This window comes from Salmonella sp. SJTUF15591, assembly GCF_043356435.1.
Lineage (GTDB): Bacteria > Pseudomonadota > Gammaproteobacteria > Enterobacterales > Enterobacteriaceae > Salmonella > Salmonella enterica.
This window is the reverse complement of record NZ_JBEUJO010000001.1, coordinates 628,222-684,414: the sequence shown is the minus strand read 5'-3', so window position 1 is coordinate 684,414 and position 56,193 is coordinate 628,222. Positions and strand designations below refer to the sequence as shown.

Annotated in this window: 61 protein-coding genes and 1 pseudogene (1 of these 62 only partly in view); 43 read left to right on the top strand and 19 right to left on the bottom strand. The window is 53.1% G+C overall.

Annotation, left to right across the window (positions count from 1 at the left end):
- Positions 1–61 precede the first annotated feature (61 nt).
- From csgB to ABVM99_RS03460, 6 genes are all read left to right on the top strand, one after another.
- On the top strand, positions 62–517 hold the full coding sequence (gene csgB / locus ABVM99_RS03485) for a curli minor subunit CsgB (RefSeq protein WP_000791655.1): 456 nt from the start codon (positions 62–64) through the stop codon (positions 515–517).
- 41 nt (positions 518–558) lie between these two features.
- Positions 559–1,014 (top strand): curli major subunit CsgA, encoded by a 456-nt coding sequence (csgA, locus tag ABVM99_RS03480; RefSeq protein WP_000771416.1) that lies wholly within the window; start codon positions 559–561, stop codon positions 1,012–1,014.
- Between the two features lie 61 nt (positions 1,015–1,075).
- Positions 1,076–1,402: a curli assembly chaperone CsgC gene (gene csgC, locus ABVM99_RS03475; RefSeq protein WP_000557256.1), complete on the top strand. Its 327-nt coding sequence runs from the start codon at positions 1,076–1,078 to the stop codon at positions 1,400–1,402.
- Between the two features lie 130 nt (positions 1,403–1,532).
- A complete protein-coding gene (locus ABVM99_RS03470; protein ID WP_000111254.1) occupies positions 1,533–1,853 on the top strand; it encodes a type 1 fimbrial protein in 321 nt (106 codons plus the stop codon).
- Between the two features lie 86 nt (positions 1,854–1,939).
- A complete protein-coding gene (gene ymdB / locus ABVM99_RS03465) occupies positions 1,940–2,479 on the top strand; it encodes an O-acetyl-ADP-ribose deacetylase (RefSeq protein ID WP_023195836.1) in 540 nt (179 codons plus the stop codon).
- Positions 2,415–3,902 carry a phospholipase D family protein gene (locus ABVM99_RS03460; RefSeq protein ID WP_000976323.1) on the top strand — a complete coding sequence of 496 codons (1,488 nt, stop codon included), beginning with the start codon at positions 2,415–2,417 and terminating at the stop codon, positions 3,900–3,902. Before ymdB ends, ABVM99_RS03460 begins: the two co-directional genes overlap by 65 nt.
- A 16-nt stretch (positions 3,903–3,918) precedes the next feature.
- Here ABVM99_RS03460 and mdoC read toward each other — a convergent pair whose 3' ends face one another.
- Positions 3,919–5,073, bottom strand: a complete 1,155-nt coding sequence (mdoC, locus tag ABVM99_RS03455) for a glucans biosynthesis protein MdoC (RefSeq protein WP_023195835.1) — start codon at positions 5,071–5,073, stop codon at positions 3,919–3,921.
- A 271-nt stretch (positions 5,074–5,344) separates the two neighbouring features.
- On the opposite strand from mdoC, the gene mdoG reads away from it, so the two are divergent.
- The 3 genes from mdoG (at position 5,345) to ABVM99_RS03440 (ending at position 9,717) form a co-directional block, all read left to right on the top strand.
- A complete protein-coding gene (mdoG, locus tag ABVM99_RS03450; RefSeq protein WP_023195834.1) occupies positions 5,345–6,880 on the top strand; it encodes a glucans biosynthesis protein MdoG in 1,536 nt (511 codons plus the stop codon).
- Positions 6,873–9,416, top strand: coding sequence for a glucans biosynthesis glucosyltransferase MdoH (mdoH, locus tag ABVM99_RS03445; protein WP_001044609.1), 2,544 nt, complete (start codon positions 6,873–6,875; stop codon positions 9,414–9,416). Before mdoG ends, mdoH begins: the two co-directional genes overlap by 8 nt.
- Before the next feature lie 73 nt (positions 9,417–9,489).
- Positions 9,490–9,717, top strand: coding sequence for a YceK/YidQ family lipoprotein (locus ABVM99_RS03440; RefSeq protein ID WP_001217832.1), 228 nt, complete (start codon positions 9,490–9,492; stop codon positions 9,715–9,717).
- Here ABVM99_RS03440 and ABVM99_RS03435 read toward each other — a convergent pair whose 3' ends face one another.
- A complete protein-coding gene (locus ABVM99_RS03435; protein WP_000180050.1) occupies positions 9,718–10,092 on the bottom strand; it encodes a MysB family protein in 375 nt (124 codons plus the stop codon).
- Between the two features lie 81 nt (positions 10,093–10,173).
- Positions 10,174–11,388 carry a multidrug efflux MFS transporter MdtG gene (mdtG, locus tag ABVM99_RS03430; protein WP_000075053.1) on the bottom strand — a complete coding sequence of 405 codons (1,215 nt, stop codon included), beginning with the start codon at positions 11,386–11,388 and terminating at the stop codon, positions 10,174–10,176.
- Here mdtG and ABVM99_RS03425 point away from each other — a divergent pair.
- On the top strand, positions 11,294–11,527 hold the full coding sequence (locus ABVM99_RS03425; RefSeq protein WP_170914806.1) for a hypothetical protein: 234 nt from the start codon (positions 11,294–11,296) through the stop codon (positions 11,525–11,527). The genes mdtG and ABVM99_RS03425 overlap by 95 nt on opposite strands.
- Positions 11,528–11,541: 14 nt before the next feature.
- On the opposite strand, the gene ABVM99_RS03420 is transcribed toward ABVM99_RS03425, so the two are convergent.
- Positions 11,542–12,462, bottom strand: a complete 921-nt coding sequence (locus ABVM99_RS03420; protein WP_023195833.1) for a Kdo(2)-lipid IV(A) acyltransferase — start codon at positions 12,460–12,462, stop codon at positions 11,542–11,544.
- 219 nt (positions 12,463–12,681) lie between these two features.
- Here ABVM99_RS03420 and ABVM99_RS03415 point away from each other — a divergent pair, with 219 nt between their 5' ends.
- Positions 12,682–13,734: a rhodanese-related sulfurtransferase gene (locus tag ABVM99_RS03415; protein ID WP_023195832.1), complete on the top strand. Its 1,053-nt coding sequence runs from the start codon at positions 12,682–12,684 to the stop codon at positions 13,732–13,734.
- Between the two features lie 51 nt (positions 13,735–13,785).
- On the opposite strand, the gene ABVM99_RS03410 is transcribed toward ABVM99_RS03415, so the two are convergent.
- From ABVM99_RS03410 to mdtH, 10 genes are all read right to left on the bottom strand, one after another.
- Positions 13,786–14,361 (bottom strand): YceI family protein, encoded by a 576-nt coding sequence (locus tag ABVM99_RS03410; RefSeq protein ID WP_000739886.1) that lies wholly within the window; start codon positions 14,359–14,361, stop codon positions 13,786–13,788.
- Complete coding sequence (locus ABVM99_RS03405) at positions 14,358–14,930, bottom strand: cytochrome b (RefSeq protein WP_001159784.1); 573 nt, start codon at positions 14,928–14,930, stop codon at positions 14,358–14,360. The genes ABVM99_RS03410 and ABVM99_RS03405 overlap by 4 nt, the downstream gene beginning before the upstream one ends.
- Before the next feature lie 261 nt (positions 14,931–15,191).
- On the bottom strand, positions 15,192–15,305 hold the full coding sequence (locus ABVM99_RS03400) for a YceO family protein (protein ID WP_001253282.1): 114 nt from the start codon (positions 15,303–15,305) through the stop codon (positions 15,192–15,194).
- A 40-nt stretch (positions 15,306–15,345) separates the two neighbouring features.
- Positions 15,346–16,464 (bottom strand): N-methyl-L-tryptophan oxidase, encoded by a 1,119-nt coding sequence (gene solA, locus ABVM99_RS03395; protein WP_023195831.1) that lies wholly within the window; start codon positions 16,462–16,464, stop codon positions 15,346–15,348.
- A 112-nt stretch (positions 16,465–16,576) separates the two neighbouring features.
- Positions 16,577–16,831 (bottom strand): biofilm formation regulator BssS, encoded by a 255-nt coding sequence (bssS, locus tag ABVM99_RS03390; protein WP_000414441.1) that lies wholly within the window; start codon positions 16,829–16,831, stop codon positions 16,577–16,579.
- A gap of 289 nt (positions 16,832–17,120) precedes the next feature.
- Positions 17,121–17,366 carry a DNA damage-inducible protein I gene (gene dinI / locus ABVM99_RS03385; RefSeq protein WP_001217763.1) on the bottom strand — a complete coding sequence of 82 codons (246 nt, stop codon included), beginning with the start codon at positions 17,364–17,366 and terminating at the stop codon, positions 17,121–17,123.
- A gap of 73 nt (positions 17,367–17,439) precedes the next feature.
- Positions 17,440–18,486, bottom strand: a complete 1,047-nt coding sequence (pyrC, locus tag ABVM99_RS03380) for a dihydroorotase (protein ID WP_023195830.1) — start codon at positions 18,484–18,486, stop codon at positions 17,440–17,442.
- Between the two features lie 103 nt (positions 18,487–18,589).
- The gene (locus ABVM99_RS03375) at positions 18,590–19,150 is read right to left on the bottom strand and encodes a lipoprotein (RefSeq protein WP_000713054.1); all 561 of its coding nucleotides are present in this window, start codon (positions 19,148–19,150) and stop codon (positions 18,590–18,592) included.
- Positions 19,151–19,274: 124 nt separating this feature from the next.
- Complete coding sequence (gene grxB / locus ABVM99_RS03370) at positions 19,275–19,922, bottom strand: glutaredoxin 2 (protein ID WP_000780893.1); 648 nt, start codon at positions 19,920–19,922, stop codon at positions 19,275–19,277.
- Positions 19,923–19,985: 63 nt separating this feature from the next.
- Positions 19,986–21,194: a multidrug efflux MFS transporter MdtH gene (gene mdtH, locus ABVM99_RS03365; protein ID WP_000092178.1), complete on the bottom strand. Its 1,209-nt coding sequence runs from the start codon at positions 21,192–21,194 to the stop codon at positions 19,986–19,988.
- Between the two features lie 236 nt (positions 21,195–21,430).
- Between mdtH and rimJ the strand changes: the two genes are divergently transcribed.
- The 4 genes and pseudogenes from rimJ to murJ all read left to right on the top strand — a co-directional run bounded on the left by rimJ (position 21,431) and on the right by murJ (position 25,461).
- Complete coding sequence (gene rimJ / locus ABVM99_RS03360) at positions 21,431–22,015, top strand: ribosomal protein S5-alanine N-acetyltransferase (RefSeq protein ID WP_000468204.1); 585 nt, start codon at positions 21,431–21,433, stop codon at positions 22,013–22,015.
- 35 nt (positions 22,016–22,050) lie between these two features.
- Positions 22,051–22,698, top strand: coding sequence for a YceH family protein (locus ABVM99_RS03355; protein WP_023203490.1), 648 nt, complete (start codon positions 22,051–22,053; stop codon positions 22,696–22,698).
- A gap of 1 nt (position 22,699) precedes the next feature.
- A pseudogene (locus ABVM99_RS03350) lies at positions 22,700–23,622 on the top strand (Gfo/Idh/MocA family protein).
- 303 nt (positions 23,623–23,925) lie between these two features.
- On the top strand, positions 23,926–25,461 hold the full coding sequence (gene murJ, locus ABVM99_RS03345; RefSeq protein WP_001537775.1) for a murein biosynthesis integral membrane protein MurJ: 1,536 nt from the start codon (positions 23,926–23,928) through the stop codon (positions 25,459–25,461).
- Positions 25,462–25,542: 81 nt separating this feature from the next.
- On the opposite strand, the gene flgN is transcribed toward murJ, so the two are convergent.
- The 3 genes from flgN to flgA form a co-directional block, all read right to left on the bottom strand.
- Positions 25,543–25,965 carry a flagella biosynthesis chaperone FlgN gene (gene flgN, locus ABVM99_RS03340; protein ID WP_000197547.1) on the bottom strand — a complete coding sequence of 141 codons (423 nt, stop codon included), beginning with the start codon at positions 25,963–25,965 and terminating at the stop codon, positions 25,543–25,545.
- A gap of 4 nt (positions 25,966–25,969) precedes the next feature.
- A complete protein-coding gene (gene flgM, locus ABVM99_RS03335) occupies positions 25,970–26,263 on the bottom strand; it encodes a flagellar biosynthesis anti-sigma factor FlgM (protein WP_000020893.1) in 294 nt (97 codons plus the stop codon).
- A 91-nt stretch (positions 26,264–26,354) separates the two neighbouring features.
- Positions 26,355–27,014 carry a flagellar basal body P-ring formation chaperone FlgA gene (gene flgA / locus ABVM99_RS03330; RefSeq protein WP_020898673.1) on the bottom strand — a complete coding sequence of 220 codons (660 nt, stop codon included), beginning with the start codon at positions 27,012–27,014 and terminating at the stop codon, positions 26,355–26,357.
- Between the two features lie 156 nt (positions 27,015–27,170).
- Here flgA and flgB point away from each other — a divergent pair, with 156 nt between their 5' ends.
- The 11 genes from flgB (at position 27,171) to flgL (ending at position 37,021) form a co-directional block, all read left to right on the top strand.
- Positions 27,171–27,587 carry a flagellar basal body rod protein FlgB gene (gene flgB / locus ABVM99_RS03325; RefSeq protein ID WP_000887043.1) on the top strand — a complete coding sequence of 139 codons (417 nt, stop codon included), beginning with the start codon at positions 27,171–27,173 and terminating at the stop codon, positions 27,585–27,587.
- Between the two features lie 3 nt (positions 27,588–27,590).
- Complete coding sequence (gene flgC, locus ABVM99_RS03320; RefSeq protein ID WP_001196448.1) at positions 27,591–27,995, top strand: flagellar basal body rod protein FlgC; 405 nt, start codon at positions 27,591–27,593, stop codon at positions 27,993–27,995.
- Positions 27,996–28,006: 11 nt separating this feature from the next.
- A complete protein-coding gene (flgD, locus tag ABVM99_RS03315; RefSeq protein ID WP_000020450.1) occupies positions 28,007–28,705 on the top strand; it encodes a flagellar hook assembly protein FlgD in 699 nt (232 codons plus the stop codon).
- A gap of 26 nt (positions 28,706–28,731) precedes the next feature.
- Positions 28,732–29,943, top strand: coding sequence for a flagellar hook protein FlgE (gene flgE / locus ABVM99_RS03310; RefSeq protein ID WP_000010563.1), 1,212 nt, complete (start codon positions 28,732–28,734; stop codon positions 29,941–29,943).
- Between the two features lie 20 nt (positions 29,944–29,963).
- Positions 29,964–30,719: a flagellar basal body rod protein FlgF gene (locus ABVM99_RS03305; RefSeq protein ID WP_000349278.1), complete on the top strand. Its 756-nt coding sequence runs from the start codon at positions 29,964–29,966 to the stop codon at positions 30,717–30,719.
- Between the two features lie 13 nt (positions 30,720–30,732).
- Positions 30,733–31,515 carry a flagellar basal-body rod protein FlgG gene (flgG, locus tag ABVM99_RS03300; RefSeq protein WP_000625851.1) on the top strand — a complete coding sequence of 261 codons (783 nt, stop codon included), beginning with the start codon at positions 30,733–30,735 and terminating at the stop codon, positions 31,513–31,515.
- A gap of 54 nt (positions 31,516–31,569) precedes the next feature.
- Entirely contained in the window at positions 31,570–32,268 is a 699-nt protein-coding gene (flgH, locus tag ABVM99_RS03295) for a flagellar basal body L-ring protein FlgH (protein ID WP_001174897.1), read from the top strand.
- Positions 32,269–32,279: 11 nt separating this feature from the next.
- Positions 32,280–33,377, top strand: a complete 1,098-nt coding sequence (locus tag ABVM99_RS03290; protein ID WP_058799591.1) for a flagellar basal body P-ring protein FlgI — start codon at positions 32,280–32,282, stop codon at positions 33,375–33,377.
- Positions 33,377–34,327: a flagellar assembly peptidoglycan hydrolase FlgJ gene (flgJ, locus tag ABVM99_RS03285; RefSeq protein ID WP_000578685.1), complete on the top strand. Its 951-nt coding sequence runs from the start codon at positions 33,377–33,379 to the stop codon at positions 34,325–34,327. The genes ABVM99_RS03290 and flgJ overlap by 1 nt, the downstream gene beginning before the upstream one ends.
- 64 nt (positions 34,328–34,391) lie before the next feature.
- Positions 34,392–36,053: a flagellar hook-associated protein FlgK gene (gene flgK / locus ABVM99_RS03280; RefSeq protein ID WP_000096425.1), complete on the top strand. Its 1,662-nt coding sequence runs from the start codon at positions 34,392–34,394 to the stop codon at positions 36,051–36,053.
- Between the two features lie 14 nt (positions 36,054–36,067).
- Positions 36,068–37,021: a flagellar hook-associated protein FlgL gene (gene flgL / locus ABVM99_RS03275; RefSeq protein WP_001223032.1), complete on the top strand. Its 954-nt coding sequence runs from the start codon at positions 36,068–36,070 to the stop codon at positions 37,019–37,021.
- A 256-nt stretch (positions 37,022–37,277) separates the two neighbouring features.
- Here flgL and rne read toward each other — a convergent pair whose 3' ends face one another.
- Positions 37,278–40,484: a ribonuclease E gene (rne, locus tag ABVM99_RS03270; RefSeq protein WP_052894948.1), complete on the bottom strand. Its 3,207-nt coding sequence runs from the start codon at positions 40,482–40,484 to the stop codon at positions 37,278–37,280.
- A gap of 573 nt (positions 40,485–41,057) precedes the next feature.
- Between rne and rluC the strand changes: the two genes are divergently transcribed.
- The 3 genes from rluC to ABVM99_RS03255 all read left to right on the top strand — a co-directional run bounded on the left by rluC (position 41,058) and on the right by ABVM99_RS03255 (position 43,346).
- Positions 41,058–42,017: a 23S rRNA pseudouridine(955/2504/2580) synthase RluC gene (gene rluC / locus ABVM99_RS03265; protein WP_052938206.1), complete on the top strand. Its 960-nt coding sequence runs from the start codon at positions 41,058–41,060 to the stop codon at positions 42,015–42,017.
- A gap of 155 nt (positions 42,018–42,172) precedes the next feature.
- Positions 42,173–42,916, top strand: coding sequence for a DUF3053 domain-containing protein (locus ABVM99_RS03260; protein ID WP_077684038.1), 744 nt, complete (start codon positions 42,173–42,175; stop codon positions 42,914–42,916).
- 205 nt (positions 42,917–43,121) lie between these two features.
- Positions 43,122–43,346: a hypothetical protein gene (locus tag ABVM99_RS03255; RefSeq protein ID WP_023194934.1), complete on the top strand. Its 225-nt coding sequence runs from the start codon at positions 43,122–43,124 to the stop codon at positions 43,344–43,346.
- A gap of 71 nt (positions 43,347–43,417) precedes the next feature.
- Here the strand turns inward: ABVM99_RS03255 and ABVM99_RS03250 are convergent, their stop codons facing one another.
- Positions 43,418–44,002 (bottom strand): nucleoside triphosphate pyrophosphatase, encoded by a 585-nt coding sequence (locus ABVM99_RS03250; protein WP_023182043.1) that lies wholly within the window; start codon positions 44,000–44,002, stop codon positions 43,418–43,420.
- A gap of 197 nt (positions 44,003–44,199) precedes the next feature.
- On the opposite strand from ABVM99_RS03250, the gene yceD reads away from it, so the two are divergent.
- From yceD to ptsG, 14 genes are all read left to right on the top strand, one after another.
- Positions 44,200–44,721, top strand: coding sequence for a 23S rRNA accumulation protein YceD (gene yceD, locus ABVM99_RS03245; protein WP_001174492.1), 522 nt, complete (start codon positions 44,200–44,202; stop codon positions 44,719–44,721).
- A gap of 51 nt (positions 44,722–44,772) precedes the next feature.
- On the top strand, positions 44,773–44,946 hold the full coding sequence (gene rpmF, locus ABVM99_RS03240; protein ID WP_000290727.1) for a 50S ribosomal protein L32: 174 nt from the start codon (positions 44,773–44,775) through the stop codon (positions 44,944–44,946).
- A 133-nt stretch (positions 44,947–45,079) separates the two neighbouring features.
- Positions 45,080–46,159, top strand: a complete 1,080-nt coding sequence (gene plsX / locus ABVM99_RS03235; RefSeq protein ID WP_001518286.1) for a phosphate acyltransferase PlsX — start codon at positions 45,080–45,082, stop codon at positions 46,157–46,159.
- 79 nt (positions 46,160–46,238) lie between these two features.
- Positions 46,239–47,192 (top strand): beta-ketoacyl-ACP synthase III, encoded by a 954-nt coding sequence (fabH, locus tag ABVM99_RS03230; RefSeq protein ID WP_000288148.1) that lies wholly within the window; start codon positions 46,239–46,241, stop codon positions 47,190–47,192.
- A gap of 15 nt (positions 47,193–47,207) precedes the next feature.
- The gene (gene fabD / locus ABVM99_RS03225; RefSeq protein WP_001529843.1) at positions 47,208–48,137 is read left to right on the top strand and encodes an ACP S-malonyltransferase; all 930 of its coding nucleotides are present in this window, start codon (positions 47,208–47,210) and stop codon (positions 48,135–48,137) included.
- A 12-nt stretch (positions 48,138–48,149) separates the two neighbouring features.
- Entirely contained in the window at positions 48,150–48,884 is a 735-nt protein-coding gene (gene fabG / locus ABVM99_RS03220) for a 3-oxoacyl-ACP reductase FabG (protein WP_000007236.1), read from the top strand.
- Positions 48,885–49,039: 155 nt separating this feature from the next.
- The gene (gene acpP, locus ABVM99_RS03215) at positions 49,040–49,276 is read left to right on the top strand and encodes an acyl carrier protein (RefSeq protein WP_000103754.1); all 237 of its coding nucleotides are present in this window, start codon (positions 49,040–49,042) and stop codon (positions 49,274–49,276) included.
- A gap of 85 nt (positions 49,277–49,361) precedes the next feature.
- The gene (gene fabF / locus ABVM99_RS03210; RefSeq protein ID WP_000044664.1) at positions 49,362–50,603 is read left to right on the top strand and encodes a beta-ketoacyl-ACP synthase II; all 1,242 of its coding nucleotides are present in this window, start codon (positions 49,362–49,364) and stop codon (positions 50,601–50,603) included.
- Between the two features lie 123 nt (positions 50,604–50,726).
- Positions 50,727–51,536: an aminodeoxychorismate lyase gene (pabC, locus tag ABVM99_RS03205; protein WP_000478660.1), complete on the top strand. Its 810-nt coding sequence runs from the start codon at positions 50,727–50,729 to the stop codon at positions 51,534–51,536.
- Positions 51,537–51,538: 2 nt separating this feature from the next.
- Positions 51,539–52,561, top strand: a complete 1,023-nt coding sequence (yceG, locus tag ABVM99_RS03200) for a cell division protein YceG (protein WP_023195188.1) — start codon at positions 51,539–51,541, stop codon at positions 52,559–52,561.
- A complete protein-coding gene (gene tmk / locus ABVM99_RS03195; RefSeq protein WP_000535396.1) occupies positions 52,551–53,192 on the top strand; it encodes a dTMP kinase in 642 nt (213 codons plus the stop codon). The genes yceG and tmk overlap by 11 nt, the downstream gene beginning before the upstream one ends.
- Positions 53,189–54,193, top strand: a complete 1,005-nt coding sequence (holB, locus tag ABVM99_RS03190) for a DNA polymerase III subunit delta' (protein ID WP_000872450.1) — start codon at positions 53,189–53,191, stop codon at positions 54,191–54,193. The genes tmk and holB overlap by 4 nt, the downstream gene beginning before the upstream one ends.
- Before the next feature lie 10 nt (positions 54,194–54,203).
- The gene (locus tag ABVM99_RS03185; protein WP_000480268.1) at positions 54,204–55,001 is read left to right on the top strand and encodes a metal-dependent hydrolase; all 798 of its coding nucleotides are present in this window, start codon (positions 54,204–54,206) and stop codon (positions 54,999–55,001) included.
- Positions 55,002–55,295: 294 nt separating this feature from the next.
- Positions 55,296–56,193 carry the 5' portion of a PTS glucose transporter subunit IIBC gene (gene ptsG / locus ABVM99_RS03180; RefSeq protein ID WP_000475705.1) on the top strand. It continues 536 nt past the right edge of the window, so only the first 898 of its 1,434 coding nucleotides appear in the window; the start codon lies at positions 55,296–55,298; the stop codon falls past the right edge of the window.

Genomic DNA, 56,193 nt, shown 5'->3' with positions numbered 1-56,193 from the left:
CATGTCGCTAACAAGGTAATAGATAAATTTCGCTATGTACGACCAGGTCCAGGGTGACAGCATGAAAAACAAATTGTTATTTATGATGTTGACAATACTGGGTGCGCCTGGGATTGCAACCGCGACAAATTATGATCTGGCTCGCTCAGAGTATAATTTTGCGGTAAATGAATTAAGCAAGTCTTCATTTAATCAGGCGGCCATTATTGGTCAAGTCGGCACGGATAATAGTGCCAGAGTACGCCAGGAAGGATCAAAACTATTGTCCGTTATTTCACAAGAAGGAGGAAATAATCGGGCGAAAGTCGACCAGGCAGGGAATTATAACTTTGCGTATATTGAGCAAACGGGCAATGCCAACGATGCCAGTATATCGCAAAGCGCTTACGGTAATAGTGCGGCTATTATCCAGAAAGGTTCTGGAAATAAGGCCAATATTACCCAGTACGGTACGCAGAAAACAGCAGTTGTAGTGCAGAAACAGTCGCATATGGCTATTCGCGTCACCCAACGCTAATACCGTTACGACTTTTAAATCAATCCGATGGGGGTTTTACCATGAAACTTTTAAAAGTGGCAGCATTCGCAGCAATCGTAGTTTCTGGCAGTGCTCTGGCTGGCGTCGTTCCACAATGGGGCGGCGGCGGTAATCATAACGGCGGCGGCAATAGTTCCGGCCCGGATTCCACGTTGAGCATTTATCAGTACGGTTCCGCTAACGCTGCGCTTGCTCTGCAAAGCGATGCCCGTAAATCTGAAACGACTATTACCCAGAGCGGTTATGGTAACGGCGCCGATGTAGGCCAGGGTGCGGATAACAGTACTATTGAACTGACTCAGAATGGTTTCAGAAACAATGCCACCATCGACCAGTGGAACGCTAAAAACTCCGATATTACTGTCGGCCAATACGGCGGTAATAACGCCGCGCTGGTTAATCAGACCGCATCTGATTCCAGCGTAATGGTGCGTCAGGTTGGTTTTGGCAACAACGCCACGGCTAACCAGTATTAATTTAGCGTCTGCGCTAATAAAAAAACAGGGCGTAAGCCCTGTTTTTTTTCGGGAGGAAATTATGCATACTTTATTGCTCCTTGCCGCACTTTCAAATCAGATTACGTTTACCACGACTCAGCAAGGCGATATTTACACGGTGATCCCTCAGGTCACATTAAACGAACCCTGCGTCTGTCAGGTGCAAATTCTCTCTGTGCGCGACGGCGTCGGGGGACAAAGCCATACACAGCAAAAACAAACGCTATCTTTACCTGCTAATCAACCGATTGAGTTGTCTCGTCTTAGTGTAAATATATCTTCAGAGGACTCGGTTAAAATTATTGTTACTGTTTCGGACGGACAATCACTGCATTTATCACAACAATGGCCGCCTTCTGCACAGTAGTTTTTGATGGTGGCGGAAATGGATTGGCTGACCTGGGTATAAAGAGGCGATAAAAGCGTCTCATCGTCTCGGCATGTCGCTATAAGGTAACGCCGAACCCTCGAGGATGACTAATCATTGAGGAGTTAACATGTCCGTAATCAAGAAAAATATCCCTGCCATAGGCCTGTGTATCTGCGCTTTTTTTATCCATTCTGCGGTAGGGCAACAAACGGTACAGGGCGGCGTTATCCATTTTCGCGGCGCGATTGTTGAGCCACTGTGCGATATTTCTACTCACGCCGAAAATATTGATTTAACCTGCCTACGCGAAGGTAAAAAGCAAATGCACCGGATTGACCTTCGGCAGGCATCTGGATTACCGCAGGATATTCAGTCCATTGCGACGGTACGGCTGCATTATCTCGATGCGCAAAAAAGCCTGGCGGTGATGAATATTGAGTACCGTTAACGGCGGTGTCATAGATATAAAAAGAGCGACTCTGTTGAAAGCCCTGCTGTACACTTTGCAGATAAGGTGAGACAAAGGGGGGGGTTATGACATCACGTCTTCAGGTCATACAGGGTGATATCACTCAACTTAGCGTCGATGCGATTGTGAATGCCGCTAACGCATCATTAATGGGCGGCGGTGGCGTAGACGGCGCGATTCATCGCGCGGCGGGGCCGGCATTGCTGGACGCTTGTAAACTCATCCGCCAGCAACAGGGCGAATGTCAGACGGGACATGCGGTTATCACGCCTGCTGGCAAGCTTTCGGCAAAGGCGGTTATTCACACAGTGGGGCCCGTCTGGCGAGGCGGCGAACACCAGGAAGCTGAGCTACTCGAAGAGGCATACCGAAATTGTTTGCTGCTTGCCGAGGCGAATCACTTTCGTTCCATCGCTTTTCCGGCAATCAGTTCCGGCGTTTATGGCTATCCACGCGCCCAGGCCGCTGAGATCGCCGTCAGGACGGTTTCAGATTTTATTACCCGTTACGCTCTGCCTGAACAGGTATACTTTGTCTGTTATGATGAAGAAACTGCCCGGCTTTACGCAAGATTACTTACTCAGCAAGGCGACGACCCTGCCTGATAAAACACGCCTGGAGCGTGCCGTTGAACCGCTATGCGCGCGCCATCCCGGAGAGTGCGGCATTCTCGCGCTGGATAACAGTCTGGACGCTTTTGCCGCCCGCTACCGCCTGACCGAAATGGCGGCGCGGACGCTGGATGTGCAGTATTATATTTGGGAAGACGATATGTCCGGGCGGCTGCTCTTTTCGGTTCTGCTGTCGGCGGCGAAGCGCGGCGTTCATGTTCGTCTGCTGCTGGATGATAACAATACGCCTGGTCTGGATGATACGTTGCGCTTGCTGGATAGTCATCCTAATATCGAAGTTCGTCTGTTTAATCCTTTCTCTTTTCGTACGCTACGCGCGCTGGGATATTTGACGGATTTTGCGCGGCTGAATCGGCGGATGCACAATAAAAGTTACACTGCCGACGGCGTAGTGACGCTGGTCGGTGGGCGCAACATCGGCGATGCCTATTTCGGCGCTGGCGAGGAGCCGCTATTTTCCGATCTGGACGTGATGGCCATTGGCCCGGTGGTCAATGATGTCGCCAATGATTTTGAACGTTACTGGCGCTGTAGTTCAGTGTCGACATTGCAGCAAGTATTATCCCTTTCTGAGCAGGAACTGACGCAGCGTATCGAACTTCCCGAATCTTGGTATAACGATGAGATCACCCGCCGTTATCTGCATAAGCTGGAAACCAGCCAGTTTATGGCGGATCTCGATCGCGGAACGTTGCCGCTGATTTGGGCAAAAACACGCTTGCTTAGCGATGACCCTTCTAAAGGCGAGGGGAAGGCGCAGCGCCATTCGCTTCTTCCGCAGCGATTATTTGACGTGATGGGGTCGCCGACGGAGCGTATCGACATTATTTCCGCTTACTTTGTCCCTACGCGCGCAGGCGTGGCGCAGTTGCTTAATCTGGTCAGGAAAGGCGTGAAGATCGCCATCTTAACTAACTCCCTGGCGGCCAACGATGTGGCGGTCGTTCACGCAGGGTACGCGCGCTGGCGAAAGAAGTTACTGCGCTATGGCGTGGAGCTCTACGAACTGAAACCGACCCGCGAACATGAAACCGCCGTACATGATCGCGGACTTACCGGGAACTCAGGTTCCAGCTTACATGCTAAAACGTTCAGTATTGATGGTAGTAAGGTGTTTATCGGGTCGCTTAATTTTGATCCCCGTTCAACGCTTTTAAATACCGAAATGGGCTTTGTCATTGAAAGTGAAACGCTGGCGACGCTTATCCATAAGCGTTTTACACAGAGCCAACGCGATGCGGCCTGGCAACTGCGGCTGGATCGCTGGGGACGAATTAACTGGATCGATCGTCAGCAAGAAGAGGAAAAGGTGTTAAAGAAAGAACCCGCTACGCGTTTCTGGCAGCGAGTTCTGGTACGGTTGGCGGCAATTTTACCTGTGGAATGGTTGCTGTGAACCCGCGCGCGGAAAACTACCCGATCGCGGCGCGGCTTTCTTGTTTTACCGGCGGTTTACCTGAAAAGAGAAATTTCAGGAGCGGGATGCGTAAATGAATTTCATACAGAATTAACGCAATACCCATAACAAATATCAGCCCGCACAAGAACCCGATCAGGTTGGAGGAGATATGCGGCGTAATATACGCGCCAAAGAAAAGCGTTAAGGGATGATGCACCAGATAGATAAACAGCGAAGCATTCACGAAATAGGTGACACGCGCGGACTGGAAGTTTAACAAGCGATGCCCCAGTGAGAATACCACGTTCACCATCCACAGCCCCATTACCATCGTAATCACGGATTCGGTTTCGTACATCCAGGCGTCGCCGCTCCCATAACGTTGATTCAGCAGATACGCGATAAAAGCAACGGCAGCGCCTAAAGTGCATCCGCGTGAGGGCGTGGTGAAACGCGCTTTCAGATCGGGGTGAATGAAGGCCAGCGCGCCGAGAATAAAAAACGGCACATAAAATAGCGTTTGCATCACAATAAAATTGAACATGCCGTCACTGAGGATTGCCGGATATACGATGAAAATAATGCGCCTGATAGCGGCGTAAGCCATCCCCAGCAGGAAAAAAATAAGCGAAAGCCTGGCCAGTGAAATAGCGGCGGGACGAGGCTTGCTTGTTTCCTGCCTTTTTTGGAACCAGGTAAAAATCCCGATGCTGACTGTGGTTAATATCACCAGCACCAGTAAAAACCACAGATGTGAAATGAGTTCCCACGCTAACGTATTATATTTTTCATAGGCAGAGAGCATAGGCCAGTTCTCTGTTTTCTCTTTGACATATTGCAACAGGATAAATTGCGGCAAGGTAAGCAAAGGGATTGCGGTAAGCATGGGAATACCCACACGTTCTACCCGTACTTTCCACCAGCGTTTTAACGGATAACGTAAAAACAGCATGTACGAAAAATAACCAGAAATAACAAAAAACACCTGCATACGAAAAGCGTGGATAAAATCGTTAAACAGGGTTAGCCACCACGATGGCGTGGCGCTATTGACATGCCAACTGTGAGTGGAATAGATCAACGAGATATGAAAGGGAATCCCTAACAACATCAGCCATGCGCGGATAGAGTCAAGAAAATATTCACGCGGCGCGGGTACAGAGCTCATATAAGGTCACGTATTCTCAGATTTTTCACCTTATCCATAAGGCGAATTATAGTTACATTCGGTAGCAACCCTACACCAACTCCGACAACCTGTCTCCAGGATAAGCACGCAAAGTGAAAACAGGCGCGGGAGGTGCTTAATCCATGAGCCAGCGCGCTGAACAAAGCCTGGATTCAGTTGTCGTAATGCCTGATTATCCATTAAAATGGATCGGATCGATATAAGCACACAAAGGGGGAAGTGCTTACTTATTATGAAACATAAACGACAAATGATGAAAATGCGTTGGTTGGGCGCAGCTATTATGTTAACGCTCTACGCATCATCGAGCTGGGCGTTCAGTATTGATGACGTGGCAAAACAAGCTCAATCTTTAGCCGGGAAAGGCTATGAGGCGCCTAAAAGCAACTTGCCCTCCGTTTTCCGCGACATGAAATATGCGGATTATCAGCAGATCCAGTTTAACAGCGATAAAGCCTACTGGAACAACTTAAAGACCCCTTTTAAGCTCGAATTTTACCATCAGGGGATGTACTTCGATACGCCGGTCAAGATTAACGAAGTGACGGCGACGACGGTCAAAAGAATCAAATACAGCCCGGATTACTTCAATTTTGGCAATATTCAGCATGATAAAGACACGGTAAAAGATTTAGGCTTCGCCGGGTTCAAAGTCCTGTACCCCATTAACAGTAAAGATAAGAACGACGAAATCGTCAGTATGCTTGGCGCCAGCTATTTCCGCGTGATCGGCGCAGGCCAGGTATATGGCTTATCTGCGCGCGGCCTGGCGATTGATACCGCCTTACCATCTGGTGAAGAGTTTCCCCGCTTTCGCGAGTTCTGGATTGAGCGTCCAAAACCCACCGATAAGCGTTTGACCGTCTATGCATTACTCGATTCTCCGCGCGCGACCGGCGCTTACCGTTTTGTGATCATTCCTGGCCGCGATACCGTGGTGGACGTGCAGTCAAAAGTCTATCTGCGCGATAAAGTAGGCAAGCTGGGCGTTGCGCCATTAACCAGTATGTTCCTGTTTGGGCCAAACCAGCCGTCGCCGACGACCAACTATCGTCCGGAACTGCATGACTCGAACGGCTTATCCATTCATGCGGGTAATGGCGAGTGGATTTGGCGTCCGCTGAACAATCCAAAACACCTCGCGGTGAGCAGCTATGCGATGGAAAACCCTCAGGGATTCGGCCTGTTGCAGCGTGGCCGCGAGTTCTCGCGCTTTGAAGATTTAGACGATCGCTACGACCTGCGTCCAAGCGCCTGGATTACCCCGAAAGGCGACTGGGGCAAAGGTAAGGTTGAACTGGTTGAAATTCCGACCAATGATGAAACCAACGATAACATCGTCGCTTACTGGACTCCGGATCAACTGCCGGAACCGGGTAAAGAGATGAACTTCAAGTACACTCTGACCTTCAGCCGCGATGAAGATAAACTTCATGCGCCGGATAATGCCTGGGTGCTGCAAACACGCCGCTCAACGGGCGACGTTAAACAGTCGAATCTGATTCGCCAGCCCGACGGCACTATTGCCTTTGTGGTGGATTTCGTTGGCGCCGACATGAAAAAACTGCCGCCGGATACGCCCGTCGCTGCGCAAACCAGCATTGGCGATAACGGTGAAATCGTTGACAGTAATGTACGCTATAACCCAGTCACTAAAGGCTGGCGTTTAATGCTGCGCGTGAAAGTCAAAGACGCGAAGAAAACCACGGAAATGCGTGCCGCATTGGTGAATGCCGATCAGACGCTAAGTGAAACCTGGAGCTACCAGTTACCTGCCAATGAATAAAACAACTGAGTATATTGACGCACTGCTGCTTTCTGAACGTGAGAAAGCGGCATTGCCGAAAACTGACATCCGCGCCGTACATCAGGCGCTGGATGCCGAGCATCGGACTTACTCGCGAGAAGACGATTCACCGCAGGGTTCCGTAAAAGCCCGCCTTGAACACGCCTGGCCGGATTCATTGGCGAAGGGGCAGTTAATTAAAGATGATGAAGGGCGCGATCAGTTGCAGGCTATGCCAAAAGCGACGCGTTCTTCGATGTTTCCCGATCCCTGGCGAACCAACCCGGTTGGCCGTTTCTGGGATCGTCTGCGTGGGCGGGATGTAACGCCGCGCTATGTTTCTCGTCTGACAAAAGAAGAGCAGGCGAGCGAGCAAAAATGGCGTACCGTCGGCACTATACGCCGCTATATTTTGTTAATTTTGACTCTGGCGCAAACCGTCGTCGCGACCTGGTATATGAAGACCATTCTGCCTTATCAGGGATGGGCGCTCATCAATCCTATGGATATGGTGGGGCAGGATATTTGGGTCTCCTTTATGCAGCTCCTGCCCTACATGCTGCAAACCGGTATCCTGATTTTGTTTGCCGTGCTGTTCTGCTGGGTGTCAGCCGGATTCTGGACGGCGCTGATGGGCTTCCTGCAACTGCTTATCGGGCGCGATAAGTACAGCATCTCCGCGTCTACGGTTGGCGATGAGCCCCTCAATCCGGAACACCGGACGGCGCTGATCATGCCTATCTGTAATGAAGACGTTAGCCGCGTTTTCGCCGGTCTGCGCGCGACCTGGGAGTCCGTTAAAGCCACAGGCAACGCCGCGCATTTCGACGTCTATATCCTTAGCGACAGTTATAACCCGGATATCTGCGTGGCGGAGCAAAAGGCGTGGATGGAGCTTATCGCGGAAGTGCAGGGCGAAGGCCAAATTTTTTACCGTCGCCGCCGCCGCCGTATGAAACGCAAAAGCGGCAATATTGACGATTTTTGCCGCCGCTGGGGCAATCAGTACAGCTATATGGTGGTGCTGGACGCGGACTCAGTGATGAGCGGCGAGTGTCTGAGCGGGCTGGTGCGCCTGATGGAAGCGAATCCAAACGCCGGGATTATCCAGTCTTCGCCGAAAGCGTCGGGAATGGATACTCTGTATGCCCGCTGCCAACAGTTCGCGACCCGTGTTTATGGGCCGCTGTTTACCGCCGGGCTGCATTTCTGGCAGCTGGGGGAGTCGCACTACTGGGGGCACAATGCCATTATCCGCGTGAAGCCGTTTATCGAGCACTGCGCTCTGGCGCCGCTGCCGGGAGAAGGTTCGTTCGCCGGATCGATTCTTTCCCACGACTTTGTGGAGGCGGCGCTAATGCGTCGGGCAGGGTGGGGCGTCTGGATTGCCTACGATCTCCCCGGTTCCTATGAAGAGCTGCCGCCAAACCTGCTGGATGAGCTTAAACGCGACCGCCGCTGGTGTCACGGCAACCTGATGAACTTTCGTCTGTTCCTGGTGAAAGGAATGCACCCGGTGCATCGCGCCGTGTTCCTGACGGGGGTAATGTCATACCTGTCCGCGCCGTTATGGTTTATGTTCCTCGCGCTTTCTACCGCGCTGCAGGTCGTTCATGCGTTAACAGAGCCGCAATATTTCCTTCAGCCGCGCCAGCTTTTTCCGGTCTGGCCGCAGTGGCGTCCGGAACTGGCAATCGCGCTGTTTGCGTCAACGATGGTGCTGCTGTTCCTGCCGAAGCTGCTCAGTATTATGCTGATCTGGTGTAAAGGCACCAAAGAGTATGGCGGTTTCTGGCGCGTTACGCTGTCGCTGTTGCTGGAAGTGCTGTTCTCCGTGTTGCTGGCGCCGGTGCGTATGCTGTTTCATACTGTGTTTGTGGTCAGCGCGTTCCTCGGCTGGGAAGTGGTCTGGAACTCACCGCAACGCGACGATGATTCTACGCCGTGGGGAGAAGCCTTTATGCGTCACGGCTCTCAACTGCTGCTGGGGCTGGTCTGGGCGGTGGGTATGGCGTGGCTGGATTTACGCTTTCTGTTCTGGCTGGCGCCGATTGTCTTTTCGCTGATTCTGTCGCCATTTGTTTCGGTGATCTCCAGTCGTTCAACGGTAGGATTACGCACCAAACGCTGGAAGCTGTTCCTGATCCCGGAAGAGTATTCGCCGCCTCAGGTGTTGGTCGATACCGATAAATATCTGGAGATGAATCGCCGCCGTATTCTGGACGATGGCTTTATGCATGCGGTATTTAACCCGTCGCTGAATGCGCTGGCGACCGCGATGGCCACCGCGCGTCACCGCGCCAGTAAGGTGCTGGAAATAGCCCGCGATCGTCATGTGGAGCAGGCGCTAAACGAAACGCCGGAGAAACTGAACCGCGATCGGCGTCTGGTTTTGCTCAGCGATCCGGTGACGATGGCGCGTTTACACTATCGGGTCTGGAATGCGCCAGAGAGATACTCTTCCTGGGTAAACCATTATCAGTCTCTCGTCCTGAATCCGCAGGCGTTGCAGGGACGAACATCGTCAGCGGGATAAGGTCTTCAGGTCTGGAGTGAGGTGAAAAATACCGGCGTGATGCCGGTATTTTTATAGTGAAATGAGGTATCAGGTGCGTATATTCGCGGTGAGCATAATGGTGATTACCCTGAGCGGCTGCGGTAGTATTATCAGCAGAACGATCCCAGGACAAGGACACGGCAACCAGTATTACCCTGGCGTGCAGTGGGATATGCGTGATTCCGCATGGCGCTATATCACTATCCTCGATCTGCCCTTCTCACTGATCTTCGATACACTGCTACTGCCGCTCGATATTCACCACGGGCCTTATGAGTAATTAACGCTCATCCCATTCGTCTGCCGCAGTACGGCCTTCCTCGGTATCAAGCGGGGGTTCAAGCTGGAATTCCCCTTCATCCCATTCATGCAAAGTATTCTCTTCCTGCCATTCCTGGCGGATCTCTATCTCATCATAATCGCCGTCAAACACGCTCTGCGCGGCTTCACCACTCAGCATCGGCAGACATTCGCCATCTTCACCTTCATCGGCGAAAAATTCGACCTGCCACATAATGTCCCCATCCTGCAGTACATATTTCTGAACGTTGAACTGCTGCACATTCGCTTCATCTTGTTCGAGGCCTGGATGGTCAGCCAGAAATTCTTCCCGGGCTGCATCGATAGCTTCTTCCAGCGTGGCATACATGGTCATCAGTGTCTCCCTTTGATTTGACGAGGTATTTAGGGAAAGAATAGCTGATTCTGTGATATTGCAAGTATGAAAGCGCAAAAATCATTCTATTGCCAGTCTGCGCCGTCGTAAGCTGTTCCATGAATAGATAGCATTGAACAACACCACGCCTGCCGTGACGCAGAATACGGCGCGGAAGCCATAGCTCGCGGAAATTGCGGCGCCCATGAGAGGGCCGGTGACGTTGCCGATATCGCGGAAAGATTGGTTGTAACTGAATATGCGCCCGGCTATCTGGTTGGTAGAGTTGTAAACCAGCAGAGTTTGAACGGCTGGCAGCAGCGCGCCATCCGCCGCGCCAAGCAGAAACCGCAATAGCGCGAGTTGCCACGGCGTTTGCACAAAAGACATTGGAATCAGCAGCAGTACGGAAATAATCAGCGCGACGATAAGGATCTTTTCCGGGCCAATTCTGTCGCCGAGCTTGCCGAGCCGGGGGGCGCTAAGTAATGCCGCCACGCCGGGAACGGACGCTATCATCCCGCTAATGAACGCAATATTACTGACATTTCCCGCGAGTTCGCGCACATAGAGCGTCAGGATGGGCGCAATAGACCCCGTCGCCACCTGAATAATCAGCGTGGTGACAAACAGGCTTAACACCAGGCGGGGATTTTTTAACGAGGCGACCACTTCCCGAACGTGAAGCATCTCTTTTTTGCTCACCGGCAGGAAATTCTCGCGAATAAAAAAGAAGGTGAGCAGAAAACAGATAAACAAAACGCTGGCGGTAATAAAAAAGACCGGGCGAAGGCCGTAATGGTCGGCGAGCAGACCACCCGCAAGTGGGCCAAGCAGAGCGCCGCTGACGCCGCCAGTAGAGAGCGTCCCTAGCGCCCAGCCGCTTTTGTGGCGCGGCACCTGAGTGGCGATGAGCGCATTGGCGTTGGGAATAAATCCGCCCAGCAGGCCTAATAACGCGCGGAGGATCAGAAATTGCCAGATATTTTGCGCCATGCCCATTAACAGCATCACAATGGCCATGCCGAGAGCGGAACGCAACAGCATGATCTTACGCCCTTTACGATCCGCCAGACCGCCCCAAAAAGGGGAAGCGATAGCTGAAAAGAGGAACGTAATACTAAAGACCAGCCCGGACCACATGTTGAGCGCGCTATGGCCTGTTACGCCGAGTTGCTCAACGTAGAGAGGGAGAAAAGGCATGACTAGGCTGAATGCCGCGCCGGTTAAAAAACAGCCCAGCCAGGTAACGGTTAGATTGCGTTTCCAGTTTATGGGGACATCAGAGGGTGACATAGCGTTCCACAGTATGATGCGCGTTTTGCGCTATCATCAATTTAATTATGAGCGTACTAATTATAATTATGCGCCGACCTTACCAGCCTCGCAATGTGTGGAGCTTTTAAAGCTAAAAGAGGGAAAAATTGCAGCCTGACGGCTGCAATCCTGTCAATAGCGCGACGGTACGCCTTCAGGGCGAGTTTTAAAGCGGCGATGCAGCCACATATACTGCTCTGGCGCCATCATAATGCACTGCTCAACAATCTTATTCATCCACGCGGCAGTCGCTTCTGCGCTCTCCAGCGGAGGCGAATATTCCGCAGGAAGAATGATCAGTTCGTAGCCTTTCCCATCGGGTTTACGGCGAGGCACGAAGGGGATAATACAGGCTTTAGACATGCGCGCGAGCATCCAGGTACCGGAGGTCGTGGCAGCCTGGTCGACAGCGAATAATGGTACAAAAACGCTGGCGCGCGGGCCGTAATCGTGATCCGGCGCATACCAGATCAATTCGCCGCTTTTCAATGCCTTAACCATGCCTTTCAGATCTTTGCGATCCAACATCGATTTATTGGAGCGTAAGCGTCCCCAGGTCTGTAACCAGTCGAGCAACGGATTATCATTCGGGCGATAAACTCCGATCCCTGGGTTATGCATACCAAACATGCGGGCGCCAAACTCAAGGGTAAGGAAATGTATTCCTACCAGAATGAACCCCAGCCCCTGCGCTTTAACTTCACGGATATGCTCCAGACCGCTCGCTTTCATCCAGCGGTTCACTCGCCGATCGGGCCAGAACCAGGCCATGCCGGTTTCCATCACGCCCATACCGACGGATTCAAAGTTTTTGACCACCATGGTGTGGCGTTCCTGCGCGCTCATTTCCGGAAAGCATAATTCAAGGTTGCGATAGGCGATTTTCGCGCGGCGTTTCATTACGCGTCGCGCCAGGTGGCCCAATGCGCAACCCAATTTATAGATGACCGGGTAGGGGAGTTGCACGACCAACCAAAGCGCGCCTATACCCAACCAGGTTAACCAATAGCGCGGGTGCAGTAAGGCCACGGAGAACTTAGGCAACTTCGTCATTTCTATCCTGTCTTTCAACGAACAATTCCCCGTATTCTCGCATCTTTTTGCGTTGAGCAAAAATATGTAGCAGGAGAGTGGCGATTAAATCGACAATTGTTGTTAATTATTTAGTGTAAAGCAGGAAATGTAGCGCAAAATGTGTGGATGTAAATTGGCGAGACTTGCCTTATCATGCCTGCCCACTTTATTTTTTGCTGATTGCAGGATACGTACACCATGCCAGTGTTACACAACCGCATCTCTAATGACGAGCTGAAAGCCAAAATGCTGGCGGAAAGCGAGCCGCGTACGACAATTTCTTTTTATAAATATTTCGCTATCGCCTCGCCGCAACAGACGCGGGACGCGTTGTATCAGGTGTTTACGGCGTTGGACGTTTTTGGTCGCGTTTACCTGGCGCATGAAGGCATCAATGCGCAAATCAGCGTGCCGCAAAGCAAGCTCGAGACCTTTCGTCAACAGCTTTATACGTTCGACCCCGCGCTGGACGGGCTGCGTTTAAATATCGCGCTGGAGGATGACGGAAAGTCATTTTGGGTGCTGCGTATGAAAGTTCGCGACCGTATCGTTGCTGACGGTATTGACGATCCGACTTTTGACGCCAGTAATGTCGGCGATTATCTGAAGGCGGCAGATGTGAATACGATGCTGGACGATCCTGACGCGGTCTTTATTGATATGCGCAACCACTATGAGTATGAAGTCGGCCATTTCGAAAATGCTCTGGAAATCCCGGCGGATACGTTTCGTGAACAGTTGCCAAAAGCGGTTGAAATGCTGCGGGAACATGCAGATAAAAAGATAGTGATGTACTGTACCGGCGGTATTCGTTGTGAGAAAGCCAGCGCCTGGATGAAACACAACGGTTTCAATAAAGTCTGGCATATTGAGGGTGGCATCATTGAGTACGCCCGTCGCGCGCGCGAGCAGGGGCTTCCCGTTCGCTTTATCGGCAAAAATTTTGTATTTGATGAGCGAATGGGCGAACGAATCTCGGATGAGGTTATCGCGCATTGCCATCAGTGCGGCGCGCCCTGCGATAGCCATACCAACTGCAAAAATGACGGTTGCCATCTGCTGTTTATCCAGTGTCCGCAGTGCGCCAGTAAATTTAACGGCTGCTGTAGTGAACAATGCTGTGAAGAGTTGGCCTTGCCGGAGGAAGAACAGCGCCGACGTCGTGCGGGTCGCGAGAACGGCAACAAAATTTTTAATAAATCGCGTGGTCGGCTTAATAGCAAACTGAGCATTCCCGATCCGGCTGAGTAATATTTTGCCGGATAGCAGCGTAAAGGCCGCTATCCGGCATTTCGCCAGGCGTTACTTCTGCTGAACGCCTTCTACTGAGATGATAAGCTCAACCTCTTGTGAGGCCGGGCCGAGATCGGTAGTTATATTGAAGTCCTTCAGCTTAATTTTTCCTTCGGCCTCAAAGCCCGCGCGCTTACCGCCCCACGGATCGTCGCCCTGGCCCATCAGCTTCGCTTCCAGCGTCACCGGTTTAGTCACGCCATTGAGCGTCAGATTGCCGGTAATATCCAGTTCATCGCCCTCTTTTTTCACGCTGGTAGAGGTGAAGGTTGCCTGCGGGAATTTCGCAACATTAAGAAATTCCGCGCTACGCAGGTGTTTGTCACGTTCGGCATGGTTAGTGTCGACGCTATTGGTGTTAATGGTCACGTTCACTTTGTCTGCCGATGGATTTTTTTCGTCAAAAGTGAACGTGCCGTCGAAATCTTTAAAGGTGCCGTATAGCCAGCTGTAGCCCAGATGCTGAATGCGGAAATTGACGAACGCATGTTGGCCTTCTTTATCAATTTTATACTCCGCCGCCACGGCGGAACCGGTCGTGAATAACAAGGATGCGAGGGTGAATCCCAGCAGGTTTTTTTTCATTTTTGAGCTCCATAGTCAGATGACGACATTCCTGTCATACGTTTCAGTGTGTCGTCTTTATCGATGAAATGGTGTTTTAGCGCCATAACCCCATGCGAGAGCGAGATAATGACCAGCGACCAGGCAAACCACAGATGCAGCGTTCCGGCGATGTCAGCCTGCGCGCCCGCGTCCGTAAGCGTGGCCGGAATCTCAAACCAGCCAAAGACGCTAATCGGTTTACCGTCGGCGGTGGAAATCAGGTAGCCGCTAATGATTATCGCAAAGAGCAGGAGATACAGGAGGAGATGACCCGCGGCGGCGCCAGCGCGCGTTAAACGGGAATAGCTGGTCAACGCAACGGGCGGTGGAGAATAAAGCCGCCAGATAATACGCACGATCAGCGCCATCATCAGTAATATGCCAATACTTTTATGTATTTCCGGTGCCTGGTGATACCAGCCGTCGTAATAACTGAGCGTGACCATCCATAAACCCAACGCAAACATGCCATAGACCACCAGGGCGGTCAGCCAGTGGAGCGCGGCGGAAACCACGCCATAACGCTGTGGAGTATTTTTAAATTGCATAAACACACCAATGAATATTTCACGAGAGAATGAAAATGGCGTGGAAAAGCGCCGAATGCAACTTCTAAATAAGAATTTGAATGATATTTATTTTTATTTCAATAATTTTGATGTTGTTTGCGGTTCAGCTTCAGAAGTTTCGAGATATTTCCCCCTGATAACCGCGCAATGGCAGGAACTGGCATTATTGCCGTGCTTAACGTTATGAAATAAAAAGCGAGGAACTTTCAGGAAGTGTCAGTTAACGTCAATGAAAAGCAATCAAAAGAAAAGGAGATAAACAATATCCATCACCGCCAGCAGCGACCAAAGAATAACGTAAAGCATGAAATGTTCGCGAATATTATTCATCAGAAAATGAAAGAGACGACGCATAGCTTACCTTAATAAACAGCCCCTTTACGGGGCCGACAAATTATTGGCTAAAACGGGAAAGCCGGAACGGCGTCAGATCAAAGGAGGGCGTTTTTCCCAACGCAAAATCCGCAGCGATTTCTCCTAACACCGGGGCGAATTTAAAACCATGTCCGCTGAGTCCAGTGATGACAAGCGTATTCTCATGGCCAGGCAGCGTATCGATAATAAAATCCTCGTCCGGCGAATAATCATAGGTACATGCCGCCCCATGTAAACAACCGCCGATACCCGGCAGTACATTACGCAAGAAAGGAAATGCTTCCGCGCCATCGCTGGCAACGGCGGCAAAGGGCTTGCGCTCTTCCGGAGCCTGTATTAGCTGTCCGCCATTGTGTTTGCCGATTTTTAACTCGTCGTTCTCCGCCGGGAAGCCGTAATATTGATCGCCGTTGGGCATTTCGCCGGTAAAGGCCGGAAAGCGGTTTTTAGTACTGTAACGTCCATCCGCCTTAAACCAGGCAAAAACTTTACGTACGGGCTGAACGGGCAGCTCCGGTACCAGCGCTTTGACCCAGGTGCCCGCGCTAATCAGCGCTTTGCTGGCGTGGTAGCAGCCTTCACTCGTCTCTATCGTCACACCGTTATCATCATGGTGAATATGGCTTACCGGGCTGTTGAATAGCTGTGCGCAGCCTGCTTCTCGGGCCAGACGAAGCCATGTGGTAATGGCTAATTCGCTGCGCAGGAAACCGGAGTCAGCTTCAAACAGCCCGATATAATTATCGGGCACGCGAATTTCCGGCCAGCGCGTCATGAGGGCCGTCGCGTCCAGGCGCTCGACGTTCAATTGCCACTGTTGCGCGCTTCGTGCGACGTTGGCTAAGAAAGCGGAATCGGCCGGGCCGAGGTTAACGACGCCGGAGCGGACAAAAATAGGCTCTTCATTGTGTGTGGAGAGTTCATCCCAAAGCGCCTGGGCGCGAAGCACCAGTGGGACATATTTTTCGCCTTCACCATAAGCATGGCGGATAAGACGGGTATCGCCGTGATGGCTGCCCTGTTGATGAGGCGGCATATGCGCATCGGTCATCAGGACCTTTAGCCCGGCGCGGGTGGCGTAATAACCAGCGGCGGCGCCAACCGAACCGCTGCCGATAATAATAAGGTCGTATTTCATCAGTTTCTCTCTGCTATCGCGATGATTTCAGGGTAAATAACTGCGCTGAGATATACAAGCCAGAAATAAGTGAGGCACCTTACGGTGCCTGAGAGAGGGGGAGCGCGTCACGCTAATGGCGACGATACTCGTTTTCCTGGTAATCACCTGATTCTATTTTGGCGATGCCGGCTTCTAATATTGAAATAAATTGCCTGGCTACATCTGTCGTTAACCAGAGCGTTTGACCAACTTCAGTCCCTTCCGGTTCCGGACGATTTGGGGTCTGGTAGTGCAAACGCAGCATCAGCGCATCATAGCTATCGACGGTGCTGATGTCCCATCCTACAAGCGGATGGGTCTGAATGACTTCATTATTCTTTTCCATCATGCCCCCCTGGTACGTGTTATAAGACAACGGTTCTCGAGGTTCAATGCGTGTTTTTCTTCTGAAGCAACTTCAGTATACCAATTAATAAGGCTATTCACTGCGTTTTTAAAGAGACCGGAGGATAAATTTCTCTTTTTAAGAATTATATGAACAATAAAGCGGCAGTTCATTCATATTTTTTTAGGATGTTGTGCAATTATTTTGACGGTCAGGCGAAATATTCATCAGTTGCGCAAATAAAAAAGCCGGGGCGACCCGGCAAACATACATCACTGCATATCATTTTTTATTCATTGATGAACCAGTCATCAGCGCTCTCCCAGGTCTCCTGGAGAATCTCGCTAATGCGTTCTTTGTCCTCTTTTGATGCGCCAATGACGGACAAGTTGTTGGCGGTAGCGTAACGTACGGTGACGTTACCCAAGTTCTCAGGAAAATGATGGCTAATACGACGGGAGAGTTCGCCCGCCAGCGCATCAATCGCACCGGCAGGCAGAGGTGACGTTTTGGCTATAGTGACTTCAATACGCATAATGGCCCCCTGTTGAATATACTGGATATATATACAGTTAAATCCAATATATAGCAACAGGTAAGCGCATTTTTTATTTTTTTACTGACCAGCGTACTGTTTCACCCGCTAAAAAAGGCACCAGCGAATCATCAGCCAGCGCGATATTTTCCGGTACCTGTTGTTCATCGCGAACCAGTTCCACCCACCCCGTATTCACCGGCAGGCCATAGAATTGCGGGCCATTCAGTGAACAGAACGCTTCAAAGTGCGCTAGCGCGTTCATTTCCTCAAACACGGCGGCATAACTGCCAAGGGCGGAGGGGGCGTTGAAACAACCGGCGCAGCCGCAACTGGTCTCTTTACGATGACGTGAATGCGGCGCTGAATCCGTCCCCAGGAAGGCGCGCGTAAAACCACTGGCGACCAGGTCGCGTAACGCCTGCTGGTGAATATTGCGTTTCAGAATCGGCAGACAGTACAGGTGAGGACGAATGCCGCCGACCAGCATATCATTACGGTTAAACATTAAATGTTGAGGCGTAATGGTAGCCGCCAGGTAGTCGTTGCCGTCACGTACATACTGCGCGGCATCTTTGGTCGTGATGTGCTCAAAGACCACTTTAAGCGCGGTCAGACGCTGGCGTAGCGGTTCCATTACGGTGTCGATAAAACGTGCTTCACGATCGAAGATATCAACCTCCGCATGGGTCACCTCACCGTGGACCAGCAATGGCATTCCGAGTTTTTCCATCCGCTCCAGTACCGGCATGATAGCGTCGACTGACGTTACGCCATGACTGGAGTTAGTGGTGGCATTGGCCGGGTAAAGCTTAGCCGCAGTAAACACGCCTTCATGGAAACCACGCTCCAGTTCATCGGCATCGAGCGAATCCGTTAAATAGCAGGTCATTAACGGCGCGAAATCATGCCCGGCGGGCACCGCATCGAGAATACGCTGGCGGTAGGCGATCGCTGCATCAACGGTCGTGATGGGGGACGCCAGGTTCGGCATCACGATAGCGCGACCATAAATTTCGCTGGTATAGGGTACGACCGTTTTTAACATGTCGCCATCGCGAAGGTGAACGTGCCAGTCGTCCGGGCGGCGGATCTTTAAAACCTGGGATGGTGCAGTCATTAATAAGCTCCGGCTGAGGAATAGTCTTTTTGCCGGAAACAAAGGATAAGCGGAAACGTTTTCGTTTGCACGTAAAAAAAGGGCGCGAGCGCGCCCTCCGGAATCAATTGGTGAAAGGAATAACGATTTCACCAGGTTTAACTTCAATGCCTTTCGCGAGTTTCTTCGCTAACGCTTCGCCTTTACTGCTGTCCTCACGCAACACGTAAGCGGGCCGCTGGTTAAAGTAGCTACGTAAAGACTGATTTAAATAAGGCAGGAGCGTTTGTAGCACCGATTGCATTTTCTCCGGCGTCACGGTGGCGTCTACTACTTCCATCTCCTGAAGATAGATGGCGCCTTTTTCTTTATCAAAGACCGGCAGGGCTTTTAGCTTGAGTTTCATCGTCGCTTTTTGACTGCCAAACAGGGAATTCATATCCAGCCTGGCATCGCCAGTAAGGGTGACTTTATTAGGCTCTTCCCGACCAATCTGGCTGGCAAGGTTAGTCAATACGATATGCGCGTCGGCAATGCCGGGCAGACCAATATCTTTTGAGAAATTATTCCGTTTTTCAAGCGCTTGATTGATTTCTTGTTCGCTAATGGTGTATTGCGTAAGTTGATTACAACCCACTAACAGGCCGCTAACTACCAGCGCAGCGGCAAAAAAAAACTTTTTCATGGCGTTCCTTAGCATGTTGCCTGTGCCCTAATCTTGACACAAAGCAGCATGTCGCGCCAGCGGACATGGCGCCACTAGAAAAAGCTGAAAAAGGCGGCAAGAAAGGGTTGCCGCCTGGCGGGCGTTAGATAGCCATTGAGGAGAGTAAATTAATTTGCGTCTGCTTTGCCATATTATCGCGATAGTCCGCGACTTTTGTCGGCCAGTGAATACCGGCGACCAGCGTCAGATTACGCAGAAGCGGAAACAGATGAATATCATCTTCCGATAATTCGCCGTTAACGGCGTTAGGCTGTACGATGAGTTTATCCAGCAAACGTAAATCATCGCCGATCTTTTTAATCAGTCCGGCAGAGTGCGCAAGATGGTTGTCAAAACTGCCAGATGAGGCTTCTTTTTTGCGGATAAAATACTGGCGCGCCGCAGGGGTAGAAAATTCATCGAAAGCGGATTTTGCAAATCGCGGCAGCAGTAGCTGATTAACGTAACCGTTAACTTTGCGCAACCACTCTTCAATGGCTGGATTGCGTTTCCCGGTTAACAGCGGTTTGCCGTCGAGGTTGTCGACATAATGTACAATATCCATACTTTCAGGAAGGTAGCGACTATCATCTTTTTGCAGGATGGGCACCATCTTTTGACCAATCATCCGGGTGGGCGTCGCCTCGTCGTCATTTTGTAACACGTTAAGTTCAACGGGGATGTTCTTCAGGCCGAAAATCATGCGGGCTTTAACGCAGAAAGGGCAATGATCGTAAATATAAAGCTTCACGTTTCTCCTCCATTTGACTGTCGGTATCTGACCAGTATGGAGGAGATAGCGACAGGTATCAAATCAGGCGCCGGGTTCCAGCATCCGGCGTGGCGTGCGTTTATGACTAAATTGCCAGCCTAAAGCCAAAAAGGTGATGAAACCGATAATACCGAGCATCATCCACGGTAGTTCAGGCTGCGCAAGCGCTTTACCCATATCAAACAACCAGCCGCCGCCGATATAACCAATCGCGCCGCCAATGGCTAATCCCAGACGGCTAAAGCCCATATAGCTTCCCCGCGCTCTCGCGTCCGCGAGCGACGCGCTGAGCGTTTCGCGCGCCGGTTCGGCGATAACCGAGCCGATGTAGAAAGCGCAAATAAGCGTAAAAAGCTGCTGTAAATTGCCCACCATCCCGATGGGGAGCATGCTCAGCGACATGACGAGCAAACCGGCCATCAGCCGATGCTCCAGCCGAAAACGCTTTTCGCTCCAGCGGGCAATCGGGTAGAGCAACGTCAGCGAGAGACACGCCTCTATAGCGTACATCCATTTCACGGCAGCAGGCGAGCCGGCGATATCGTTTACCATAATTGGCAGCATTAACATGACCTGTACCGCCAGCATATAGTAGCCCGCCAGCGTCAGCACGTAGGTGACAAACCTTTTATCGCTCATGACGCGGCGCATTCCTTCACGCACCGGCGTTCTGACCGTTGATAGCTTCCAGGCCGGAAGCAGCCATGCGTTGAAAAGGGCGCATAATATGAACAAAATAGCGCCCGTCGCGCAGACCAGGCGAAAATCGTATTGTAGCAACCAGCTTCCCAGTAGTGCGCCAATCACCGCACCCGCGCTGTCCTGCATCATCAACAGAGAGAAGAAGCGGCCCCGTTGCTCCGGACGAATTAATTTGACCACCAGCGCTGAGCGCGGCGGGTCGAAAAGCGTACCGCCGAGACCGGAAAGAAAGCAGGAAAACCACAAGAGCCAGGGCTCATGCGCGATACCCATGGTGGCAAAGCCTGCGGCGCGCATCAGCATACCGGTGACAATCATCGGTTTCGCGCCAAAGCGATCGGCGATGGCGCCGCCAAAAATGCCCAGACCTTGTTGAATAAACTGGCGCAGGCCGAGCGCGATCCCTACCATTACGGCAGCCCACCCCATTTGATCGACAAAGCGAATAGAGATGAGCGGGAAGACGACGAAAAAACCCAGCACCACCAACATGTTATCGATGAGAAGAAAATATTTACCCAGGTTCCTCGCCTGCGAGACGCGCGACATTTCCCCTCCCGGGAAATAAAAGATGAGCGTCTTCTATTCTGCGGCGGCGTTTCGTTTTTTCCTACCGTTAGCGGGACAATATTTTTTTATCAAAAGTCCTTTTTAATCGAGAGTTTTCATCAAAATGTGGCAGCAATTCAAAAAATGACGATTTGCGCTTTTCACAGAGCCTGGTTGCGCAGGTATAGTAATGTTACTGGCGTGCTGAAGACGTTACAGGAAGGAGTAGGTATAGAATGTTTGGCTATCGTAGTAACGTGCCAAAAGTGCGCTTAACCACCGATCGTCTGGTGGTACGTTTAGTGCATGAGCGTGATGCCTGGCGTCTGGCCGATTATTACGCGGAAAATCGTCATTTTTTAAAACCCTGGGAACCGGTCCGTGATGAAAGTCATTGTTATCCTTCAGGATGGCAGGCGCGTCTGGGAATGATCGGTGAATTTCACAAACAGGGCTCCGCCTTCTATTTCGCGCTACTTGATCCGGAAGAAAAAGAAATTATCGGCGTGGCGAATTTTTCCAATGTGGTGCGCGGTTCTTTTCATGCCTGTTATCTGGGCTATTCCATTGCGCAGAAGTGGCAGGGGCAAGGGCTGATGTTTGAAGCCTTAACCGCTGCGATTCGCTATATGCAGCGCACTCAGCATATCCACCGTATCATGGCGAACTATATGCCGCACAACAAACGTAGCGGCGCGTTGCTGGCGCGGCTTGGCTTTGAGAAAGAAGGCTATGCGAAAGATTACCTGTTGATTGATGGACAATGGCGCGACCATGTCCTGACGGCGTTAACCACGCCGTTATGGACGCCGGGGCGTTGAGCGGCTTACGGAATGAGAGGCAAAGGGAGAAAACGATGAAATATGAATTAACCGCCACTGAAGCGCGAGTGATTGGCTGTCTGCTGGAAAAGCAGGTGACAACGCCGGAACAGTATCCGCTTTCCGTCAACGGGGTGGTGACAGCCTGTAATCAGAAAACCAACCGTGAACCGGTGATGAACCTGACGGAACAAGAGGTACAAGAACAGCTCGATAACCTGGTGAAACGCCACTTTTTGCGTACGGTCAGCGGGTTTGGCAATCGCGTCACCAAATATGAACAGCGTTTCTGTAATTCCGAATTTGGCGATCTGAAACTTAGCGCGGCGGAAGTGGCGCTTGTCACTACGCTGCTGCTGCGCGGCGCGCAAACGCCCGGCGAGTTGCGTAGCCGGGCGTCGCGGATGCATGAATTCAGCGATATGGCGGAAGTTGAATCCACGCTGGAACGGCTTGCCAGTCGTGAGGACGGCCCGTATGTCGTCCGTCTGGCGCGTGAACCGGGTAAGCGCGAAAGCCGTTATATGCACCTTTTTTGCGGCGACGTCGATGAACTGTCTCTCCAGACGTCTGCGCCGGAAAGTGCGTCGGGCAATCTTCAGTCGCGCGTCGAAGCGCTGGAAAGCGAAGTGGCGGAGTTAAAGCAGCGGCTGGATTCTTTGTTAGCTCACCTGGGAGAGTAATGTGAGAACATTACGGATTGGCATTGTCGGATTAGGCGGTATTGCGCAGAAGGCCTGGCTGCCGGTATTAACCAACACCGCCGGATGGACGCTACAGGGCGCCTGGTCTCCTTCGCGGGATAAAGCCTTACGTATCTGCGAAAGCTGGCGCATACCGTATGTGGATTCGCTGGCGAATTTAGCGTCCGGCTGCGATGCGGTCTTCGTCCACTCCAGTACCGCAAGCCATTATGCCGTGGTCAGCGAACTTCTCAATGCCGGCGTCCATGTCTGCGTGGATAAACCGCTGGCGGAAAATCTACGTGATGCCGAACGGCTGGTGGCGCTGGCGGCGCAAAAAAATTGACGCTGATGGTTGGCTTTAATCGCCGTTTCGCGCCGCTGTACCGCGAACTGAAGACGCGCCTCGGCACTGCGGCGTCACTGCGTATGGATAAACATCGTACCGATAGCGTCGGGCCGCACGACTTACGTTTTACTTTGCTCGATGACTATCTGCATGTTGTGGATACCGCTCTGTGGCTGGCGGGCGGCGAGGCGCGCCTTGCCAGCGGCACGTTGCTCACCAGCGAGTCCGGCGAAATGTGCTATGCGGAACATCATTTTTCCGCCGACAAACTACAAATTACCACCAGTATGCACCGGCGCGCCGGAAGTCAGCGTGAATCGGTCCAGGCCGTCACCGACGGTGGGCTGTATGACGTGACGGATATGCGTGAATGGCGCGAAGAGCGCGGGCAGGGTATTTTCATCAAACCCATTCCGGGTTGGCAAACGACGCTTGAACAGCGTGGTTTTGTCGGATGCGCGCGGCATTTCATTGACTGCGTACAAAATCAGACGGTTCCGGAAATGGCGGGGGAGCAGGCGATTTTGGCCCAGCGCGTCGTGGAGGCGCTGTGGCGGGACGCCATCAGCGAATAACCCTCTGTAACATCTGGCGGTAGTAATTCATCGTAATCCAGGTACTATACCCTCAATAATTCGAGTTGCAGAAAAGCTAACGCACATGCAGCTCGAAGTATGGCGGGTATATATGCCCACTCTACATAATACCTCTTTTCACAGTGAATAATGGCAAACCGTGGGGAGTCTGTAAGGCCTGATAAGACGTTTTAACGTCGCCGTCAGGCGCGGTGATACAGCCGGATACGGCAGAAGTTGCGTTATCCGGTCGATGGATCAGCCATGCAGGAGTTTTACGCCAGGGTCTGGAATACAAAAGAAATGAATTTATTGAAATCGCTGGCTGCCGTCAGCTCGATGACTATGTTTTCACGCGTGTTGGGCTTTGCCCGTGATGCGATTGTCGCCAGAATTTTTGGCGCAGGGATGGCGACCGACGCCTTTTTTGTGGCGTTTAAACTCCCCAATCTACTACGCCGGATCTTTGCCGAAGGCGCTTTTTCTCAGGCCTTTGTGCCTATCCTGGCGGAATATAAGAGCAAGCAGGGTGAAGAAGCGACACGGATCTTTGTCGCTTACGTTTCCGGCCTGTTGACGCTGGCATTGGCCGTCGTGACGGTGGCCGGTATGCTGGCCGCCCCGTGGGTGATTATGGTAACCGCGCCGGGTTTTGCCGATACCGCGGATAAATTCGCGCTGACGACGCAACTGCTGCGGATTACGTTTCCCTATATTCTGCTGATCTCGCTGGCTTCACTGGTTGGCGCCATTCTCAACACCTGGAATCGCTTCTCTATTCCCGCTTTTGCGCCGACATTTCTTAATATCAGCATGATCGGTTTTGCATTATTCGCCGCGCCATACTTTAATCCGCCGGTGCTGGCGTTAGCCTGGGCAGTCACCGTCGGCGGCGTGCTGCAACTGGTGTATCAACTTCCGTATTTGAAAAAGATCGGTATGCTGGTGCTGCCGCGCATTAACTTTCGCGACACCGGGGCGATGCGGGTGGTCAAACAGATGGGGCCGGCGATTTTGGGCGTTTCCGTCAGTCAGATCTCCCTTATCATCAATACCATTTTCGCCTCGTTTCTGGCCTCCGGCTCGGTCTCATGGATGTACTATGCCGATCGGTTGATGGAGTTCCCGTCCGGCGTGCTGGGCGTGGCGTTGGGGACCATCCTGTTGCCGTCATTGTCGAAAAGCTTTGCCAGCGGCAATCATGATGAGTACTGCCGCCTGATGGACTGGGGGCTGCGTTTGTGCTTTTTACTGGCGTTGCCGAGCGCGGTAGCGTTAGGCATCCTGGCGAAGCCGCTGACGGTCTCGCTGTTTCAGTACGGTAAATTCACCGCCTTTGATGCGGCGATGACGCAGCGGGCGTTAATCGCCTATTCGGTGGGGCTGATTGGCTTGATCGTCGTAAAAGTGCTGGCCCCGGGCTTCTATTCTCGCCAGGATATTAAAACGCCGGTGAAAATCGCCATCGTGACGTTAATCATGACGCAGTTAATGAACCTGGCGTTTATTGGACCGCTGAAACACGCCGGGCTGTCGCTCTCTATTGGTCTGGCGGCATGTCTCAATGCGTCGCTGCTGTACTGGCAACTGCGCAAACAGAATATCTTTACGCCACAACCGGGTTGGATGTGGTTCCTGATGCGTCTGATCATTTCCGTACTGGTGATGGCTGCCGTATTGTTCGGCGTGTTGCATATTATGCCTGAGTGGTCGCAAGGGTCGATGTTATGGCGTTTGCTACGTTTGATGGCGGTAGTGATCGCGGGTATCGCGGCCTATTTCGCCGCGCTTGCCGTGCTGGGCTTTAAAGTGAAAGAGTTTGTTCGCCGGACGGCGTAAATTCAGTGCCTGATAGCGCTGTGCTATCAGGCCTACAAGGCATTCAGGCCGGAAAGGCGCAACGTCGCCATCCGGCAATGATTAGATAGAAATTTTTTTACCGCCGCGGTGAGAGACGGAAGTCTGACCGTCAGCCCCGTACAAGGTCGGCTCCTGGTGAGGTTTCAGTACCTCCAGCGCCTGTTGATTACGCTCAATTTGCCCTTCCAGCAGCCAGCCGTTGTGCTGGTTGAGGTCGCGAAGATGCTGCGTTTTTTCGGTAATCGCCTGCCAGCGCTCTGCAATGTCATCGTTTGCGCTACGCTGCGCGTTCTGCTCCAGACGGCGCTGTTGTTCCAGATAATCCAGCGTCGCCAGCAACGAGCTTTTTTCTTCTGTAATACGCTGTAGCTGGCTGCCGTTAATCTGGCCTACGGAAAGCTGTTGTTGCTCGGCGTCCATCACCGTCTTCAGGTCATTCAGGACGGTGGTCATCTGGTCAAGTATTTCTGACAAACGAGTCATACGCTTATTTACTCTGTAAGTAGCTCTGCGCCTCGCGAATGAGCGAGTCTGCTATTTTTCCCGTATCCATTTTTAACTCACCGTTACGGATAGCCGTTTTTAATGCTTCGACGCGTTCCATATTAATGTCGCTGACGCCTGGCTGCATGAGCTTCGCTTGCGCGTCGCTTAACGTTACGCTGGCGCTCGTCGCGGCGGACGTTTTTTCCTGACGCGTTTTTTGTACCGGCGTATCGCTGGTTTCGCGCGTCTGGACAGTGCTAACGGGTTTCAAAGGTGAGGTACGGTCAATGCTCATTTATTTATCCTCATCGAGGGTTACGTTGTAGCGGCCAGCTACCATCATGGTTGAATATCTCATCGGCAGCCGCGACAAAATCTTTACACAATTATAGGTTAATAAGAATATTCCCATCAGAATCGACGGTTCCACTCACGATTTGACCCGATGTCATGCGCACGCGCGCATTTTGCGCGACGGCGGCATTATTCATCGCCTGACCTTCCGCATTGACGCTAAACCCCTCGCCATTGGCGATGACCTGTACTCGTTGACCCGCTTTGACGCGCCAGGCCTGACGTATCATCGTAAGCTGTACCGGCTGCCCGGGAGCGAGATCGCGCAAACTGACGGCATCCTGAATCTGACGGATATCCAGTACCGTCCGTGGCGGTAACTGATCCAGCCTGCCACGTTTTAGCGTGACGTTGGCCGGCGTCAATTTTCCGCCGCGCGCGACGGGCGCGGCAACGGCGACATAATTGCCGGTCGCTTGCACATTCACCTGCAAATAACGTTTTTCATTGGCGCAGCGCGCCACCACATTGACGTTGCCCCACAGCTTCGCGCTGCCCGTCATGCTGAAGGCTGGCTGCTCGCAGCTCGGCAGCAGATTGGGCGATGAACGGAGCGTGACAACCACCTCGTCGCTGAAGCCAGCCAGACGCTGGGAAAACCACGTGGCCAGCTGGGCGTTGATGTCCTGCGCCATTGTCAGGGGGCTGAACAGCAAAGCCGCCACGGCGAATCCTCGTTTTAACGTTTGCATGGTACTTCCCCCTGGTTGATGTCATGACAGGATTCTACCCGTGTGAAGCAAGCATCAACGCAATAAATAGCGACGCATTTTGCGTTTATTCCGGCGATAACGCGCGCGTGAAGGCATTTAAGCTGTCGGCTGAATTTTGCCATTTGCGGAGGAGATATGCTCGACAGGCTCGATGCCGCCTTACGATTTCAGCAGGAAGCGCTAAATCTGCGCGCGCAACGTCAGGAAATATTAGCGGCGAATATCGCCAATGCCGATACGCCGGGGTATCAGGCGCGCGATATTGATTTTGCCAGTGAGTTAAAAAAGGTGATGGTGCGTGGACGGGAAGAAACCGGCGGCGTCGCGTTAACGTTGACTTCCTCTCACCATATTCCCGCCCAGGCGGTCTCTTCTCCCGCAGTGGATCTGCTTTACCGCGTACCCGATCAGCCTTCTTTGGATGGCAACACCGTAGATATGGACAGGGAACGTACGCAGTTTGCGGATAACAGTCTCAAATATCAGATGGGGCTTACCGTTCTGGGTAGCCAACTCAAAGGCATGATGAATGTGCTACAGGGAGGAAATTAATTCGTGGCGCTGTTAAACATTTTTGATATTGCCGGATCGGCGCTTGCCGCACAGTCCAAGCGGTTGAACGTTGCGGCCAGTAACCTGGCGAATGCGGATAGCGTCACCGGCCCGGACGGACAGCCTTATCGCGCCAAACAAGTGGTTTTTCAGGTGGATGCCGCGCCGGGTCAAGCCACTGGCGGGGTAAAGGTCGCCAGCGTGATTGAAAGTCAGGCACCGGAAAAGCTGGTTTATGAGCCAGGCAATCCGCTGGCGGACGCTAATGGTTACGTCAAAATGCCCAACGTCGATGTGGTCGGCGAAATGGTTAACACGATGTCAGCCTCGCGCAGCTATCAGGCAAATATCGAAGTCCTGAATACCGTAAAAAGCATGATGCTTAAAACGCTGACATTAGGCCAGTAAAGGAGGCGCGTATGTCTATTGCCGTAAATATGAATGACCCGACCAACACGGGCGTCAAAACGACGACCGGCAGCGGGTCGATGACCGGAAGCAACGCTGCCGATCTGCAAAGCAGTTTCCTGACCTTACTGGTCGCGCAATTGAAGAACCAGGACCCGACTAACCCATTACAAAATAATGAGTTAACGACGCAGTTGGCGCAAATCAGTACCGTGAGCGGCATTGAAAAACTGAATACGACGCTGGGGGCTATTTCCGGGCAAATCGATAATAGTCAGTCCCTACAGGCGACCACGCTGATTGGACATGGCGTTATGGTACCTGGCACCACAATTCTGGCGGGTAAAGGCGCGGAAGAAGGGGCCGTGACGTCCACGACGCCGTTTGGCGTGGAATTGCAACAGCCTGCGGACAAAGTGACGGCAACCATTACCGATAAAGATGGCCGGGTGGTACGGACGCTGGAGATCGGTGAGTTGCGAGCCGGGGTACACACCTTTACCTGGGATGGTAAGCAAACGGACGGAACAACGGTACCGAATGGTTCTTACAACATTGCGATTACCGCCAGCAATGGCGGGACGCAACTGGTGGCGCAGCCGCTGCAATTCGCTCTGGTACAGGGCGTGACGAAGGGCAGTAACGGCAACCTGTTGGATCTGGGTACCTACGGCACCACCACACTCGACGAAGTTCGGCAAATAATCTAAGCCCTTACACTTATCAGGAGTCAGTCATGTCTTTTTCTCAAGCGGTTAGCGGCCTGAACGCTGCGGCCACCAACCTTGATGTTATCGGTAATAACATCGCCAACTCCGCCACCTATGGCTTTAAGTCCGGTACGGCATCATTTGCCGATATGTTCGCCGGTTCCAAAGTGGGGCTGGGCGTAAAAGTGGCGGGGATTACCCAGGATTTTACCGACGGTACGACAACGAACACCGGGCGCGGGCTGGATGTCGCGATTAGCCAGAACGGTTTTTTCCGCCTGGTAGACAGCAACGGTTCCGTGTTCTATAGCCGCAACGGCCAGTTCAAACTGGACGAGAACCGTAACCTGGTCAATATGCAGGGGATGCAGTTGACCGGCTATCCGGCCACCGGTACGCCGCCGACCATTCAGCAGGGGGCGAATCCTGCGCCGATCACCATTCCGAACACGCTGATGGCGGCGAAATCGACCACCACCGCGTCAATGCAGATCAACCTGAACTCAACGGACCCTGTACCGTCTAAAACGCCCTTTAGCGTGAGTGATGCGGATTCGTATAACAAAAAAGGCACCGTCACCGTTTATGACAGCCAGGGTAATGCCCATGACATGAACGTCTATTTTGTGAAAACCAAAGATAATGAATGGGCTGTGTACACCCATGACAGCAGCGATCCTGCAGCCACTGCGCCAACAACGGCGTCCACTACGCTGAAATTCAATGAAAACGGGATTCTGGAGTCTGGTGGTACGGTTGACATCGAAACCGGTGAAATTAATGGCGCGACTAAGGCCACCTTCTCCCTCAGCTTCCTTAACTCCATGCAGCAGAACACCGGGGCTAACAACATCGTCGCCACCAATCAAAACGGCTATAAGCCTGGCGACCTGGTGAGCTACCAGATTAACAACGACGGCACCGTGGTTGGCAACTACTCCAACGAGCAGGAGCAGGTGCTGGGGCAGATAGTGCTGGCTAACTTCGCCAACAACGAAGGTCTGGCATCCCAGGGCGATAACGTCTGGGCGGCAACGCAGGCTTCTGGGGTAGCGCTGCTGGGGACTGCCGGTTCCGGCAACTTCGGTAAGCTGACGAACGGCGCGCTGGAAGCCTCTAACGTGGATTTGAGTAAAGAGCTGGTGAATATGATCGTCGCGCAGCGTAACTACCAGTCGAATGCGCAGACCATCAAAACCCAGGACCAGATCCTCAATACGCTGGTTAACCTGCGCTAAGCGCCTGACGGGATAGCTTAATGGATCACGCAATTTATACCGCCATGGGGGCGGCCAGCCAGACGCTTAACCAGCAGGCGGTAACGGCCAGCAACCTGGCTAATGCCTCAACGCCGGGCTTTCGCGCGCAGCTTAACGCGCTACGCGCGGTGCCCGTTGATGGCCTCTCTTTAGCAACGCGCACGCTGGTTACGGCGTCGACGCCCGGGGCGGATATGACCCCGGGTCAGTTGGACTACACCTCCCGTCCGCTGGATGTTGCGTTGCAGCAGGACGGCTGGCTGGTGGTGCAAGCGGCGGATGGCGCTGAAGGATATACCCGTAACGGGAATATCCAGGTGGGCCCGACCGGGCAGTTAACCATTCAGGGACATCCGGTTATCGGCGAAGGCGGCCCGATCACCGTTCCTGAAGGGTCGGAAATCACCATTGCGGCAGACGGCACGATCTCCGCGCTCAATCCCGGCGACCCGCCAAACACGGTGGCGCCCGTTGGGCGACTGAAGCTGGTCAAAGCGGAAGGCAATGAGGTGCAGCGGAGCGATGACGGTTTATTCCGCCTTACCGCCGAGGCACAGGCTGAACGCGGGGCGGTACTGGCCGCCGACCCGTCAATTCGCATTATGTCGGGCGTGCTGGAGGGCAGTAACGTCAAGCCGGTTGAAGCGATGACCGACATGATCGCCAACGCACGTCGTTTTGAAATGCAGATGAAGGTTATCACCAGCGTAGATGAGAACGAAGGGCGAGCTAACCAACTGCTATCGATGAGTTAATACAGGACATTTTATGATCAGTTCATTATGGATCGCCAAAACCGGTCTGGACGCGCAGCAAACCAATATGGATGTGATTGCCAATAACCTGGCAAACGTCAGCACCAATGGTTTTAAGCGTCAGCGCGCGGTATTTGAAGATCTGTTGTATCAGACCATCCGCCAGCCGGGCGCGCAGTCGTCCGAGCAGACGACGCTGCCTTCCGGGCTGCAAATCGGTACCGGCGTGCGTCCGGTCGCCACGGAGCGTCTGCACAGTCAGGGGAACCTGTCGCAGACCAACAACAGTAAAGATGTGGCGATTAAAGGGCAGGGCTTTTTCCAGGTCATGCTGCCGGACGGTACGTCTGCTTATACCCGCGATGGCTCTTTCCAGGTGGATCAGAATGGTCAACTGGTGACGGCGGGCGGTTTTCAGGTGCAGCCGGCAATCACCATTCCGGCCAACGCGTTAAGCATCACGATTGGCCGCGACGGCGTGGTCAGCGTTACCCAGCAGGGGCAGGCCGCGCCGGTTCAGGTCGGGCAGCTTAACCTGACCACCTTTATGAACGACACCGGGCTGGAAAGCATCGGCGAGAACCTCTATATCGAAACGCAATCGTCCGGCGCGCCGAACGAAAGCACGCCGGGGCTCAACGGCGCGGGGTTGTTGTATCAAGGGTATGTCGAAACGTCGAACGTTAACGTGGCGGAAGAGCTGGTGAATATGATTCAGGTTCAACGCGCCTATGAAATTAACAGTAAAGCAGTATCGACGACCGATCAGATGCTGCAGAAACTGACGCAACTCTAAGGGGCCGCCGGTGGGGGATACGCCACCGGCTCCCTGATTTTGAAGATGAAGGTAATGCAAAAATACGCGCTTCACGCTTACCCAGTTATGGCCCTGATGGTCGCGACGCTGACAGGATGCGCCTGGATACCCGCTAAACCGCTCGTGCAGGGGGCGACCACGGCGCAGCCGATACCTGGCCCGGTACCGGTGGCGAATGGCTCCATATTTCAGTCTGCGCAGCCGATTAATTATGGCTATCAGCCGCTTTTTGAAGATCGTCGACCGCGTAATATCGGCGATACGCTCACGATTGTGTTACAGGAAAACGTCAGCGCCAGTAAAAGCTCGTCGGCAAATGCCAGTCGCGACGGCAAAACCAGTTTTGGTTTTGATACGGTACCGCGTTATCTGCAGGGATTATTCGGTAATTCCCGCGCGGATATGGAGGCCTCCGGCGGCAACTCTTTTAACGGCAAAGGCGGCGCGAATGCCAGCAATACCTTTAGCGGCACGCTGACCGTGACCGTCGATCAGGTTCTGGCCAATGGCAATTTACACGTCGTGGGGGAAAAACAGATCGCGATTAATCAGGGAACGGAATTCATCCGCTTCTCCGGCGTGGTAAATCCACGCACCATCAGCGGCAGCAACTCCGTTCCCTCGACACAGGTGGCGGATGCGCGGATTGAATATGTCGGGAACGGCTATATTAACGAAGCGCAAAATATGGGCTGGCTGCAACGTTTCTTCCTTAATTTGTCGCCGATGTAAGCGAGGTGTATGTGTTTAAAGCTCTTGCAGGAATCGTTCTGGCACTGGTTGCCACTCTGGCGCACGCCGAGCGTATCCGGGATCTGACCAGTGTCCAGGGAGTACGGGAAAACTCGCTGATCGGCTACGGGCTGGTGGTCGGGCTGGACGGTACGGGCGACCAGACGACCCAGACGCCATTTACCACCCAGACGCTGAATAACATGCTGTCACAACTGGGGATTACGGTCCCCACCGGCACCAATATGCAGTTGAAAAACGTGGCGGCGGTGATGGTGACGGCGTCGTATCCGCCTTTTGCGCGACAGGGACAAACGATCGATGTCGTCGTTTCCTCAATGGGGAACGCTAAAAGTCTGCGTGGCGGGACGTTATTAATGACGCCGTTAAAAGGGGTGGACAGCCAGGTGTATGCTCTGGCGCAGGGCAATATTCTGGTCGGCGGCGCGGGCGCTTCCGCAGGCGGCAGTAGCGTGCAGGTTAACCAGCTTAATGGCGGGCGCATCACTAATGGCGCGATTATCGAACGCGAGTTGCCGACTCAGTTCGGCGCTGGCCACACCATTAATCTGCAATTGAACGACGAAGATTTTACGATGGCGCAGCAAATTACCGACGCCATCAACCGCGCCCGCGGTTACGGCAGCGCCACTGCGCTTGATGCGCGAACGGTACAGGTACGCGTGCCCAGCGGCAACAGCTCGCAGGTGCGTTTTCTGGCGGACATTCAAAATATGGAAGTCAACGTGACGCCGCAGGATGCAAAAGTCGTGATCAACTCGCGTACCGGTTCGGTGGTCATGAATCGGGAAGTCACGCTGGATAGCTGCGCTGTGGCGCAGGGCAATTTGTCAGTGACAGTCAATCGCCAGCTCAACGTCAACCAGCCGAATACGCCATTTGGCGGCGGGCAGACCGTGGTGACGCCACAAACTCAAATAGATTTGCGTCAGAGCGGCGGATCGCTACAGAGCGTGCGTTCCAGCGCCAATCTGAACAGCGTAGTGCGCGCGCTGAATGCGCTTGGCGCGACGCCGATGGACCTGATGTCGATTTTGCAGTCCATGCAGAGCGCGGGCTGTCTACGCGCCAAACTGGAAATCATCTGATGATCGGAGACGGTAAATTGCTGGCCAGCGCGGCCTGGGATGCGCAATCTCTGAACGAACTGAAAGCGAAAGCGGGCCAGGACCCGGCGGCGAATATCCGTCCTGTGGCCCGTCAGGTGGAAGGGATGTTTGTCCAGATGATGCTGAAAAGTATGCGCGAGGCTTTACCCAAAGATGGTTTATTCAGCAGCGATCAGACGCGTCTGTATACCAGCATGTATGACCAGCAGATCGCCCAGCAGATGACCGCCGGTAAGGGATTGGGGCTGGCGGATATGATGGTTAAACAGATGACGGGCGGGCAGACGATGCCTGCAGATGATGCGCCGCAAGTACCGCTTAAATTCTCCCTGGAGACGGTAAACAGCTATCAAAATCAGGCGCTGACCCAACTGGTGCGCAAAGCCATACCGAAAACGCCGGACAGCAGCGATGCGCCGCTCTCCGGCGACAGTAAAGACTTTCTGGCCCGGCTTTCGCTCCCGGCGAGACTGGCTAGCGAACAAAGCGGGGTGCCGCATCATCTGATTCTGGCGCAGGCGGCGCTGGAGTCCGGCTGGGGGCAGCGGCAAATCCTGCGGGAGAATGGCGAACCCAGCTATAACGTATTTGGCGTGAAAGCGACCGCCAGTTGGAAAGGGCCGGTGACGGAAATCACCACCACTGAATACGAAAATGGCGAAGCGAAAAAAGTGAAAGCGAAATTCCGCGTCTATAGCTCGTATCTGGAGGCGTTATCGGATTATGTCGCGCTGTTAACGCGTAACCCACGCTACGCTGCCGTGACCACTGCCGCCACGGCAGAGCAGGGCGCAGTGGCTCTGCAAAACGCCGGATACGCCACTGACCCGAATTACGCGCGTAAATTGACCAGCATGATTCAGCAGTTGAAAGCGATGAGTGAAAAGGTCAGCAAAACCTACAGCGCGAATCTCGACAATCTCTTTTAAATTGCTCAAGTCCACGTAGTCGCTGCCGATAACAACGAGTATTGAAGGATTAAAAGGAACCATCATGTCCAGCTTGATTAATCACGCCATGAGCGGACTTAACGCCGCGCAGGCCGCGTTAAATACGGTCAGTAATAACATCAACAATTATAACGTTGCGGGTTATACCCGGCAGACAACTATTCTGGCGCAGGCAAACAGTACGTTAGGGGCTGGCGGCTGGATAGGTAATGGCGTTTACGTTTCAGGCGTACAGCGCGAATATGATGCGTTTATCACTAATCAGCTACGCGGCGCGCAAAACCAGAGCAGCGGCTTGACCACGCGCTATGAACAGATGTCGAAAATCGACAACCTGCTGGCCGATAAATCCAGCTCGCTGTCTGGTTCGTTGCAGAGTTTTTTTACCAGCCTGCAAACGTTAGTCAGTAATGCGGAAGATCCTGCGGCGCGTCAGGCGCTGATTGGTAAAGCGGAAGGGCTGGTAAACCAGTTCAAAACCACCGATCAGTATCTGCGCGATCAGGATAAACAGGTCAATATCGCGATTGGCTCCAGCGTGGCGCAAATCAACAATTACGCGAAGCAGATAGCTAACCTGAACGATCAAATCTCCCGTATGACGGGCGTAGGCGCGGGCGCATCGCCGAACGACCTGCTCGATCAGCGTGATCAGTTGGTCAGCGAGCTTAACAAGATCGTTGGCGTCGAGGTGAGTGTACAGGACGGCGGCACCTATAACCTGACGATGGCCAATGGCTATACGCTGGTGCAGGGGTCGACGGCGCGTCAGTTGGCGGCGGTTCCCTCCAGCGCCGACCCGACGCGAACGACTGTCGCTTATGTCGATGAGGCCGCCGGTAACATCGAAATTCCGGAAAAGTTGCTGAACACCGGTTCGCTCGGCGGGCTACTGACGTTCCGTTCTCAGGATCTGGATCAGACTCGTAATACGCTGGGCCAGTTGGCGTTGGCGTTTGCCGATGCGTTTAACGCGCAGCATACCAAAGGTTATGACGCCGACGGCAATAAAGGGAAAGACTTCTTTAGCATTGGCTCGCCGGTGGTATATAGCAACAGTAATAATGCCGATAAAACGGTATCGCTAACCGCTAAGGTGGTCGACAGCACGAAGGTTCAGGCGACGGATTATAAGATTGTTTTTGACGGTACAGACTGGCAGGTTACTCGCACTGCGGATAACACCACTTTCACGGCGACAAAAGATGCTGACGGAAAACTGGAGATTGACGGTCTGAAAGTGACGGTAGGGACTGGCGCACAGAAAAACGACAGTTTTCTTCTCAAGCCGGTCAGCAATGCTATCGTCGACATGAACGTTAAAGTGACAAATGAAGCCGAGATTGCGATGGCGTCTGAGTCAAAACTCGATCCTGATGTGGATACCGGCGACAGCGATAACCGCAATGGTCAGGCATTGCTGGACTTACAAAACAGCAATGTAGTGGGCGGCAACAAAACCTTTAACGATGCTTACGCCACGTTGGTCAGCGATGTGGGTAACAAAACGTCAACGCTGAAAACCAGCAGCACCACGCAGGCGAATGTGGTTAAACAGCTTTATAAACAGCAACAGTCGGTTTCCGGCGTTAACCTCGACGAAGAGTACGGCAATTTGCAGCGTTATCAGCAGTATTATCTGGCGAATGCGCAAGTATTGCAGACCGCGAATGCGCTGTTTGATGCGTTACTGAATATTCGCTAAAGGAGAAGGATGACATGCGTATCAGTACCCAGATGATGTACGAACAAAATATGAGCGGCATCACTAATTCTCAGGCCGAATGGATGAAGCTGGGCGAGCAGATGTCTACCGGTAAGCGCGTTACCAACCCATCTGACGATCCGATCGCCGCGTCGCAGGCGGTAGTACTCTCTCAGGCGCAGGCGCAGAATAGCCAGTACGCCCTGGCGCGTACGTTTGCCACCCAAAAAGTGTCGCTGGAAGAAAGCGTACTCAGTCAGGTGACGACGGCGATTCAAACCGCGCAGGAAAAAATCGTCTATGCCGGAAACGGCACGTTAAGCGACGATGACCGCGCGTCGCTGGCGACGGATTTACAGGGCATCCGCGATCAGCTGATGAACCTGGCAAACAGCACTGACGGCAATGGTCGCTATATCTTTGCCGGGTATAAAACGGAAGCGGCGCCATTCGACCAGGCGACAGGTGGTTATCATGGCGGCGAGAAAAGTGTTACCCAGCAGGTGGATTCCGCACGCACGATGGTAATTGGCCATACGGGAGCGCAAATTTTTAATAGCATCACCAGCAATGCGGTGCCGGAACCGGATGGCTCGGACTCCGAAAAGAATCTGTTTGTCATGCTCGATACGGCAATTGCCGCACTCAAGACCCCGGTGGAAGGCAATGACGTGGAAAAAGAAAAGGCCGCTGCCGCCATTGATAAAACCAATCGCGGCTTAAAAAATTCGCTCAATAACGTCCTGACCGTTCGTGCGGAACTGGGAACGCAACTGAGCGAACTCAGTACGCTGGATTCACTGGGAAGCGACCGTGCGCTGGGACAGAAGCTGCAGATGAGCAACCTGGTAGATGTGGACTGGAACTCGGTCATCTCCTCCTACGTAATGCAACAGGCGGCATTACAGGCGTCCTATAAAACGTTTACCGACATGCAGGGAATGTCGCTTTTCCAGTTGAACCGGTAACACCTCTTTTTGAAACATATCACGAAACTGGATATGTTTTGTCTGCCCGCGCCATCCACCCCGGCGCGGGCATTTTTTTAGTCATCATTGAGTTAGTGGTCATATTGTCGCGCCCGTAGCGACGCCATCCGTACGTATTATCCCGCCCGATCTCATAAACGCCTGGAGTGACTAAAAGACGCCATGGGGTGAGGCATCGCCCTGTAAGGGGCATAAAAAAGCCGACCTGGCGGTCGGCTTTGTATCGGTATTTACATCATTCTACCGGCTGTGGGCGTGTCGCCGGGGCGCTGGCGTGACGTGTGGCGCTGTGTCCGCCTGCTGCGCCTTTACCTTCAAAGTGGAAGGAAGGGCGCTGCCAGTCGCTATGGTGCGGGGTTTCCGGCACATATTCCGGCGCTGGCGCACGCGTCATCGGCGCGCTGGCGTGGTTATGATCGTCGTCAACGCAGACAACGTCCTGCGGCTTTTCCACCACCTGGGCCGGTGCGATAACGGTTTCTTCTGCCGTGTGCTCCACAACAGCCGCTTCCGCTTTTGTCCCTTCTTCTGGCTCGACAACGACAACATCAGCCACGTTTTCAGCCACCGTAATGGACGCGTCGGCGGTTTCTGCTACCGGTTCGGCGTCAGCAATAACCTCTTGCGCCACCGGCGTATCGCTTTCGGCAATCAGTTGCGGCTGTTCATCAACCGGCGCGGCAATGACTTCCGGATGCGTTGTCTCGACCTCGACGACTTCCGGCGCCTGTGGTTCGGCGACGGTCTGCGGCTCAACGGCAACGTTTTCTACCGCCTGTACCGACGCTTGTGGTTCTAACGCTACGGTCGCAGCGATAACCTGCGGTTCAGCGACAACCGGTTGTGGCAGCGCCAGATCTGCTTCACGCTGCTCTTCAACAACCTGCGTTTCCTGAGGACGGACAATCGGGTAGCGGATCCAGACTTTACCGGACGCCATTTCCGGCGACGCGCAGGCGACGGTTAGCGGCATCGGCGATTGTGTCGGGTAGCGCTCGTCACGATAGCGACGGCGACGCTGACCGCTTACGCGCAGGTGGCGCGGAGAACGGCGGGAGCGACGCGGCATACCGGTATTATCGCGAGGTTCTACGCTATCATCCTGCTCCGGCGCGATATCGGCGACGACAGGTAAATCAACTTTCGCCAACTCGGTACGCGGCGCTGGAACGGGCTGTTCAACGTTTTCAACCGGGCGTGGTTCGTCGACGACGACCGGCGTGTCAACCGTTTCAACCACTGCGCTGTTGGTAAAGCGGACTTTCTGATTAAGCTGGCGCTGCTTGCGGCGCGGCTGAACCTGCTGAACGCGTTCTTCCTGCTCGGTCTCCTGGACAGGTTGTTCTTCGCGGTTAAGCGCTTTTACTTCCTGCTGCGCCTGGCGCTTGTCATCATTGCGGCGGCGGCTGCGTTCGCGACGCGGCGTCTGTTGCTGCTCATCGCCGGTTTTCACTTTTTCCGCCGTTTCCTGCTGGCGGGTATCGCGCGTTTCCGCATTTTGCTGCTGCGCCTGGCGACGGTTACGACGATTATCGTCGCGGCTCTCGCCGCCGTCACGTCCGGCACGGTTATCACGGGTGTCGCGGCGTTCGTTACGATCGCGACGGTTGTTCTGCCGTGGCTTGCGACGATCCTGCTGACGCTCCGCTTTTTCTTCCGCTTTCGGCGCGGCTGTTTCGACGGCTTTCGTTTCTTCACCGCTGAACAGTTGTTTCAGCGCGTTTAGGAAGCGGCTAAACAGACCCGGCTGGGCAGGCTGCGCGGCGGCAACATTATCCTTTTTCGCCGTGGCGACGCTAACCGCCGGTTCGACAGGCGTCGGCGCCGGAGGCACATCTGGCATAGCGAATGTCGCCAGCGCAGGCTGTTCCGGGCGTTTACGCTCGGCGTACTCTTCTTCAGAAGGCAGCGCCATCGCTTCTTCGTGCAGCTTCGGCAGCATGTAGCTCAGGGTCGGCGTTTCTTCCCCTTTGCGTACGCGCAGCACGGAATAGTGCGGCGTTTCCATCTGATCGTTCGGGACGATGACACAGCGGACGCCATCCTGACGCGTCTCAATAGCGTTAACTGCCGTCCGTTTTTCGTTAAGCAGATAAGAGGCGATCGGCACCGGAACAATGGCATGGACTTCCTGCGTATTCTCTTTCAGCGCTTCTTCTTCAATCAGGCGCAGAATGGACAGCGACAGAGATTCGTTATCGCGCACGGTGCCGGTACCGCTACAGCGCGGACACACGTGATGGCTGGATTCGCCCAGCGACGGGCTCAGGCGCTGACGCGACATTTCGAGCAGGCCGAAGCGGGAAATATGGCTAATCTGAATACGCGCCCGGTCCTGACGTACCGCTTCACGCAGACGGTTTTCTACCGCGCGCTGGTGACGTACCGGCGTCATATCGATAAAGTCGATAACGATCAGGCCGCCCAGGTCGCGCAGACGCAACTGGCGGGCAATCTCATCGGCCGCTTCCAGGTTGGTATTAAACGCCGTTTCTTCGATATCGCCGCCGCGAGTCGCGCGGGCGGAGTTGATATCGATGGCGGTTAACGCTTCGGTACTGTCAATGACGATGGAGCCGCCGGAGGGCAGGCGCACTTCACGCTGGAACGCTGACTCGATCTGCGATTCGATCTGGTAATGGCTGAACAACGGGATTTCACCGGTGTACAGCTTAATTTTGCTGCTAAAATCCGGGCGGCCCAACGCGGCGATATGCTGACGCGCCATTTCCATCACTTTTGGATTGTCGATCAGGATTTCACCGATATCCTGACGCAGATAGTCGCGAAACGCGCGTACGATGACGTTGCTTTCCTGATGGATCAGGAACGGCGCGGGACGGCTTTCAGCGGCTTTCTGAATGGCTTCCCAGTGTTTCAGGCGGAAGCTTAAATCCCACTGCAACGCTTCGGCGGATTTACCCACGCCCGCGGTACGTACGATAAGCCCCATCCCTTCAGGAAGTTCCAGGCTGGCCAGCGCTTCTTTTAACTCGGTACGATCGTCGCCTTCAATGCGACGGGAAATACCACCCGCGCGCGGGTTATTCGGCATCAGCACCAGGTAGCTGCCCGCCAGACTGATAAAGGTGGTCAACGCCGCGCCTTTGTTGCCGCGCTCTTCTTTATCGATTTGAACAATGACTTCCTGGCCTTCGCGTAACACGTCTTTAATGTTCGGGCGACCATGAGCGCTGTAGTTAGCGGGGAAATATTCGCGGGCAATTTCTTTTAACGGGAGGAAACCGTGACGTTCTGCGCCGTAATCAACAAAAGCCGCTTCCAGGCTCGGTTCAATACGGGTAATTTTGCCTTTATAGATGTTCGCTTTTTTCTGCTCGTGTCCGGGGCTTTCTATATCCAGATCGTACAGACGCTGCCCATCTACAAGGGCGACGCGCAACTCTTCCTGCTGAGTCGCGTTGATTAACATTCTTTTCATCGTAACTTACTCATTATTCTTACGTTGACGACTAAGCTGCGGGCATGGTGACGCCTTACCGGGCATGAACCGATGGCCTCGTGACTATTTCGCGTCGCCAACCTCACGGTTATCGTCAGCTCAAAGAGGCGCAGAGTGTCGGTTGCCTGTATTTCATACGGAAACACAGCGCAATTATCAGGGAAGCAGCCTGGGCATTACTCTCCAGAGAAGATCCTATCTACCGGTAAGGACTGCAACCCGCAGCCCGCTAACTGTCTGAAAAATCAATACGTCTTACGCCATTGCTGCGTTGATGATCGGTCAGACAAAATGGGTTATTCCGCTAAACTTTTTGTTTTAACAAGTTTCGGTGCGGAAACCGCATCATTATTCCACTGCTAACCTTGTTATAGCAAGATGACTTTTACCATTTATCACCCGCTTACTCACAGTTTTTTCACCAGCGCGAGCCAATCGCTTTAATAACCAGCAAAACCGCAGTGAAAAATGTTCATCCACTGGCGTAGACGTCTCTATAAGCATAGAAAAATGTGTGGCGCGAATCTCACAGGCTATTTAGAATCGCCCCCCATGAAAACAGAAACGCCATCCGTAAAAATTGTTGCTATCGCCGCTGACGAAGCGGGGCAACGCATTGATAACTTTTTGCGCACCCAACTGAAAGGGGTACCAAAAAGTATGATTTATCGCATCTTGCGTAAAGGCGAGGTGCGGGTGAACAAAAAACGCATTAAACCGGAATACAAACTGGAAGCGGGCGATGAAGTCCGCATTCCGCCGGTTCGCGTTGCTGAACGCGAAGAAGAGGCCGTGTCGCCGCATTTGCAAAAAGTGGCGGCGTTGGCGGACGTCATTTTGTATGAAGACGACCATATTCTGGTGCTGAATAAGCCTTCCGGCACCGCCGTACACGGCGGGAGCGGGTTAAGTTTTGGCGTCATCGAAGGGCTGCGGGCGTTGCGCCCGGAAGCGCGATTCCTGGAACTGGTGCATCGTCTTGACCGCGATACCTCCGGCGTGCTGTTGGTGGCGAAAAAACGCTCCGCGCTGCGTTCGCTACATGAGCAACTGCGCGAAAAGGGAATGCAGAAAGATTATCTGGCGCTGGTGCGCGGCCAGTGGCAATCGCACGTTAAAACCGTACAGGCGCCATTATTAAAGAACACTCTGCAAAGCGGCGAACGTATTGTTCGCGTGAGCCAGGAAGGCAAACCGTCAGAAACGCGCTTCAAGGTGGAAGAGCGCTATGCCTTCGCCACGCTGGTGCGCTGTAGCCCGGTAACGGGCCGTACGCATCAGATTCGCGTACATACCCAATATGCCGGTCACCCTATTGCGTTCGACGATCGCTACGGCGACCGTGAGTTTGATCAACAGCTTACCGAAGCGGGAACCGGTCTTAAACGTCTCTTTCTACACGCCGCGGCGCTGAAGTTCACGCATCCGGGAACGGGCGAAGTCATGCGCATTGAAGCGCCGATGGATAACGCCCTGAAGCGCTGTCTGCAGGTGCTGCGTAACGCAAAATAGTTCCTCTCTCGGGCAGGTTATCTGCCCGAATCTCACTTTTCTCATAATATTTTTGTTTTGCTGTATCCGACGCATTTTTACCGTTGTGTACTGTTTATTCTTGCGATCCGGATTTCGGCGTGTTTAAGGACGAACAGATGGCCAATACTAGCTGGATGCGCTCATTTACTCAGCGTTGGGGAAAATACGTTATCGTGCCGCTCGTGATCGCGATGCTGACCGGTTGCGAAGGAAAGGGCGATAGTTCACGACGGGCTTTCGTTGAGTATTTGAATACGCAAATCATTACGTCTCCCGTGGTGGGCGTCTGTGAGTTGACGCCAGCCCAACGTCAGGCTTTTGGTCATTACGCCGATGACTACGATGTACTATTAGCTGCCTACGGGCAAATCTTTGCTGTGGTGTATGAGACCGGCCAAGAGGATAAGATCACCGGTGTTATTCAGTCTGAGCGTGATAATCTGGTTTTCCTGAACGAGCTACGTGTGGCTCGTGACGTAAACAATCGATTTATCCTTCGGTTGAAAAATGTGAGTAGTGAAAACAGAAAAAAATATTCTGCTTTAAAGCTCCCCTCTGATGTGAAGCCTGTCTTTGACGCTGCGTGGAATAAAACCGTAACACCGCTGGATGAGACGATGACTCGCTATTATTTTCTGCGCGGAAAGCGGCTCGACCAACTGGTCGCAATGGGCGAGTTTCTGCAAAAACAGGGAAATAAAGTCCGCTTTGAAACGAATGGAAAAGCGGTTTTTGCCGACCTGGCAGCAAAAGAACACTTTCAGGATCAACAATTTAATTTTTTCATTACGCAGAATGATATAAACCATCTTACTCAGCAGATGGTTGAATTTATAAATAGTCAACAAGATGCGGCTGACGCTGGCGGCGTTAATTAAAGGAATGTGTCGTGAGGTGAAGCAATGTTCGGGGGAGGGCGTAAACTCATCGCGAGATGGAATTTAACGAGTCGCAAAGGGAAGGTTTCAGGACAGTAAACGTCCTGAGAGTTGCTCGCGAGAAGAAGTTTGTAAGCCGCTTTTTACACCGTAGAGCGCGTCAGGCGAGTATTGAGAACATGTGTTTTTACAAAACTGAACTGAGATGGGGAATTCATTAACGCGCACGTACACCGCTGTTGAAACCCTATGGGATAAAACGCACCGTACATCGGTTCGTAATGCCAATGCTTTTTTTCTGATCGGTGAATGGATTGACCAGGAAACGGGCCCGCACGAAGAGAGTGAAGATCTGCAGGCGCTAAATTGTTCACAACAAGCGCTTTCCAGTTGGTTAGAACTGGAAGCGGTCGAAACTGCTCCCCAATAAACGGGAGATAACTACCAACACGTGCAGAAACGGCTTTTAGGGGTATTTGAAAAGCCTACAGAGTAGGCCGTTTACTGCTGTAGCGGGTTGAAGCCCTCCCGTCGCAGCATCTGGCACAGGGCAATAAGCGGCAAGCCGATCAGCGTGTTCGGATCGCGGCCCTCCAGGCGCTCAAATAATGCAATGCCTAAGCCTTCGCTTTTAAAACTTCCCGCGCAGTGCAGCGGATGCTCTTTACGGACATAGTCGTCTATTTCCGCTTCGCTTAAATGGCGAAAATGAACGTCAAAAGGCTCCACTTCGGTTTGTAAGTGCCCGGAGGCGGAGTTATACAGTGCCAGTCCGGTATAAAACGTCACAATATTTCCGCTGGCTTTGGCTAATTGCTGACGCGCTTTTTCTTCCGTCAGCGGTTTGCCGGTGATTTCGCCGTCCAGAACACAAATTTGGTCGGAGCCAATAATCAAATGATTCGGGAAACGCGCAGCGAGCGATTGCGCCTTCGCCTGCGCCAGCCGCAGCACCAACTGACGCGGCGCTTCGCCCGGCATGGGGGTTTCATCAACATCCGGCGCGGCGCATTCGAAAGAAATCGTCAGCTTTTCCAGCAGCGCGCGACGCCAGGGAGAGGTAGACGCAAGGATGAGACGGGGCATATTTTTTCCCTCAGATATAGCGTAATGATGAGAGCCATCTTAAACTATGCTCTTCGGTCTTCAAGCCTGTCATACTGACTCGTCTTGAGCGAAAATAAGTCTGTAACCCGCAATGTGTGCGAATTATTGGCAAAAGGCAACCGCAGGCTGCCTTTTTCTTTGACTATATGACGTTACGAAGTTAATATGCGCGCCCTATGCAAAAGGTAAAATTACCCCTGACTCTTGATCCGGTTCGTACCGCTCAAAAACGCCTTGATTACCAGGGTATCTATACCCCCGATCAGGTTGAGCGCGTTGCCGAATCTGTAGTCAGTGTGGACAGTGATGTGGAATGCTCCATGTCGTTCGCTATCGATAACCAGCGTCTCGCCGTTTTAACCGGCGATGCGGTCGTTACGGTGTCGCTCGAATGCCAGCGTTGCGGGAAACCGTTTACCCATCAGGTTCACACAACGTATTGTTTTAGCCCTGTCCGTTCCGACGAGCAGGCTGAAGCACTGCCGGAAGCGTATGAGCCGATTGAGGTAAACGAATTCGGCGAAATCGATCTGCTGGCGACGGTTGAAGATGAAATCATCCTCGCCTTGCCGGTAGTTCCGGTGCATGATTCTGAACACTGTGAAGTGTCCGAGGCGGACATGGTCTTTGGCGAACTGCCTGATGAAGCGCAAAAGCCAAACCCATTTGCCGTATTAGCCAGCTTAAAGCGTAAGTAATAGGTCTTCCCCGCGGACGCAGGGATAAACCGTAATTGAGGAGTAAGGTCCATGGCCGTACAACAGAATAAACCAACCCGTTCCAAACGTGGCATGCGTCGTTCCCATGACGCTCTGACCGCAGTCACCAGCCTGTCTGTAGACAAAACTTCTGGTGAAAAACACCTGCGTCACCACATCACTGCCGACGGTTACTACCGCGGCCGTAAGGTCATCGCTAAGTAATCGCGCGATACTCGATGCCTTTTGCATCACAGGCGTGCCTGTGGTGTAAAAGCCGAAGAGTACAAGCGTGATAAAGCTTAGTGAGGATTTCTCCGCGTAAGCGGAGAACACCGAACCAGGCAGCGACGATACCTTGACACGTCTAACCCTGGCGTTAGATGTCATGGGGGGCGATTTTGGTCCTTCCGTGACGGTGCCTGCAGCATTGCAGGCACTGAACGCTAATTCGCAGCTCACTCTTCTTTTAGTCGGGAATCCCGATATTATCACGCCATTACTTGCCAAAGCTGACTTTGAACAACGTTCGCGTCTGCAGATTATCCCTGCACAGTCAGTTATTGCCAGTGATGCCCGGCCTTCGCAGGCGATCCGCGCCAGTCGCGGGACATCCATGCGTGTGGCCCTGGAGCTTGTGAAAGAAGGCCGAGCCGAAGCTTGCGTTAGCGCCGGTAATACCGGGGCGCTGATGGGGCTGGCGAAATTATTACTCAAGCCTCTTGAGGGGATTGAGCGTCCGGCGTTGGTGACGGTATTACCGCACCAGCAAAAGGGCAAAACGGTAGTGCTTGATTTGGGTGCCAACGTCGACTGTGACAGTACCATGCTGGTGCAGTTTGCCGTGATGGGCGCCGTTTTGGCGGAAGAGGTCGTCGGGATCAAAAATCCCCGCGTGGCGCTACTCAATATCGGGGAAGAAGAAACCAAAGGCCTCGACAGTATTCGCGAAGCCTCTTTAATGTTAAAAACAGTCCCAACCATCAATTACATCGGCTACCTTGAGGCGAATGAGTTACTGACGGGAAAAACCGATGTACTGGTGTGTGACGGCTTTACAGGCAATGTCACACTTAAAACGATGGAGGGAGTTGTCAGAATGTTCCTTTCACTGCTGAAATCACAGGGCGAGGGGAAAAAACGGTCGTGGTGGCTGCTGTTATTAAAACGTTGGTTACAAAAAAGCCTGACGAGGCGATTCAGTCACCTCAACCCCGACCAGTATAATGGCGCCTGTCTGTTAGGATTGCGCGGCACGGTGATAAAAAGTCATGGTGCGGCCAATCAGCGAGCATTTGCAGTCGCGATTGAACAGGCAGTGCAGGCGGTGCAGCGACAAGTTCCTCAGCGAATTGCCGCTCGCCTGGAATCTGTATACCCAGCCGGATTTGAACCGCTGGACGATGGCAAAGGCGTAAACCTGCGGGCGCACAGATAATATCGCTGTCTCCCCGGCGCCGCCAGCGTGCCAGACGTTTACAGGTAACGGTATATAACCGAAAAGTGACTGAGCGTACATGTATACGAAGATTATTGGTACTGGCAGCTATCTGCCCGAACAAGTGCGGACTAACGCCGATCTGGAAAAAATGGTTGAGACCTCTGACGAGTGGATTGTCACTCGTACAGGTATTCGTGAACGCCATATCGCCGCGCCGAATGAAACTGTCGCGACGATGGGCTTTACCGCTGCGAATCGCGCGATTGAGATGGCGGGGATCGATAAAGACCAAATTGGCTTGATTGTGGTGGCTACCACATCAGCAACGCATGCATTTCCAAGCGCGGCATGTCAGATTCAAAGTATGCTCGGTATTAAAGGTTGCCCGGCGTTTGATGTCGCGGCAGCGTGCGCAGGTTTCACCTACGCGTTAAGCATCGCCGACCAGTACGTTAAATCCGGCGCGGTTAAACACGCGCTGGTGGTCGGTTCCGATGTATTAGCCCGCACTTGCGATCCTGGCGATCGCGGTACGATCATTATTTTCGGCGATGGCGCAGGCGCGGCCGTACTGAGCGCTTCTGAAGAACCGGGTATTATCTCCACTCATCTTCATGCCGATGGCCGTTACGGTGAATTACTGACCCTGCCGAATGCCGATCGCGTAAATCCGGATAACCCGATTTACCTGACGATGGCGGGCAATGAAGTCTTTAAAGTGGCGGTCACTGAACTGGCGCATATTGTCGATGAGACGCTGGCGGCTAATAACCTGGATCGCTCAGAACTCGATTGGCTGGTGCCGCATCAGGCTAACCTGCGTATCATTAGCGCGACAGCGAAAAAACTCGGCATGTCGATGGACAATGTCGTCGTCACGCTGGACAGGCACGGCAATACCTCCGCGGCTTCTGTGCCGTGCGCGCTGGATGAAGCCGTGCGTGACGGGCGAATTAAAGCCGGTCAGCTGGTATTGCTTGAAGCCTTCGGGGGTGGATTCACCTGGGGCTCCGCGCTGATTCGTTTCTAGTATAAGGATTTAAACATGACGCAATTTGCATTTGTGTTCCCCGGTCAGGGTTCTCAGAGCGTTGGGATGTTGGCCGAAATGGCGGCAAATTACCCTATCGTAGAAGAAACGTTTGCTGAAGCTTCTGCGGCTCTGGGATATGATCTGTGGGCGCTCACCCAGCAAGGTCCAGCGGAAGAACTGAATAAAACCTGGCAGACGCAGCCGGCGTTATTAACCGCTTCCGTCGCGCTTTGGCGCGTTTGGCAGCAGCAGGGCGGTAAAATGCCTGCGTTAATGGCAGGTCACAGCCTGGGCGAATATTCCGCGCTGGTTTGCGCTGGCGTCATCAACTTTGCTGATGCCGTTCGTCTGGTGGAAATGCGTGGTAAATTCATGCAGGAAGCGGTTCCGGAAGGTACTGGCGGCATGTCTGCGATCATCGGTCTGGATGATGCCTCTATTGCTAAAGCCTGTGAAGAATCTGCCGAAGGGCAGGTTGTATCGCCGGTTAACTTTAACTCGCCGGGACAGGTGGTTATCGCCGGGCATAAAGAGGCGGTAGAACGCGCGGGCGCAGCCTGTAAAGCCGCTGGCGCGAAACGCGCGCTGCCGCTGCCGGTGAGCGTACCGTCGCACTGCGCGCTGATGAAACCAGCGGCAGATAAGCTGGCGGTTGAATTAGCCAAAATTACCTTTAACGCGCCAACGGTGCCGGTAGTAAACAACGTTGACGTGAAATGTGAAACCGATGCCGCCGCTATCCGCGATGCGCTGGTTCGCCAGTTGTACAATCCGGTACAGTGGACGAAGAGCGTGGAATTTATCGCGGCGCAGGGCGTTGAACATCTTTATGAAGTGGGTCCAGGTAAAGTCCTCACTGGTCTGACGAAACGTATTGTCGACACCCTGACAGCGTCGGCGCTGAACGAGCCGGCGGCGCTGTCTGCGGCACTTACGCAATAAAAGAGGAAAACCATGAGCTTTGAAGGAAAGATTGCGCTGGTGACTGGTGCAAGCCGTGGCATAGGCCGCGCAATTGCAGAGACTCTCGTTGCCCGCGGCGCGAAAGTTATCGGGACTGCGACCAGTGAAAATGGTGCGAAGAACATTAGCGACTATTTAGGTGCTAACGGGAAAGGTTTGATGTTGAATGTGACCGATCCTGCATCTATTGAATCTGTTCTGGAAAATATTCGCGCAGAATTTGGTGAAGTGGATATCCTGGTTAATAATGCCGGTATCACTCGTGATAATCTGTTGATGCGAATGAAAGATGATGAGTGGAACGATATTATCGAAACCAACTTATCATCCGTTTTCCGCCTGTCAAAAGCGGTAATGCGCGCTATGATGAAAAAGCGTTGTGGTCGCATTATCACTATTGGTTCTGTGGTTGGTACCATGGGAAATGCAGGTCAGGCAAACTACGCTGCGGCGAAAGCGGGCCTGATCGGTTTCAGTAAATCACTGGCGCGTGAAGTTGCGTCCCGTGGTATTACTGTCAATGTTGTGGCTCCGGGTTTTATTGAAACGGACATGACGCGTGCGCTGTCTGACGATCAGCGTGCGGGTATCCTGGCGCAGGTGCCTGCGGGTCGCCTCGGCGGCGCTCAGGAAATCGCCAGTGCAGTTGCATTTTTAGCCTCTGACGAAGCGAGTTACATCACTGGTGAGACTCTGCACGTCAACGGCGGAATGTACATGGTTTAATCACGATTGAAAAATATTTGCGTTATTAGGGCGAAAGGCCGCAAAATAACGTAAAATCGTGGTAAGACCTGCCGGGATTTAGTTGCAAATTTTTCAACATTTTATACACTACGAAAACCATCGCGAAAGCGAGTTTTGATAGGAAATTTAAGAGTATGAGCACTATCGAAGAACGCGTTAAGAAAATTATCGGCGAACAGCTGGGCGTTAAGCAGGAAGAAGTAACCAACAATGCTTCTTTCGTTGAAGACCTGGGCGCAGATTCTCTTGACACCGTTGAGCTGGTAATGGCTCTGGAAGAAGAGTTTGATACTGAGATTCCGGACGAAGAAGCTGAGAAAATCACCACCGTTCAGGCTGCCATTGATTACATCAACGGCCACCAGGCGTAAGTGAACATCTCCAGGCGGTCGTTCGACCGCCTGAGTTTTATCTTTTTGTCCCACTAGAATCATTTTCCCTCCCTGGAGGACAACCGTGTCTAAGCGTCGTGTAGTTGTGACCGGACTGGGCATGTTGTCTCCTGTCGGCAATACCGTAGAGTCTACCTGGAAAGCTCTCCTTGCCGGTCAGAGTGGCATCAGCCTGATCGACCATTTCGATACTAGCGCCTATGCAACGAAATTTGCTGGCTTAGTAAAGGATTTTAACTGTGATGACATTATCTCGCGCAAAGAACAGCGCAAGATGGATGCCTTCATTCAATATGGAATTGTCGCTGGCGTACAGGCCATGCAGGATTCTGGCCTTGAAGTGACGGAAGAGAACGCAAGCCGTATTGGCGCCGCTATCGGCTCCGGTATCGGTGGTCTCGGTCTGATCGAAGAAAACCACAGTTCGCTGGTAAAAGGCGGACCGCGTAAGATTAGCCCGTTCTTTGTCCCGTCGACGATTGTTAACATGGTAGCAGGCCATCTGACTATCATGTATGGCCTGCGTGGGCCAAGCATCTCTATTGCGACTGCCTGTACTTCAGGCGTGCATAACATCGGCCATGCCGCGCGTATCATCGCCTATGGTGATGCGGACGCGATGGTGGCAGGTGGCGCAGAAAAAGCCAGTACGCCGCTGGGCGTAGGTGGTTTTGGCGCAGCGCGCGCGCTGTCGACCCGCAACGATAACCCACAGGCGGCGAGCCGTCCGTGGGATAAAGAACGCGATGGTTTTGTACTGGGCGACGGTGCCGGTATGTTGGTGCTTGAAGAGTACGAACATGCGAAAGCGCGTGGTGCGAAAATCTATGCTGAAATCGTCGGCTTTGGTATGAGCAGCGATGCTTACCATATGACGTCGCCGCCGGAAAATGGCGCAGGCGCTGCGCTGGCGATGGTTAACGCGTTGCGTGATGCCGCGATTGAGCCTGCTCAGATTGGCTACGTCAACGCGCACGGCACGTCGACGCCTGCCGGCGACAAAGCTGAGACGCAGGCGGTTAAGTCAGTCTTTGGCGATGCCGCAAGCCGAGTGATGGTGAGCTCGACCAAATCGATGACCGGCCATCTGTTGGGCGCCGCAGGCGCAGTAGAGTCTATTTTCTCTATTCTGGCGCTACGCGATCAGGCCATTCCGCCAACCATTAATCTGGATAACCCGGATGAAGGTTGCGATCTGGACTTCGTGCCGCATGAAGCGCGCCAGGTCAGCGATCTGGAGTACGCTCTGTGTAACTCCTTTGGCTTTGGCGGAACTAACGGTTCCTTGATTTTTAAAAAGATCTAAGTTAAGCCAGAGACAGACATTAATAAAAAGGTCCGCTTGTCGGGCCTTTTTTATCAGGCATATCACCTCTTGTTCTGCGTTATTCATCCTGCCACACTAGCAGGCGACGGATAAGGAGCCACTATGTTTTTAATTAATGGCCATGCGCAGGATCAACTTGCTGTAAGCGACCGGGCGACGCAGTTCGGCGATGGCAGTTTTACGACCGCACGTATTGTTGATGGCAACATTTGCCATCTGGAAGCGCATCTTCAGCGCTTGCAGGTTGCCTGTGAAAAATTACGGATCGCTTTTAGCCATTGGTCGACCCTTCGGCAAGAGATGACAATGTTGGCCACAGGGCATGATTCAGGCGTGTTGAAAGTGATCATTAGCCGTGGTAGCGGCGGCCGGGGATACAGCGCCATGAATTGTCAGGCAGCTACCCGAATCCTCTCCGTTTCTGCTTATCCCGCTTATTATTCTCAGTGGCGTAAGCAAGGCATCACTCTTACCCTTAGTCCCATACCGCTTGGGCGCAATCCTTATCTTGCCGGATTAAAACATCTGAACCGCCTCGAACAGGTGTTGATTCGCTCTCATCTTGAGCAGACGGACGCCGATGAGGCGCTGGTTCTTGACAGCGAGGGATGGGTTACGGAATGCTGTGCGGCTAATTTGTTCTGGCGTACAGGCGACATTGTTTTTACGCCGCGTCTGGATCAGGCCGGGGTGAACGGCATTATGCGACAATTTTGTTTACGCCAACTGGCGCAATCTCCTTTCCAGGTTCTTGAAGTACAGGCGAGAGAGGAGGCAGTCAGGCAGGCGGATGAGATTATCATCTGCAACGCGCTAATGCCGATTATTCCCATACGCGCCTATCACGGGACGTCGTATTCTTCGCGAACACTGTTTCAATTTTTAGCCCCATTTTGTGAGCATCCGAATTAGTTATGAAAAAATTGTCAGGCGTTTTCCTTCTGCTGTTGGTTGTGCTGGGTATTGCCGCGGGCGTGGGGATGTGGAAAGTTCGCCATCTGGCGAACAGCACGTTACTTATTAAAAACGAGACTATCTTTACGCTCAAGGCGGGAACGGGGCGGCTGGCGCTTGGCGACCAGCTTTATGATGAAAAAATCATTAATCGTCCCCGGGTATTTCAGTGGCTGCTGCGCGTGGAGCCTGAGTTATCGCACTTTAAAGCGGGAACTTACCGTTTTACACCCGGGATGACCGTACGGGAGATGCTTGAGTTGCTGGAGAGCGGCAAAGAAGCGCAATTCCCGTTGCGGTTTGTGGAAGGGATGCGCCTTAGCGATTACCTGAAACAGCTACGAGAGGCGCCGTATATTCGCCATACATTGCCGGATGATGACTACGCCACTGTCGCTCAGGCATTAAAGCTTACGCATCCGGAATGGGTAGAAGGGTGGTTCTGGCCCGATACCTGGATGTATACCGCCAACACCAGCGATGTCGCTATTCTCAAGCGAGCGCATCAAAAGATGGTGAAAGCTGTCGATACTGTCTGGAAAGGTCGGGCCGAGGGGCTGCCTTATAAAGATCAGAACCAACTGGTGACAATGGCCTCGATTATTGAAAAAGAGACGGCTGTCGCCAGCGAACGCGATCAGGTGGCCTCAGTCTTTATTAATCGCCTGAGAATCGGTATGCGCCTTCAGACCGATCCCACCGTGATTTACGGGATGGGGACGAGTTATAATGGTAACTTGTCGCGTGCGGATCTGGAAAAGCCGACGGCTTATAACACGTATACCATAACCGGGCTGCCGCCAGGACCGATTGCATCGCCCAGCGAAGCGTCATTGCAGGCGGCGGCGCATCCGGCGAAAACGCCGTATCTCTATTTTGTGGCCGACGGTAAAGGTGGTCACACATTTAACACCAATCTTGCCAGCCATAATCGGTCAGTGCAGGAGTACCTGAAAGTGCTTAAGGAAAAAAATGGGCAGTAATTATATCGTCATCGAGGGCCTGGAAGGCGCCGGAAAAACCACTGCGCGCGACGTGGTGGTGGAGACCCTTGAGCAACTGGGTATTCGTAACATGATTTTTACCCGTGAGCCGGGCGGTACGCAACTTGCCGAAAAACTACGAAGTCTGGTGCTGGATATCCGATCGGTAGGCGACGAAGTGATTACCGATAAAGCGGAAGTGCTGATGTTTTATGCCGCTCGCGTACAGCTCGTCGAAACGGTAATCAAACCCGCGCTGGCGCAAGGCATATGGGTGATCGGCGATCGCCACGATCTCTCGACCCAGGCGTATCAGGGGGGAGGGCGCGGCATTGATCAAACCATGCTGGCGACACTACGCGATGCCGTGCTGGGCGATTTTCGCCCTGACCTGACGCTGTATCTGGATGTCACGCCGGAAGTCGGGCTAAAACGCGCCAGAGCGCGCGGCGATTTGGATCGCATTGAGCAGGAATCTTTTGATTTCTTTAACCGGACTCGCGCGCGCTATCTGGAACTGGCGGCGCAAGACTCGCGTATCCGCACCATTGACGCGACCCAGCCGCTGGATGCCGTCATGCGCGACATTCGCGCCACGGTGACGAAGTGGGTGCAGGAGCAAGCGGCATGAAATGGTATCCATGGTTACGGCCCGCCTATGAAAAACTGGTAGAAAGTTACCAGGCGGGACGTGGGCACCATGCGCTACTGATTCAGGCCTTACCTGGCATGGGCGACGAGGCGCTGTGCTATGCGCTGAGCCGTTATCTGTTATGCCAGCAGCCTGAGGGCCACAAAAGCTGTGGGCATTGCCGTGGCTGTCAGCTTATGCAGGCTGGCACGCATCCGGACTATTACACGCTGACGCCGGATAAAGGCAAAAGTAGCCTCGGCGTAGATGCGGTACGCGAGGTCAGCGAGAAATTGTACGAGCACTCCCGTCTGGGCGGCGCGAAGGTGGTGTGGATTGCGGATGCGGCGCTATTAACCGACGCCGCCGCCAATGCGTTGCTCAAAACGCTGGAAGAGCCGCCGGAGCAAACCTGGTTTTTCCTTGCCAGCCCGGAGCCTGCTCGTCTGTTGGCGACATTACGCAGCCGCTGCCGGCTGCATCATCTGGCGCCGCCGTCCGAATCGTATGCGATGTCATGGCTATCGCGAGAAGTGACGGCGTCACAAGAAGCATTGCTCACGGCGCTACGCCTGAACGCGGGGTCGCCCGGCGCCGCGCTGGCGCTGTTGCAGTCTGAACGCTGGGCGCAGCGTGAGGCGCTGTGTCAGGCGTTAATGGACAGTTTGCATACGGGCGACTGGTATGCGTTATTAACGGCGCTCAATCATGAGCAAGCCCCGGCGCGCTTGCACTGGCTGGCGACGCTGCTGGTAGACGCGCTGAAACGTCAGCACGGCGCGTCGTACCTGACAAACGTTGATGCGGACGCGGTTGTTGCCGCGCTGGCGGGGCCGCTATCCCCGGCGCGTATTCAGGCAATCCTGAACGATGTTTGTCATTGTCGTGATCAATTACTTCATGTGACCGGATTAAACCGCGAACTGGTATTAACCGATCTCATTCTCCGCATCGAGCATTACCTGCAACCAGGCACTTTGTTGCCTGTTCCTCATCTTTGAGAGAGACATTATGTTTTTAGTCGACTCACACTGCCATCTTGATGGTCTGGATTATCAATCTTTGCATAAGGACGTGGACGATGTGCTGGCAAAAGCCGCCGCGCGCGATGTGAAGTTCTGTTTAGCGGTGGCGACGACGCTGCCGGGGTATCGCCATATGCGCGAGCTGGTGGGCAAGCGCGATAATGTGGTCTTTTCCTGTGGCGTGCATCCGTTAAATCAGGATGAAGCATATGACGTAGAAGAACTGCGCCTCCTTGCTGCAGAAGACGATGTGGTGGCGATGGGCGAGACCGGGCTTGATTACTTTTACACGCCTGAGACCAAAATCCGCCAGCAGGCGTCTTTTATTCATCATATCCAGATTGGCCGCGAATTGCATAAACCGGTGATTGTCCATACTCGCGACGCGCGTGCCGATACGCTGGCTATCCTGCGCGAAGAAAAAGTGACGGATTGCGGCGGCGTACTACACTGTTTTACAGAAGACAGAGAAACGGCCGGCAAATTGCTGGATCTGGGGTTTTATATCTCTTTTTCCGGCATCGTAACGTTCCGTAACGCTGAACAGTTGCGTGATGCGGCGCGCTATGTGCCGCTGGATCGGTTGTTAGTCGAGACCGATTCTCCTTATCTGGCGCCGGTGCCGCATCGCGGTAAAGAGAACCAGCCTGCGATGGTACGCGACGTCGCAGAATATATGGCGGTATTGAAAGGGGTTGCCGTTGAAGAACTGGCGCAGATCACCACCGATAACTTTGCTCGCCTGTTCCATATTGACGCGTCTCGCCTGTCATCAATCCGTTAAACGAGTTTTTTTAAAGCTCGTAATTAATAAGCAAAGCGCGTAAAGTTCACCGCCACAAAAGGGGCGGTGAGCGAGCTTATAGAAACATTCGGAAACTCATTTTGGCAGAATGTGATACTTTTTAGGCTATCTGGCGCTGAAACGTGATAGCCGTCAAACAAAATCAGACGTATTTATTTTACTCTGTGTAATAAATAAAAGGGCACTTAGATGTCCTGTCCACGGCGGGGTTCTCCCCCCTCGCCAATGCGTGAGAACGTAGAAAAGCACAAATACTCAGGAGCACTCTCAATTATGTTTAAGAATGCATTTGCTAACCTGCAAAAGGTCGGTAAATCGCTGATGCTGCCGGTATCCGTACTCCCTATCGCAGGTATCCTGCTGGGTGTCGGTTCCGCTAACTTCAGCTGGCTGCCAGCCGTTGTATCGCACGTTATGGCAGAAGCGGGCGGATCTGTTTTTGCCAATATGCCGCTGATTTTCGCTATCGGCGTGGCGTTGGGCTTTACCAACAACGACGGCGTTTCGGCTCTGGCGGCGGTAGTAGCGTATGGCATCATGGTGAAAACCATGGCTGTGGTTGCGCCGCTGGTTCTGCATTTACCTGCTGAAGAGATCGCCGCTAAACACCTTGCTGATACGGGTGTTCTCGGGGGGATTATCTCCGGTGCGATCGCAGCGTATATGTTTAACCGCTTCTACCGTATCAAACTGCCTGAGTATCTGGGCTTCTTTGCGGGCAAACGCTTCGTGCCGATCATTTCGGGTCTGGCCGCTATTTTTACCGGTGTGGTGCTGTCTTTCGTATGGCCGCCAATCGGTACGGCTATCCAGGCGTTCTCGCAGTGGGCGGCTTATCAGAACCCGGTTGTCGCGTTTGGTATTTACGGTTTTATCGAGCGTTGCCTGGTGCCGTTTGGTCTGCATCATATCTGGAACGTTCCTTTCCAGATGCAGATCGGCGAATACACCAACGCAGCGGGTCAGGTATTCCACGGTGACATTCCGCGCTATATGGCGGGCGACCCGACGGCGGGTATGTTGTCTGGCGGCTTCCTGTTCAAAATGTACGGCCTGCCGGCTGCGGCCATTGCTATCTGGCACTCTGCTAAACCGGAAAACCGCGCAAAAGTGGGCGGTATCATGATTTCCGCCGCGCTGACCTCGTTTTTGACGGGTATTACCGAGCCTA

Excerpts from the sequence above, each read along its gene's own strand:
- csgB (WP_000791655.1), top strand. The coding sequence starts at position 62 with ATGAAAAACAAATTGTTATTTATGATGTTGACAATACTGGGTGCGCCT.
- csgA (WP_000771416.1), top strand. The coding sequence starts at position 559 with ATGAAACTTTTAAAAGTGGCAGCATTCGCAGCAATCGTAGTTTCTGGC.
- csgC (WP_000557256.1), top strand. The coding sequence starts at position 1,076 with ATGCATACTTTATTGCTCCTTGCCGCACTTTCAAATCAGATTACGTTT.
- ABVM99_RS03470 (WP_000111254.1), top strand. The coding sequence starts at position 1,533 with ATGTCCGTAATCAAGAAAAATATCCCTGCCATAGGCCTGTGTATCTGC.
- ymdB (WP_023195836.1), top strand. The coding sequence starts at position 1,940 with ATGACATCACGTCTTCAGGTCATACAGGGTGATATCACTCAACTTAGC.
- ABVM99_RS03460 (WP_000976323.1), top strand. The coding sequence starts at position 2,415 with ATGATGAAGAAACTGCCCGGCTTTACGCAAGATTACTTACTCAGCAAG.
- mdoC (WP_023195835.1), bottom strand. The coding sequence starts at position 5,073 with ATGAGCTCTGTACCCGCGCCGCGTGAATATTTTCTTGACTCTATCCGC.
- mdoG (WP_023195834.1), top strand. The coding sequence starts at position 5,345 with ATGATGAAAATGCGTTGGTTGGGCGCAGCTATTATGTTAACGCTCTAC.
- mdoH (WP_001044609.1), top strand. The coding sequence starts at position 6,873 with ATGAATAAAACAACTGAGTATATTGACGCACTGCTGCTTTCTGAACGT.
- ABVM99_RS03435 (WP_000180050.1), bottom strand. The coding sequence starts at position 10,092 with ATGACCATGTATGCCACGCTGGAAGAAGCTATCGATGCAGCCCGGGAA.
- ABVM99_RS03425 (WP_170914806.1), top strand. The coding sequence starts at position 11,294 with ATGACTAGGCTGAATGCCGCGCCGGTTAAAAAACAGCCCAGCCAGGTA.
- mdtG (WP_000075053.1), bottom strand. The coding sequence starts at position 11,388 with ATGTCACCCTCTGATGTCCCCATAAACTGGAAACGCAATCTAACCGTT.
- ABVM99_RS03420 (WP_023195833.1), bottom strand. The coding sequence starts at position 12,462 with ATGACGAAGTTGCCTAAGTTCTCCGTGGCCTTACTGCACCCGCGCTAT.
- ABVM99_RS03415 (WP_023195832.1), top strand. The coding sequence starts at position 12,682 with ATGCCAGTGTTACACAACCGCATCTCTAATGACGAGCTGAAAGCCAAA.
- ABVM99_RS03410 (WP_000739886.1), bottom strand. The coding sequence starts at position 14,361 with ATGAAAAAAAACCTGCTGGGATTCACCCTCGCATCCTTGTTATTCACG.
- ABVM99_RS03405 (WP_001159784.1), bottom strand. The coding sequence starts at position 14,930 with ATGCAATTTAAAAATACTCCACAGCGTTATGGCGTGGTTTCCGCCGCG.
- ABVM99_RS03400 (WP_001253282.1), bottom strand. The coding sequence starts at position 15,305 with ATGCGTCGTCTCTTTCATTTTCTGATGAATAATATTCGCGAACATTTC.
- solA (WP_023195831.1), bottom strand. The coding sequence starts at position 16,464 with ATGAAATACGACCTTATTATTATCGGCAGCGGTTCGGTTGGCGCCGCC.
- bssS (WP_000414441.1), bottom strand. The coding sequence starts at position 16,831 with ATGGAAAAGAATAATGAAGTCATTCAGACCCATCCGCTTGTAGGATGG.
- dinI (WP_001217763.1), bottom strand. The coding sequence starts at position 17,366 with ATGCGTATTGAAGTCACTATAGCCAAAACGTCACCTCTGCCTGCCGGT.
- pyrC (WP_023195830.1), bottom strand. The coding sequence starts at position 18,486 with ATGACTGCACCATCCCAGGTTTTAAAGATCCGCCGCCCGGACGACTGG.
- ABVM99_RS03375 (WP_000713054.1), bottom strand. The coding sequence starts at position 19,150 with ATGAAAAAGTTTTTTTTTGCCGCTGCGCTGGTAGTTAGCGGCCTGTTA.
- mdtH (WP_000092178.1), bottom strand. The coding sequence starts at position 21,194 with ATGTCGCGCGTCTCGCAGGCGAGGAACCTGGGTAAATATTTTCTTCTC.
- rimJ (WP_000468204.1), top strand. The coding sequence starts at position 21,431 with ATGTTTGGCTATCGTAGTAACGTGCCAAAAGTGCGCTTAACCACCGAT.
- ABVM99_RS03355 (WP_023203490.1), top strand. The coding sequence starts at position 22,051 with ATGAAATATGAATTAACCGCCACTGAAGCGCGAGTGATTGGCTGTCTG.
- murJ (WP_001537775.1), top strand. The coding sequence starts at position 23,926 with ATGAATTTATTGAAATCGCTGGCTGCCGTCAGCTCGATGACTATGTTT.
- flgN (WP_000197547.1), bottom strand. The coding sequence starts at position 25,965 with ATGACTCGTTTGTCAGAAATACTTGACCAGATGACCACCGTCCTGAAT.
- flgM (WP_000020893.1), bottom strand. The coding sequence starts at position 26,263 with ATGAGCATTGACCGTACCTCACCTTTGAAACCCGTTAGCACTGTCCAG.
- flgA (WP_020898673.1), bottom strand. The coding sequence starts at position 27,014 with ATGCAAACGTTAAAACGAGGATTCGCCGTGGCGGCTTTGCTGTTCAGC.
- flgB (WP_000887043.1), top strand. The coding sequence starts at position 27,171 with ATGCTCGACAGGCTCGATGCCGCCTTACGATTTCAGCAGGAAGCGCTA.
- flgD (WP_000020450.1), top strand. The coding sequence starts at position 28,007 with ATGTCTATTGCCGTAAATATGAATGACCCGACCAACACGGGCGTCAAA.
- flgE (WP_000010563.1), top strand. The coding sequence starts at position 28,732 with ATGTCTTTTTCTCAAGCGGTTAGCGGCCTGAACGCTGCGGCCACCAAC.
- ABVM99_RS03305 (WP_000349278.1), top strand. The coding sequence starts at position 29,964 with ATGGATCACGCAATTTATACCGCCATGGGGGCGGCCAGCCAGACGCTT.
- flgG (WP_000625851.1), top strand. The coding sequence starts at position 30,733 with ATGATCAGTTCATTATGGATCGCCAAAACCGGTCTGGACGCGCAGCAA.
- flgH (WP_001174897.1), top strand. The coding sequence starts at position 31,570 with ATGCAAAAATACGCGCTTCACGCTTACCCAGTTATGGCCCTGATGGTC.
- flgJ (WP_000578685.1), top strand. The coding sequence starts at position 33,377 with ATGATCGGAGACGGTAAATTGCTGGCCAGCGCGGCCTGGGATGCGCAA.
- flgK (WP_000096425.1), top strand. The coding sequence starts at position 34,392 with ATGTCCAGCTTGATTAATCACGCCATGAGCGGACTTAACGCCGCGCAG.
- flgL (WP_001223032.1), top strand. The coding sequence starts at position 36,068 with ATGCGTATCAGTACCCAGATGATGTACGAACAAAATATGAGCGGCATC.
- rne (WP_052894948.1), bottom strand. The coding sequence starts at position 40,484 with ATGAAAAGAATGTTAATCAACGCGACTCAGCAGGAAGAGTTGCGCGTC.
- rluC (WP_052938206.1), top strand. The coding sequence starts at position 41,058 with ATGAAAACAGAAACGCCATCCGTAAAAATTGTTGCTATCGCCGCTGAC.
- ABVM99_RS03260 (WP_077684038.1), top strand. The coding sequence starts at position 42,173 with ATGCGCTCATTTACTCAGCGTTGGGGAAAATACGTTATCGTGCCGCTC.
- ABVM99_RS03255 (WP_023194934.1), top strand. The coding sequence starts at position 43,122 with ATGGGGAATTCATTAACGCGCACGTACACCGCTGTTGAAACCCTATGG.
- ABVM99_RS03250 (WP_023182043.1), bottom strand. The coding sequence starts at position 44,002 with ATGCCCCGTCTCATCCTTGCGTCTACCTCTCCCTGGCGTCGCGCGCTG.
- yceD (WP_001174492.1), top strand. The coding sequence starts at position 44,200 with ATGCAAAAGGTAAAATTACCCCTGACTCTTGATCCGGTTCGTACCGCT.
- rpmF (WP_000290727.1), top strand. The coding sequence starts at position 44,773 with ATGGCCGTACAACAGAATAAACCAACCCGTTCCAAACGTGGCATGCGT.
- fabH (WP_000288148.1), top strand. The coding sequence starts at position 46,239 with ATGTATACGAAGATTATTGGTACTGGCAGCTATCTGCCCGAACAAGTG.
- fabD (WP_001529843.1), top strand. The coding sequence starts at position 47,208 with ATGACGCAATTTGCATTTGTGTTCCCCGGTCAGGGTTCTCAGAGCGTT.
- fabG (WP_000007236.1), top strand. The coding sequence starts at position 48,150 with ATGAGCTTTGAAGGAAAGATTGCGCTGGTGACTGGTGCAAGCCGTGGC.
- acpP (WP_000103754.1), top strand. The coding sequence starts at position 49,040 with ATGAGCACTATCGAAGAACGCGTTAAGAAAATTATCGGCGAACAGCTG.
- pabC (WP_000478660.1), top strand. The coding sequence starts at position 50,727 with ATGTTTTTAATTAATGGCCATGCGCAGGATCAACTTGCTGTAAGCGAC.
- yceG (WP_023195188.1), top strand. The coding sequence starts at position 51,539 with ATGAAAAAATTGTCAGGCGTTTTCCTTCTGCTGTTGGTTGTGCTGGGT.
- tmk (WP_000535396.1), top strand. The coding sequence starts at position 52,551 with ATGGGCAGTAATTATATCGTCATCGAGGGCCTGGAAGGCGCCGGAAAA.
- holB (WP_000872450.1), top strand. The coding sequence starts at position 53,189 with ATGAAATGGTATCCATGGTTACGGCCCGCCTATGAAAAACTGGTAGAA.
- ABVM99_RS03185 (WP_000480268.1), top strand. The coding sequence starts at position 54,204 with ATGTTTTTAGTCGACTCACACTGCCATCTTGATGGTCTGGATTATCAA.